The sequence below is a fragment of the Citrobacter sp. Cpo103 genome (assembly GCF_030332605.1).
GTDB classification, from domain to species: domain Bacteria; phylum Pseudomonadota; class Gammaproteobacteria; order Enterobacterales; family Enterobacteriaceae; genus Citrobacter; species Citrobacter portucalensis.
This window is the reverse complement of record NZ_JAOWHO010000029.1, coordinates 227,890-285,560: the sequence shown is the minus strand read 5'-3', so window position 1 is coordinate 285,560 and position 57,671 is coordinate 227,890. Positions and strand designations below refer to the sequence as shown.

Genomic DNA, 57,671 nt, shown 5'->3' with positions numbered 1-57,671 from the left:
AATTTCTACCAGGTTACCAGAGAACTCGCTTTCGAGCGTACCGTCTTCCGGGCGACCGAAGTAGACGTTGTCATGTGCGCCATAGACGCCCAGATCCGCGCCATCGGCGTAATCTTTGTAGTAACGTACGCAGCGATAGCAGGCGATGCAGCGGTTCATTTCGTGAGAGATGAACGGCCCCAGGTCCTGGTTACGGTGAGTACGCTTCGTGAAGCGGTAGCGACGGAAGCTGTGACCGGTCATGACGGTCATATCCTGCAGGTGGCAGTTGCCGCCCTCTTCACAGACCGGACAGTCGTGCGGGTGGTTAGTCATCAACCACTCCACGACGCTTTCGCGGAACTGTTTCGCTTCTTCGTCATCAATAGAAATAAAGGTGCCTTCGGTGGCCGGTGTCATACAAGACATCACCAGGCGACCACGCGTGTCTTCCGCGTTTTGATATTGCTTCACCGCACACTGGCGGCAAGCACCGACGCTTCCCAGCGCCGGGTGCCAGCAAAAGTACGGAATATCAAGGCCGAGAGACAGACAAGCTTCCAGCAGGTTGTCCGCTCCGTTGACCTCATATTCTTTGCCGTCTACATGAATCGTAGCCATAGTCAGCATGCTTCCAGTTGGCTCGGTCGTAACCGAGCGTTAATCGAATTTCTTATCGCGACACAGGGCTAACCCTGTAATCACCAGCGCTCTTTCAACAGGTTCGGCTGAATACCACCAATCTGATGGGTATTGCTGAAGGACTGCTTGATGCCAGCTTCGAATTCTTCGCGGAAATATTTAATGGCGCTCTGCAGCGGTTCCACTGCGCCCGGTGCGTGTGCACAGAAGGTTTTACCCGGGCCGAGGAAACGACACAGTTGCTCAAGTGTCTCGATATCCCCTGGCTGGCCTTCGCCACGCTCCAGCGCGCGCAGAATTTTCACACTCCACGGCAGACCGTCACGGCACGGCGTACACCAGCCGCAAGACTCGCGGGCAAAGAACTCTTCGAGGTTACGCACCAAAGGAACCATGCCAATCTCGTGATCGACAGCCATGGCCAGCGCGGTGCCCAGACGGCTACCTGCTTTACCAATGCTTTCGAATTCCATCGGCAGATCGAGGTGTGCTTCGGTCAGGAAGTCAGTCCCTGCGCCGCCAGGCTGCCAGGCTTTGAACTTCAGTCCATCGCGCATGCCACCCGCGTAATCTTCGAGGATCTCACGCGCGGTAGTACCGAAAGGCAGTTCCCACAGGCCAGGATTCTTCACGCGACCAGAGAAGCCCATCAGCTTGGTGCCCGCGTCTTTGCTCTTCGAAATGTTCTGGTACCACTCCACGCCGTTCGCGAGGATAGCCGGTACGTTACACAGGGTTTCGACGTTGTTTACGCAGGTCGGTTTGCCCCATGCGCCAGAGCTTGCCGGGAACGGCGGCTTGGAACGTGGGTTAGCACGGCGACCTTCGAGGGAGTTGATCAGCGCGGTTTCTTCACCGCAGATGTAACGCCCTGCCCCGGTGTGGACAAACAGTTCGAAGTCGAAACCGGTGCCCATGATGTTTTTGCCAAGCAGACCGGCTTCGGTCGCTTCGGCGATCGCGCGACGCAGATGCACGGCTGCTTCGATATATTCACCGCGCAGGAAGATGTAACCACGGTACGCTTTCAGCGCAAACGCGGAAATCAGCATGCCTTCCACCAGCAGGTGCGGCAGCTGTTCCATCAGCAGACGGTCTTTATAGGTGCCCGGCTCCATTTCATCGGCGTTACACAGCAGGTAACGGATGTTCATGGATTCGTCTTTCGGCATCAGGCTCCACTTCAGACCGGTGGAAAAGCCCGCGCCGCCGCGCCCTTTCAGGCCAGCGTCTTTTACCTGATTAACGATTTCGTCCGGTGACAGCCCGGTCAGGGCCTTACGCGCACCTTCGTAGCCGTTCTTGCTACGGTATTCGTCCAGCCAGACCGGCTGTTTGTCATCACGCAGACGCCAGGTCAGCGGATGGGTTTCGGGAGTACGGATAATGTCTTTCATTTATACCGCTCCAGTAGTTCGGGAATGCCTTCCGGGGTCAGGTGAGCGTGAGTATCCTCATCGATCATCATATTTGGCCCTTTATCGCAGTTCCCCAGGCAACAGGTCGGCAGCAGCGTAAAGCGACCATCAAAGGTCGTCTGCCCCGGCTTGATGTTGAGTTTTTTCTCAAGCGCGGCCTGAATCCCCTGGTAGCCGTTGATATGGCACACCACGCTGTCGCAATAGCGGATCACGTGGCGACCTACCGGCTGGCGGAAGATCTGGCTGTAGAACGTGGCAACACCTTCTACATCGCTTGCCGGAATACCCAGCACATCAGCGATCGCGTAGATCGCCCCATCCGGCACCCAGCCACGCTGTTTCTGAACGATTTTCAGCGCTTCAATGGACGCCGCACGCGGGTCTTCGTAGTGGTGCTTTTCGTGCTCAATCGCTTCACGCTCAGCCGCACTCAGCTCAAAAGCCTCGGTTTGTGGTTGTTGATTCTCGTGCATAATTAGCGGTCCACATCTGACATAACAAAATCGATACTACCCAGATGGACGATTAAGTCGGACACCAGGCTGCCACGTACCGCTACCGGGATCTGCTGCAGGTGCGCATAGCTCGGGGTGCGGATACGGGTACGGTAACTCATGGTGCTGCCATCGCTGGTCAGGTAGTAACTGTTGATACCCTTAGTCGCTTCCACCATCTGGAAGGACTCGTTCGCCGGCATAACCGGACCCCACGAAACCTGCAGGAAGTGGGTGATAAGGGTTTCGATATGTTGCAGCGTGCGCTCTTTCGGCGGCGGCGTCGTCAGCGGGTGATCCGCTTTGAACGGGCCTTCCGGCATGTTATTGAGGCACTGCTCAAGGATGCGCAGACTCTGGCGCAGCTCTTCAACTTTCAGCATCACGCGGGTATAGCAGTCGGACACGCCGCCGCCAACCGGGACTTCAAAGTCAAAGTTTTCGTAGCCAGAGTACGGACGCGCTTTACGCACGTCGAAATCAATACCGGTCGCGCGCAGCGCAGCACCGGTGCAACCCCAGTCCAGCGCTTCTTTCTTACCGTAAGCGGCAACGCCCTGCGAACGGCCTTTCAGAATGGTGTTACGCAGTGCGGCTTTCTCGTAAGAATCCAGACGTTTTGGCATCCAGTCGAGGAAGTCACGCAGCAGCTTGTCCCAACCGCGCGGCAGATCGTGTGCCACACCGCCGATACGGAACCAGGCCGGGTGCATACGGAAACCGGTGATCGCTTCCACCACGTCATAGATTTTCTGACGGTCGGTAAAGGCGAAGAATACCGGGGTCATCGCGCCGACGTCCTGAATGAACGTGGAGATGTACAGCAGGTGGCTGTTGATACGGAACAGTTCGGACAACATCACGCGAATCACGTTGACGCGATCCGGCGTGGTGATACCAGCCAGCTTCTCAACGGCCAGTACGTAAGGCATTTCGTTTACGCAGCCGCCGAGGTACTCAATACGGTCGGTGTACGGAATGTAGCTGTGCCAGGACTGACGTTCACCCATCTTTTCAGCGCCACGGTGGTGGTAGCCGATGTCAGGTACGCAGTCGACGATTTCTTCGCCATCAAGCTGCAGCACAATACGGAAAGCACCGTGAGAAGACGGGTGGTTAGGACCGAGGTTGAGGAACATGAAGTCCTCGTTTTCGGTGCTACGCTTCATACCCCAATCTTCAGGTTTGAAGGTCAGCGCTTCCATTTCCAGATCCTGTTTGGCTTTAGTCAGCTCAAACGGATCAAATTCGGTCGCACGCGCCGGGTAGTCTTTACGCAGCGGGTGACCTTCCCAGGTATGCGGCATCAGCAGACGCGTCAGGTGCGGGTGACCTTCGATATCGATGCCAAACATTTCCCAGGTTTCACGCTCGTACCAGTTGGCGTTCGGGAACAGTTTGGTGAAGGTCGGTACGCGCAGATCGTTTTCAGACAAAGCCACCTTGAGCATGATATCGCGATTGCGTTCGATGGAAATCAGGTGATAGAAAACGGAAAAATCCGCGGCAGGTAACCCTTCGCGGTGCGTACGCAGACGTTCGTCCATGCCGTGTAAGTCAAACAGCATGACGTAAGGTTTCGGCAGTCTCTTTAAGAAATCGCCAACTTCCAGTAATTGTTCACGCTTGACCCAAACAACGGGTACCCCGGTGCGAGTCGCCTGAACGGTAAAGGCATCCGGCCCAAAACGGTTGCGCAGTTCGCCAATGACCGGGTCATCAAGGTGATCCCGTGTTTGCCATACGGCGTCTTGCGCGGTTAAGTCGGTCATATTGTTCACCATTGCAAATGGTCCGTGGTGGTCGGCAGTGCTTCGCGCTATTTATGTAGTGATAAGCGAAGGAAGTGCTGCTGCCGACAGGCGCAAATTAAATCTCGTCTGGTGTACGAAGATTCGTTACAGCAATACGTTCGCCGCGTTTACGCTCGCGTTCTGACTGCATATTGGCGCGATAAACGCCCTGATCGCCAACCACCCAGGAGAGCGGACGGCGTTCTTTGCCAATGGAATCTTGCAGCAGCATCAGAGCCTGCATATACGCTTCTGGGCGCGGCGGACATCCCGGGATGTACACATCGACCGGAATAAATTTATCAACGCCCTGCACTACAGAATAGATGTCGTACATACCGCCGGAGTTGGCGCATGCGCCCATGGAAATAACCCATTTCGGTTCCAGCATCTGATCGTAGAGGCGCTGAATAACTGGCGCCATTTTGGTAAAGCAGGTTCCGGCTACGACCATCAGGTCAGCCTGACGCGGCGATGCACGCAGTACTTCCGCACCAAAACGGGCCACATCGTGCACGGCGGTAAACGAGGTCACCATCTCAACGTAGCAGCAGGAAAGGCCAAAGTTATATGGCCAAATTGAGTTTTTACGGCCCCAGTTAACCATGTCATGCAGTTTGCCCATGAACACGTTTTTGTTAACTTCTTGTTCCAGGGGGTCGGTTACGATCTCCTGTTTTTGCAGGGGGTAACGGTCGTTCTCACCGTTAGGATCTATGCGGGTGAGCGTATAATCCATCTTAATGCCTCGCGGTTAGCGTTGACGATTAGCGATACTGTTCGTTTCCGGGTTCATACGCTCGCGGCGTGAACGCGCGGGCGTCCAGTCCAGCGCGCCAATACGCACCAGATAAACCAGACCTGCCAGTAACACAAAAATAAAAATTGCAGCTTCCACAAAGCCAATCCAGCCGCTTTCACGGATAGAAGTTGACCATGCGAACAGATACAGCGCTTCAACGTCGAAGATAACGAAGAACATGGCTACCAGATAAAACTTGGCAGACAGGCGCAGGCGGGCGGTGCCGACCGAGTCGATACCTGATTCAAACGGCACGTTTTTAGATCTCGCGCGTGCGCGACCCCCTAAAAACCAGCCGCCGACGAGCATCAGGCAGCACAGGCCAATGGCAACGATAAGAAAGATAGCGAATGCCCAGTGATGAGCGATGATTTCAGTGGATGTTGACATACTCATTGCTTACTCATCAAAAGTAGCGCCAAATTCTCTGCTCTTTTCGGCAGATGAACGCCACATCGATTCATGGGGAGGAATAAAAAAAACCTTACAATCACTGTGAAAAATCATTTTATACAGCTAATTGATGGGGTTTTTTACTCCTTTCTATAACCTTTTGTCAACTTTAACAAAAGTTTCCTCACATTATTTTACACTGTTCCAACTTCATTAACATAAAGTGCTCTTTAGACCTATTTCGATTGCATCATCGGTCATTTTTAATGTTGTTGAATCGTGTCCGTAGTGAAGTAAAAAAGATAATACACGTCTATTTTGACAGGAATTCACCCAGATGCCTCCCCCTAAATGGGAGTATTTTCTTGATCTGTGACACGCTTTTGTTAATTCACCATAAAAAACAGCAACAATTTCTCTAGTTTTTTAACATGGAAACATTTAACAACTCAGCTGATTATTTTTCATCCTATTGTCAGTCAGTTTTTTTACCTGCTGATTTTGTTAAGTTTTAGTATATGAATGAACAGAAAGCAGTAATATTTGCATAAAAAAAGAGCCGCTGGATGTTTTTTCATCATCAGTGGCTCTTTTTTACACTTACATTTTAAAACGTTTTTTTGTGACGCTTTACTCAAAGTCGCCTTCAACAATCAGCGAGTCATCTCCCCCTTCAGGGGTAAACTGATTGTATTGCCAAGGATTTTGATATGTCTGCATCGACTTAAAGATAACCTGAGCTAATTCATTTTGCGTGGCCGGATCGCTGCACAGCAGATACTCGGTATCAGGCAGAGGTGGCAATCCGTCTGCCGCACCCAGTACGCGTAAATCAGGGCTCATCATTTCGACAGGACGGGCAGTAACGCCCAGCCCTGCTTTTACCGCCGCGCGGACCGCAGGCAATGTTGAAGCGACATAGGCCAGACGCCACGGGATCTGTGCTGCATTCAACGTCGCCAGCACGATATCGCGAAACGGGCTGGGATCATCCAGCAGAACTAACGGCACCGGTTCCCCTTTTTGCAGGATATATTCGGCTGCGCAATACCAGTGCGTCGGTGAAGTTCGCAAATTCAGGCACTCAAAATCGCCAGGTCGGTTAGTGGTGACCACTAAATCCACTTCTTGCGACTTAAGCATCTCCACCATGTAGGCGTTGCGTTTCACTCTGACATCCAGTGCAAGTTTCGGATAAACCGAACTTATACGGTTAAGCAGAAAAGGGAGTATGGTATCGGCGGATTCATCAGAAGCACCGATAGTTAACACCCCCTGAAGATTGTTAAACATCAATGATGAGCATGCCTCATCATTAAATCGCAGTATTTTCCTGGCGTAACCCAACAACTGGATACCATGTTCGGTCAGCAGTTTGTTGCGTCCATGGCGCGCGAACAACTCTTTCCCCACAAGTTGTTCAAGACGCTGCATTTGCTGACTTACCGCAGACTGAGTTCGACATACCGCAGCTGCCGCAGCCGCAAAGGTATTCAGGTCGGCAACAGCAACAAAGGTTCTCAGCAGATCGAGGTCGAGGTTAATTATCGGACGATTTGCATTTATCATAGTTTTTCACTTACTCGCGGGTCATACCGGGTTAATGCTGTGCATTCAGAATCAAACAACTCCATTTGTAATGTGCCTCCCTTCAGTTTCGCTTAGTGTAACCAAGTGAAAATAAGGATGTATTTGGTTTAACAAACGAAACAATTCTCTTTCTGAGCTATTTTAATACCCGTGATATTCATCGGAATATAGCAACGAGAAAGAGCCGTATTTTTAGCTGCTGGATGATTCTGACTAATGGGAAACATGTAAATTTTGTAAATTTAAAAAATAGTTAACGAACAATAATTTACACATTAAAAACTAACTTTTCAGGATGTTAGGAACAACCAACAAACATTTGAATTATCGTAAAATTCGTACTACACACCATTTCATAGGAGTTATCTTAACCTAAAACCACTATATTCATAAGTGTTATCGCGAATAATTCCGGGCAAATTGGTGTTATGTCAGTGCAACGGTTTTCGTATTATTGGCCCACTCAATTTGATGTCGTTTAAATAATAAATAATAATTAATTAAGAATCTCTCAATTCATTAATTATGCTTAACAATGGATTCACACCGCATCACGCAGGGATCAGACCGATAACAGATTTCGCAGGCAAAACCTCAGTATTTTCGAAATACGCCATTCAGCTGAGATCTCGACTACCTTTTTCTTTACAGGCCTAACTTTTTTAGGCCAGACAAATCACCACACCCACACTAACAAAGCAAAATATAAACCACAAAAAAACCCAACAACCCAGATTATTACTCTACAAAAATCATATTATTTAGTTATTAACAGTGAATTATAATCCTCCTGCTTTCCAAAATCTTCTACTAGAGACCCTTCAAAACTCACCGTCGTGGGAGTACATTGTGCTGGGCTGACTTCCACGGCAGGGAGTGGCATTCACAGCTAAAAAGGTCAACGTTCATGTCCCCCATTGAAAAATCCAGCAAATTAGAAAACGTCTGTTATGACATTCGCGGCCCGGTTCTGAAGGAAGCAAAGCGCCTGGAAGAAGAAGGCAACAAAGTTCTGAAACTGAACATCGGCAACCCTGCGCCTTTCGGGTTTGAAGCGCCAGATGAAATTTTGGTGGATGTGATCCGCAATTTGCCAACTGCGCAAGGATATTGCGATTCCAAAGGCCTTTATTCAGCCCGCAAAGCAATCATGCAGCATTACCAGGCCCGTGGGATGCGCGACGTAACCGTGGAAGATATCTATATCGGTAACGGCGTATCTGAATTGATTGTGCAGGCCATGCAGGCATTGCTAAACAGTGGGGACGAAATGCTGGTTCCTGCACCTGATTATCCACTGTGGACGGCGGCGGTTTCGCTCTCTGGTGGTAATGCCGTGCACTACCTGTGTGACGAATCGTCAGACTGGTTCCCGGACCTGGATGATATCCGCGCCAAAATTACGCCGCGTACCCGTGGGATCGTCATCATCAACCCAAACAACCCTACTGGCGCGGTGTATTCTAAAGAGCTGCTGATGGAGATTGTTGAGATTGCCCGCCAAAACAATCTCATCATCTTTGCGGACGAGATTTACGACAAAATTCTTTACGATGACGCCGAACACCACTCGATTGCGGCAATGGCCCCTGACCTGCTGACTATTACCTTTAACGGCCTGTCAAAAACCTATCGTGTTGCCGGTTTCCGCCAGGGCTGGATGGTACTGAACGGACCGAAGAAACATGCCAAAGGGTATATCGAAGGCCTTGAGATGCTGGCTTCTATGCGCCTGTGTGCCAACGTTCCGGCACAACATGCCATTCAAACCGCACTGGGTGGATATCAGAGCATCAGCGAATTCATCATGCCTGGCGGACGTCTGTATGAGCAACGTAACCGCGCCTGGGAACTGCTTAATGACATCCCCGGCGTCTCTTGCGTAAAACCGCGCGGTGCGCTGTATATGTTCCCGAAAATTGATGCTAAACGCTTCAATATTCATGACGACCAGAAGATGGTACTCGACTTCCTGTTGCAGGAAAAAGTACTGCTGGTCCAGGGGACGGCATTCAACTGGCCGTGGCCGGATCATTTCCGCATCGTCACGCTACCGCGTATTGACGATATCGAAATGTCGCTGAGTAAATTTGAGCGTTTCCTGTCAGGGTATCGCCAGCTGTAACCACGCAAAGTGCTGCCGGGTTTGCATCCGGTAGCACTCTCTGCGCAAAATACCGTTACTGAAGTCACTGAGTAAGGGTCGTTATGAAGCAGAGCCACTTTTTTGCCCACCTCTCCCGTCTGAAACTCATTAACCGCTGGCCGCTGATGCGCAACGTGCGCACCGAAAACGTGTCCGAACACAGTCTGCAGGTTGCCATGGTTGCCCATGCGCTGGCCGCAATTAAAAACCGTAAATTTGGTGGTCAGGTTAATGCTGAGCGTATTGCCCTGCTGGCGATGTATCACGATGCGTCAGAGGTGTTAACCGGCGATCTCCCTACCCCAGTGAAATATTTTAACTCGCAGATTGCTCAGGAATATAAAGCGATAGAGAAAATTGCCCAACAAAAACTGGTCGATATGGTTCCTGATGAGCTGCGCGATATTTTTGCGCCACTCATTGATGAACATGCCTTAAGCGAAGAAGAGAGGTCGATTGTTAAACAGGCCGATGCCCTGTGCGCGTATCTGAAGTGCCTGGAAGAACTCTCCGCCGGTAACAACGAATTTCTGCTGGCGAAAACACGTCTGGAAAAAACGCTGGAGTCACGACGAAGCGAAGAGATGGACTACTTTATGGACGTGTTCGTCCCGAGTTTTCACCTCTCATTAGATGAAATCAGTCAGGATTCTCCATTGTAAGTTTGCGACAACGTTACCTTTGTAGGCCGGATAAGGCGTTAGCCGCCATCCGGCACATAAAAATCAAAACGGAAACAGCATCGGGATCATCACCACGCACACCACCATCACAATGATGGTAAACGGCACGCCAATTTTTACGAAATCGCTAAAGCTGTAGTTACCCGGCCCGAGCACCAGTGTGTTTACCGGTGAAGAAACTGGCGTCATAAAGGCTGCGGAAGCCGCCATCGCAATCACCATCGCAAAAGGATACGGCGAAACGCCCATAGACTTTGCTGCCGCCAGCGCAATCGGCGCCATCAGTACCGCCGTCGCAGTGTTAGAGATAAATAACCCAATGGTCGCGCACAGCACGAACAGGCAGCCCAGCATCATATACGGGCCGTACCCTCCACCAACGTCTATTAACCCTTTAACCACCAGATCAACACCGCCCGTTTTCTGTAATGCCAGCGCAAAGGGCATCATTCCGACAATCAAAATAATACTTGGCCAGTGAATGGCTTTATAGGCGCTTTCGGCATCAATGCAACGGAATTTTCCCATCAGCAAACAGGCGATAATCGCGGCAACCGTATTAGGAATTTCATCGGTGAGCATTAACGCGACCATCAGCACCAGACAGAAAATCGCATGCGGCGCCTGGCTGTGCGCCGGGGAGGCTTCACTAACTTCCACGGGCATATTCAGCACCACGAAATCGCGCCCTTTTTGCCCCAACAAAGTGATGAGTTTCCAGTTACCCACCACCAGAATAATATCGCCCATCAGCAGCGGCTCATTGACGACCGCCCCGTCCAGCGCCGCACCATCACGCTTCAGTCCGACGACATTCAGACCATAACGTGTGCGAAAGGCGATTTCCCGTACCGTTTTGCCGATCAATTCCGATTCAGGGATCAATGAAATCTCGGCCATACCCACATCAAGCGCCTGCTCAGAGAAGTATTCGCCACGCAGCACCATTGGCTCCAACAGTTGCTCGCTGCAAAATTCACGCAGGTCAACGTCGGCCGCTGACATATCGATCAGCAATACGTCACGGGCACGGAACTCAGAAACCCCGTTAACATCAACAATCACGCGGCGAAAACGCCGCCAGCGTTCAACACCAATCACGTTTGCCCCGTAGCGCTCACGCAATTTCAGGTCATCCAGACGTTGGCCAATCATGGGAGAACCCGGGCGAATCGCCAGGCGACGAGCACGTCCTGTCAGGCGATATTCTTTAATCAGGTCGCGAAAGGTCCGGCGCTTCCAGCCGTCTCCCGGCTGCCCGGAGTCTTCGCCTTTCAGCATAAAACGCATCACCAGCATATAAATTATGCCGAGAACCAACACCACCAGCCCCAGTGGGGTTACGCTAAAAAAGCTAAAACCGTTAAGTCCTTCACGTAACAATTCACTGTTGACGACCAGGTTCGGCGGCGTTGCCACCAGCGTCATCATGCCGCTTATCAATCCGGCAAAGCTCAATGGCATCATCAGGCGTGAGGGGGAAATTTGCATGCGCATGGAAACGCTTAAGACAACCGGAATAAAGATGGCGACCACACCGGTCGAACTCATGAAGGCACCAAGTCCGGCTACGGTTATCATCAGCAACACCAGCATTTTGACTTCACTGCTACCGGCGACCTTCACCAGCCAGGCACCCATTACCGTCGCCACGCCGGTACGCACCAGGCCGTCGCCGATAATGAATAAAGCCGCTATCAAAATAACGTTAGGATCGCTGAACCCGGAAAAAGCCTCTGTGATGCTCAATGTTCCGCTCAGAACAAAGGCAATAATGACCAGCAAAGCGACCGCGTCCATACGCACTCTGCCAGTTGCAAACAAGACGACGGCAATCGCCAGCAATGAGAGAACCCATATCAATTCACCGTTCACAACATATCCTTGTTAAATGAGAGGGATGGACTGATTCTGCCATAAAAAAGCCCCAACAATCTGGGGCTAAATCATGATCAGGTATTTCTTATAACGACCACATTTCCGTTGGGTTGTTTGGTCACAGAAATATGCTCCAGACTGGTCAGCGAAAAATCCACCTCGTCCAGACGCGGCGTATCCGCTGGCGCGTTAACCGCGATGACATGACACCCAGCCGCCAGTCCTGAAAGCACCCCGGCGGGGGCATCTTCCACCACTGCACATTCCTGCGGTGCCAGGCCCAGAAGCTGAGCGCCTAACAGATACGCGTCTGGTTCTGGTTTCCCTCTCTTTACCCGCTCGGCGGTGACAAACACTTCAGGAGCAGGAAGCCCAGCAACACGATGGCGCGCCCGTGCGACCGGCATGGAGCCGGAGGTCACAATCGCCCATGGAATACCCGCTTTATTGAGATGGTTGAGTAAATCAACAGCCCCCGGCAGCGCGGTGATCCCGGCGGTTTCCGTCGCTTCGATCTGCTCCAGACGGGTAAACTCCGCGGCGATCTCTGCCTCAGATTTGCCCACCATAAAGTGTCGCAGGGAGGTAATGGCCTGCTTACCATGAATAAAGCCGAGTACCTCGGCGTGATCGAGGCCGAAGCGATCGGCCCAGTTGCACCACGCACGCTCTACTGCGGGTAAGGAATCGACCAGCGTTCCATCCAGATCAAACAGAAAACCTTTGCACTGCACGCTCGCCCCCTCAGGCATTAATGATTTGGTTAATTTCATTCGAGCTCAGGTGATACTGACGCGGGCAAGAGTGCCAAACATTCAGCATACGCTGATATTTTTCCCACATTGGGGTCTGGGCGTTGAAGCCATGCGTACCCGCATCAAAGTGGGTGTAACGACCTTCCACATTGACCATAAAACGAACATACCCGAGGAAACGGGCTTCCGTTGCAGCGTCAAAACCGAGGAAGGTCACGCGACGCTCATCAATAGCCTGTGCATCCTTAAGATTAGTCCAGGACACATGTAATGCGTGATACATCTCCATAATATCGATAATCGTACGACAGGTTTCTTCCGTCAGCTCACCAAACTCACGATCCAGCTCACGCATCTGCAAGCCGTAACCGCGTTCAATAATCGTCTGCAAACGACGATAACGCTCGGCGTTAGTTGGATCGAGCATAGTCATCATTTTGTACTGATTCGACAAAATCAGACGTTGAGCGTTGGTCATTTCCATTTGGGACTCCTGTATCACTACTACTGCGATGAAAAAAAAGAAGGCATCATGTGCCTTCTTTTATATGCGTAATCAGGGGTCAATTACAAATCATCAAGGAAAGTTTTATCCAGTTGTTTGAAGGCGCGCTTAAGCGTGTCAGCCAGCGCCTGGTAATCCGGCTTTCCTTCTACCGGAGAGAGCGCCTGCCCAGCTTCTTGCAATTTACCCCGAACTTCGTAGAACCAATTGAGAATTGAAGGCGGCAGCGGCGTTACAGAACGTTTTCCCAGCCACCACATCCCCTGCATCGGCAGGCTAAGCGCAAACAGCGCAGTCGCCACGGCCGGGCCCAACTGCCCCCCTAACGCAATTTGCCAACATAAGGTGAAGACGGCGATAGGCGGCATAAAACGGATCGCGTAACGCGTCATGCGGATCACGCGGTTCTCAACAAACACGGGCGCAAGGCGCTTTTCCATTGGCCACGTCTTTGCATAGTGCTGCCCCCGGCGAAACAAGCTAAAAAAATTGACGGAGCGATTATCCGGTGTCGACATGGCGGTTACCTCAACTTCACATATAAAAATTAAAAAATTTGTGCAAAACAACAACTACAAGGGACATCGTTCAAAACATTTTGTCTTTGATACCCACATTCAGGTATCCTGTGCCGGCCTGTAAGGCCTGTAGTCCAAAATCATTGAGTCGTCAAATTGGCATACATTATGCCATTGCCTGAAAAATACGCAAAATGACATAGACTCAAAGGTATTTATTCCATCGTGCCCAAAAAGACTATGGCGCATGATGTTAATCATAAACGTCGGTGTCATCATGCGCTACGCTCTATGACTCCCTGACGTTTTTTTAGCCACGTATCATAAATAGGTACTTCCATGTCGAGTAAGTTAGTACTGGTTCTGAACTGCGGTAGCTCCTCACTGAAATTTGCCATCATCGATGCAGTAAACGGTGAAGAATACCTCTCTGGTTTAGCCGAATGTTTCCATCTCCCAGAAGCACGTATCAAGTGGAAAATGGACGGCGGTAAACAAGAAGCGGCTTTAGGTGCAGGCGCCGCTCACAGTGAAGCGCTGAACTTTATCGTTAACACTATTCTGGCACAAAAACCAGAATTGTCTGCGCAATTGACCGCTATTGGTCACCGTATCGTACACGGCGGCGAGAAGTACACCAGCTCCGTGGTTATCGATGATTCTGTTATTCAGGGCATCAAAGATTCTGCCTCTTTCGCACCGCTGCATAACCCGGCTCACCTGATCGGTATCGCAGAAGCGCTGAAATCCTTCCCTAATCTGAAAGACAAAAACGTGGCTGTATTCGACACCGCGTTCCATCAGACTATGCCGGAAGAGTCTTACCTCTATGCTCTGCCGTACAGCCTCTACAAAGAACACGGCGTTCGTCGTTACGGCGCACACGGTACCAGCCACTTCTTCGTCACTCAGGAAGCGGCAAAAGTACTGAACAAACCGGTTGAAGAGCTGAACATCATCACTTGCCACCTGGGCAACGGCGGTTCTGTATCTGCTATCCGTAACGGTAAATGTGTTGATACCTCCATGGGTCTGACCCCACTGGAAGGTCTGGTGATGGGTACACGTTCCGGTGACATCGACCCGGCGATCATCTTCCACCTGCACGATACCCTGGGCATGAGCGTTGACCAGATCAACAAAATGCTGACCAAAGAGTCCGGCCTGCTGGGTCTGACCGAAGTCACCAGCGACTGCCGTTATGTTGAAGATAACTACGCTACTAAAGAAGACGCTAAACGTGCAATGGACGTTTACTGCCACCGTCTGGCGAAATACATCGGTTCTTACACTGCGCTGATGGATGGTCGTCTGGATGCAGTTGTCTTCACCGGTGGTATCGGTGAAAACGCAGCGATGGTTCGTGAACTGTCTCTGGGCAAACTGGGCGTTCTGGGCTTTGAAGTTGACCACGAACGTAACCTGGCCGCACGTTTCGGCAAATCTGGTTTCATCAACAAAGAAGGTACCCGTCCTGCGCTGGTTATCCCAACCAACGAAGAACTGGTTATCGCGCAAGACGCGAGCCGCCTGACTGCCTGATTTCACACCGCCAGCCTAGCTGGCGGTGCTGTTTTGTAACCCGTCTAAATTGGCGGTAACGAAAGAGGATAAACCGTGTCCCGTATTATTATGCTGATCCCTACCGGAACCAGCGTCGGCCTGACCAGCGTCAGCCTTGGCGTGATCCGCGCAATGGAACGCAAAGGCGTTCGTCTGAGCGTCTTTAAGCCGATTGCTCAACCGCGTGCCGGTGGCGATGCGCCAGACCAGACTACCAGCATCGTCCGCGCTAACTCTTCTCTGCCAGCCGCTGAGCCGCTGAAGATGAGCCACGTTGAATCTCTGCTGTCCAGCAATCAGAAAGATGTGCTGATGGAAGAGATCATCGCGAACTACCACGCGAACACCAAAGACGCTGAAGTTGTACTGGTTGAAGGCCTGGTCCCAACCCGTAAACATCAGTTCGCGCAGTCCCTGAACTACGAAATCGCGAAAACGCTGAACGCGGAAATCGTCTTCGTTATGTCTCAGGGTACCGACACCCCAGAACAGCTGAACGAGCGTATTGAACTGACTCGCAGCAGCTTCGGCGGCGCGAAAAACACCAACATCACCGGCGTAATCGTTAACAAACTGAACGCACCGGTTGATGAGCAGGGCCGTACTCGCCCGGATCTGTCCGAGATTTTCGACGACTCTTCCAAAGCGAAAGTGATCAAAGTTGATCCGGCTAAACTGCAAGAATCCAGCCCGCTGCCGGTTCTGGGCGCGGTGCCATGGAGCTTCGATCTGATCGCTACTCGTGCAATCGATATGGCGCGTCACCTGAACGCCACCATCGTTAACGAAGGCGATATCAACACCCGTCGCGTGAAGTCTGTGACGTTCTGCGCACGCAGCATTCCGCACATGCTGGAACACTTCCGCGCAGGCTCCCTGCTGGTAACTTCCGCAGATCGTCCTGACGTGCTGGTTGCAGCATGCCTGGCGGCCATGAACGGCGTGGAAATCGGTGCCCTGCTGCTGACTGGCGGCTACGAAATGGACGCGCGCATCACTAAACTGTGCGAACGTGCATTTGAAACCGGCCTGCCGGTATTCATGGTAAACACCAACACCTGGCAGACCTCTCTGAGCCTGCAGAGCTTCAACCTGGAAGTTCCGGTTGACGATCACGAGCGCATTGAGAAAGTCCAGGAATACGTTGCTAACTACATCAACGCTGACTGGATTGAATCCCTGACTGCGACCTCTGAGCGCAGCCGTCGTCTGTCTCCGCCAGCGTTCCGTTACCAGTTGACCGAGCTGGCGCGCAAAGCGGGCAAACGCGTTGTTCTGCCGGAAGGCGACGAACCGCGTACCGTTAAAGCAGCAGCCATCTGTGCTGAACGTGGTATCGCAACCTGCGTACTGCTGGGTAACCCGGATGAGATCACCCGCGTTGCAGCCTCTCAGGGCGTTGAACTGGGCGCTGGCGTAGAAATCGTTGATCCAGATGTGGTTCGCGAAAGCTACGTTGCTCGCCTGGTCGAACTGCGTAAAAACAAAGGTATGACCGAAACCGTTGCCCGCGAACAGCTGGAAGACAACGTGGTTCTCGGTACCCTGATGCTGGAGCAAGACGACGTTGACGGCCTGGTTTCTGGTGCAGTACACACCACCGCGAACACCATCCGTCCGCCGCTGCAGCTGATCAAAACTGCGCCGGGTAGCTCCCTGGTGTCTTCCGTGTTCTTCATGCTGCTGCCGGATCAGGTTTACGTTTACGGCGACTGCGCGATCAACCCGGATCCGACCGCAGAGCAGCTGGCAGAAATCGCGATTCAATCCGCTGATTCCGCAATTGCCTTCGGTATCGAACCGCGCGTAGCGATGCTCTCTTACTCCACCGGTACTTCTGGTGCAGGTAGCGACGTAGAGAAAGTTCGCGAAGCAACCCGTCTGGCGCAGGAAAAACGTCCTGACCTGATGATCGACGGTCCGCTGCAGTACGACGCCGCCGTTATGGCTGACGTAGCAAAATCCAAAGCGCCGAACTCTCCGGTTGCAGGTCGCGCTACCGTGTTCATCTTCCCGGATCTGAACACCGGTAACACCACCTACAAAGCGGTACAGCGTTCTGCCGACCTGATCTCCATCGGGCCGATGCTGCAGGGTATGCGCAAGCCGGTGAACGACCTGTCTCGTGGCGCGCTGGTAGACGATATCGTCTACACCATCGCACTGACCGCGATCCAGTCTTCCCAGCAGCAGCAGTAATCTGCCGAGTGTGCCGGATCTCTTATCCGGCAACACATCTGCTTATCAAACCGGAAATAGCTGATATTTCCGGTTTTTTTATGTCTGTTTCCCCTTTGGCATAATCTGAAATATTTGCCTGAATGCGCTGCATCAATGAATAACCATTCTTCTGTTCGCATACTTACTCTCTTTTGCGTTGCAACAGGGATAGTCTTTCATGTCAGCAGTAACAGAATCACAGCCAGCTAAAAAATGGGCGATGCCCGACACGCTGGTGATTATTTTTTTCGTCGCCATTTTAACCAGTCTGGCAACATGGGTTGTTCCCGTCGGGATGTTCGATAGCCAGGAAGTTCAGTATCAGGTTGATGGACAAACCAAAACCCGTAAGGTGGTTGACCCCCATTCCTTTCGTATTCTGACCAACGACGCAGGTGAAGAGCAGTATCACCGGGTGCAGTTATTCACCACCGGAGATGAACGCCCAGGCCTGATGAATTTCCCGTTTGAAGGATTAACCTCCGGCTCGAAATTCGGCACTGCTGTGGGCATCATTATGTTTATGCTGGTCATTGGCGGCGCATTCGGCATCGTTATGCGTACCGGCACCATTGATAACGGCATCCTGGCGCTCATTCGCCATACGCGGGGCAACGAGGTCCTGTTTATCCCAGTGCTGTTTATTCTCTTCTCCTTAGGCGGCGCGGTGTTTGGCATGGGGGAAGAGGCTGTTGCCTTTGCCATTATCATCGCGCCTTTGATGGTACGGCTAGGTTACGACAGTATCACCACCGTTCTGGTTACCTATATCGCGACTCAGATTGGTTTCGCCAGCTCATGGATGAACCCATTTTGCGTGGTGGTCGCGCAAGGTATTGCGGGAGTACCGGTGCTCTCTGGTTCCGGGCTACGCATCGTGGTCTGGGTGATCGCTACACTAATCGGGCTGACCTTCACGCTGGCCTATGCGGCGCGTATCAAAAAGAATCCGCTTTTGTCCCGGGTACATGAATCCGACCGCTTCTTTCGCGAGCAGCAGGACGAGGTCGTGGAACGACGCTTCACGCTGGGCGACTGGTTAGTGCTACTGGTGCTGACCGCGGTGATGATTTGGGTTGTCTGGGGCGTTATCGTCAACGCGTGGTTTATTCCTGAGATCGCCAGTCAGTTCTTCACGATGGGTCTGGTGATTGGCATTATCGGCGTCGTGTTCCGGCTCAACGGCATGACGGTCAACATCATGGCCTCCTCATTCACTGAGGGTGCACGAATGATGATTGCCCCTGCCCTGCTGGTTGGTTTTGCCAAAGGCATTTTACTGCTGGTCGGTAATGGAGAGGCGGGTGAAGCCAGCGTGTTAAACACTCTGCTGCACAGCATTGCCAATGGCATCAGCGGGCTGGATAACGCCATCGCGGCGTGGTTTATGCTATTGTTCCAGGCAGTATTTAATTTCTTCGTCACTTCCGGCTCTGGTCAGGCTGCGTTAACCATGCCGCTACTGGCACCGCTGGGCGATCTGGTTGGCGTAAACCGTCAGGTCACGGTCCTGGCCTTCCAGTTTGGCGACGGATTCAGTCATATTATCTATCCGACGTCAGCATCTCTGATGGCTACGTTAGGCGTTTGTCGGGTGGATTTTCGTAACTGGCTGAAGGTAGGTGCTACGCTGTTGGGACTGCTGTTTATTATGTCCAGCGTGGTGGTGATTGGCGCGCAGATGATGGGTTACCATTAAAAAGTGTGCGTCCGGCCTACTCGATTTCTCGACGCAGTAGGCCGGATGAACAGAGTTTACTCAGCTTCTTCCTGCTTTTCGGCTTTCGCCCCTTCATTCTTGGCGTTGCGGGTCATCCACAGCGCCAGGGCTTTCAGGGAGTCCGGTGTAAATTCGTCGCAGCGCGCGGTAATTTCTTCCGGCGTCAACCAGCAAACTTCACTGACCTCATCTTCCTGAAGCGCAAACGGTCCGTGGGAAACGCAGCTAAACAACCCACCCCATACGCGACAGTTCTGGTCTTCAAAGTAAAACTGACCATGCTCGGCAAACGGCACGCCCGCAATCCCCAGTTCCTCTTCTGCTTCACGACGCGCTGATTCCAGCATCTGCTCGTCAGCCTGAACCACACCGCCTGCGGTGGCATCCAGCATGCCGGGCAAAAAATCTTTTGTCTCAGTGCGACGTTGAACCAGAATTTTGCCCATACCATCATGCACAACGATATACGTTGCACGATGGCGTAAGCGTTGCGCTCGCATTTGTTCCCGGCTGGACTGTGCAATGACTTCGTTGTCTTCATTCACAATATCCACCCATTCAGTACTTGCCAAACGACGCTGTTCCACCATCAGGAAACCTTCTTTTTTCTGGCGCTCTTACGGCGCGTTTATGTTTGTGGGGTAAATTACGGATTAATCTCGACCTGTGCAATAACACTTTGATCATTGAGTGCCATTACGCTGAGAACATTATCATCCAGAATCCCGTAACTTGCCGCAAAGCCCCCTTTCGGGATGCTTACCGAGCCGGGATTGAAATGATAGATATCCTCGCGCCGCTCAGCAACCGGCAGATGAGTATGCCCATAAACCAGAACATCGCCCGCATTGAGCGCCGGCATATTTTGCGGGCCAAAAAGGTGTCCGTGCGTCAAAAAGAGTCGCTGGTTTTCTGTCAGAATTTGCTGCCACGGCGCAGTCATCGGAAAATGCAGGAGCATCTGATCCACTTCGCTATCGCAATTACCACGCACCGCAATAATTCGCGATGCCAGCTCATTCAGCCGTTCAGCAACCTGCGCAGGTGCATAGCCTTCTGGAAGCGCATTACGCGGCCCGTGGTTTAAAACATCACCCAATATCACCAGCCATTGCGCGCCGCTTGCAGCAAACCGTTCGAGTACGCGTTCCGTGGCTGGCAACGAACCATGAATGTCCGATGCGAACATCAGTTTCATCACTCACTCCTCGCTGAAAATTACCTTGTAATGATACTGGATTACGGCCCGTTTTTCAGCAGGAACGCTTCGCTGAAAGCGCGATAAAACGCTGTACTGAGGCGCGCTGCCACTGGAAGGTGGCGTATTCCGCAAGCGCTTCTGGAACCTCATCGCCATTCAGGACCAGGCGATTAAGCATTAGCGCTAAATCACAGTCAGCGATACACCATTCGCCAAATAAATTCTGCTTACCGTGGCTCAGTAAACTGCTCGCAGTAGCGAACAGTTTTTCCGCACTGGCTTTTCCCGCTTCGCTTAACGGTCCTTTCTTCACGCCAGCAAAAACGACATCTGTTGATCGTTCCTCACGGATAGGCATTAAATCGCTGCGGATCCACGCCTGAACCTGGCGCGCCCGAGCGCGCTTTTGTACATCGTGTGGGTAGATACGCTCCCACTGTGGCGGTGCAAAGCTCTCTTCCAGGAATTCCGTAATCGCTGATGATTCGCTCAGTTCAAAACCATCGATCTCAAGAACCGGTACGCGGCGCGTCAAGGCGTAACCTTGCCATGAAGGATGCAAGTGTTCACCACTATTGAGATCAACGGTTTTCAGCGTAAAAGGTAGCCCTTTCTCTTGCAGAGCAACATAAACAGACAGCACGTAAGGGGAGAAAAAATTGGCATCTGACCACAGCGTAATTGCAGATTTGCTCATAATGTCCTCTGAAGTGTATTGGCTTGCCTTCAAAATATAGAGTCTTTCTCTCGCTGTCACTTGATGAAAACTCACGCACGCCAACAGGCTCTATACTTGTAATGACCCGGTTCATGACAAAACGGATGCTGAAAATGATCGATCTCTATTACACGCCATCGCCAAACGGTCACAAAATCACGCTGTTTCTTGAAGAGGCACAGCTGCAATACAGTCTGATTCATGTCGATATCAGCAAAGGTAGCCAGTTTCGCCCCGATTTTCTGCAGATCTCGCCGAACAATAAAATCCCGGCCATTATCGATCATGCCCCGGTGGACGGCGGAAGGCCCATCAGCCTGTTTGAGTCCGGAGAAATTTTACTCTATCTGGCGGAGAAGAGCGGTAAGCTGCTCAGCGGTGAATTACGCGAACGCCACACCACGCTCCAGTGGTTGTTCTGGCAGGTCAGCGGTCTGGGTCCTATGCTGGGGCAGAATCATCATTTCAGTCATTACGCTCCGCAAACGATCCCTTACGCTATTGAAAGATACCAGGTTGAAACCCAGCGCCTGTACAACGTGATGAATAAACGTCTGGAAACGTCACCCTGGCTGGGAGGCGATCACTACAGCATTGCTGACATTGCCTGCTGGCCGTGGATCCACGCCCATCAGCGTCAGCGCATCGATCTCGACAACTATCCGGCAGTCAATAACTGGCACGAACGCATTCGTACGCGTCCCGCCACGGAACGCGCCATGCAGCAAGCACAGAGTGAGAAGCGGTGACGCAATTCGGTTCTCGTGTATCATGCAGAGGTTCATACATGGAGGAAACCTGCAATGTCACAACCTGACGCCATTATTCGTATAAAAAACCTTCGTCTGCGCACCTTTATCGGCATCAAAGAAGAGGAGATCCTTAATCGCCAGGATATCGTCATCAACATTGCCATTCACTATCCGGCAGACAAAGCCCGTACCAGCGAAGATATCAACGACGCGCTGAATTATCGCACTATAACCAAAAGCATCATTGCCCACGTGGAGGGTAACCGCTTCTCATTGTTAGAAAAATTAACTCAAGATGTGCTCGATATCGCACGCGAACATCACTGGGTCACTTATGCTGAAGTGGAGATAGATAAACTTCACGCATTGCGTTACGCCGACTCAGTATCAATGACGCTGAGCTGGCAGCGCTAAAACGTAACCCGGGAGGCGACATGCAGATTCTGATTACCGGCGGTACTGGCCTGATTGGACGTCATCTGATCCCCTGCCTGCTGGAACTGGGGCATCAGATAATCGTAGTGACACGTACCCCTGATAAGGCTCGTCAGATTCTCGACTCTCGGGTCACGTTATGGAAAGGACTGGAAGAGCGGCAACATCTCAATAATATTGATGCCGTGATTAACCTTGCCGGAGAGCCTATTGCAGATAAGCGCTGGAGCGCACAGCAAAAGGAACGCTTGTGCCAGAGCCGTTGGGGCATTACGCAGAAACTGGTCGATTTAATCAATGCCAGCGAGACGCCGCCCTCAGTGTTAATCTCCGGTTCCGCTACCGGTTACTACGGCGATTTGGGCGAAGTTGTGGTTACGGAAGAAGAGCCACCGCATAACGAATTTACCCACAAGCTGTGCGCCCGCTGGGAGCAAATTGCCAGCACTGCGCAAAGCGACAAAACCCGCGTATGTATGCTGCGTACCGGCGTGGTACTGGCCTCAGCAGGCGGCATTCTGGCAAAAATGGTCCCGCCGTTTCGTCTTGGCTTAGGCGGCCCGATCGGTAACGGACGCCAGTATATGGCCTGGATCCATGTTGATGATATGGTCAACGGAATTATCTGGCTGTTGAATAACGATCTACGCGGTCCCTTCAATATGGTTTCGCCATACCCGGTGCACAATGAGCAGTTTGCCCACGCGCTGGGTCACGCTCTGAACCGCCCTGCCATTCTGCGCGTTCCCGCCACCGCTATGCGACTGCTGATGGGGGAATCGTCAGTACTGGTCCTTGGTGGACAACGCGCATTGCCCAAACGCCTGGAAGCTTCCGGTTTTACGTTTCGCTGGTACGATTTAGAGGAAGCGCTGGCGGATGTCATCCGATAACCCCTAAGCGCTATTCACAGTCGCCGTTGTGGTGGTAAGGTTATAGACCAGATTTCCGCAATGGCGACGTTATGGCGATAATATCGACTCCCCGACTTACCCTCTCTTTGTTTCAATTTTCTGACTGGTCATTTTTCCAGAAACTCCGTGAATGTCCTGAAGTCATGCGCTATATGGGCAACATCGCCCCGGCGAAAGATACCCGGCTGTTATTCGCCAGACGTCTGGCCGCACAGCACACTTTCGTCATCCGCGAGCATAACAGCCCAACGCCACTCGGCGATATTGGTCTGCAAATCAGCCATCTTTACCCGCATGAAGCCGACCTCGGCTACGCCATCATGCCACAGGCTCAGGGGAAAGGTATTGCCAGCGAAGCCGTCCGCGCGGTGTGCCAGTATGCCTTCGAGCATGCAGGTGTGACGGCGATAAACGCATACGCCCTGGCGGATAATAAAGGTTCAATCCGTATTCTGGAAAAGACAGGCTTTGTACGTACGCAGGTACTGGAAAAGGCGTATGAGATTGACGGCATCGCCTACGACGACTGGGTGTTTCGGCTGGAGTGCGACGCGCTAAAATTGTAAGCCCGGAAAGCGTAGCGCCTCCGGGCAGGTGATTTACTTCAACGAACCTTTGAGGAACTGCTGCAAACGCGGGCTTTGCGGATTACCGAATACCTGCTCCGGGTCACCCTCTTCCTCAATTTTCCCCTGATGCAGGAATATCACGTGCGTGGAAACATGACGGGCAAACCCCATTTCGTGGGTCACCACCACCATGGTTTTCCCCTCTTCAGCCAGCTGTTGCATAATGCGCAGCACTTCACCCACCAACTCAGGATCAAGCGCCGACGTAGGTTCATCAAACAATAACACTTCCGGTTCCATCGCCAGCGCACGGGCAATGGAAACACGCTGCTGCTGACCACCGGACAGGTGCACCGGATATTTGCCCTGTGCGCGCTCATCAATGCCCACTTTAGCCAGATACTTCACCGCACGGTCGCGAGCTTCCTGCTTGCTCAGCCCCAACACCTGAATCGGCGCTTCCATGACGTTTTCCAGCACCGTCATGTGGCTCCACAGATTAAAGTGCTGAAAAACCATCGTCAGACGCGTACGCAGCAGGCGTAGCTGATTTTTGTCCGCAACCTTCAACTGGCCGTCTTTGTCGCGCACCAGACCAATGTTCTGACCACTGACGACAATCGACCCGGCACTCGGTTTCTCGAGAAAGTTAATGCAGCGCAGGAAGGTACTTTTACCGGAACCTGACGAGCCAATAATGCTGATAACATCACCCGCGTTGGCCTGCAGCGATACCCCTTTTAGCACTTCATGTTCGCCGTAGTGCTTATGTAAATCGATAACGTTTAATTTATTTTCAGACATCGTGTTACTCGAATCATTTAGAGGATACATGCTGCAACCAGCGTTTTTCCGCTTTACGGAACAGACTGATCAGGACATACGAAATAATCAAATACAGCACAGCGGCAATACCGAATGCGGTAAACGGTTGATACGTTGCCGAGTTGATATCGCGAGCGATTTTCAACAAATCAGGCACCGTTGCAGTAAATGCCAGCGCCGTTGAGTGCAGCATTAAAATAACTTCATTGCTGTATGCCGGCAGCGCAATACGCAGCGCGGAAGGTAAAATAATGCATCGATACAGTTTGAATGACGAGAAACCGTATGCGCGCGCAGCCTCAATCTCACCGTGAGGCACGGAACGGATAGCCCCGGCGAAAATCTCCGTGGTATAGGCGCAGGTATTCAGCGTCAGCGCCAGCACGGTGCAATTCAGCCCGCTGCGGAAAAACGCGTTGAGGAAGTCCGTGCCTTTAACTATCTCCAGCGTATACATCCCGGAATAAAACACCAGTAGCTGAACGTACAGCGGCGTCCCACGAAAAATATAGGTGAATAGCCAGATGGGAAACTGGATAAATTTGTTACTGGAAACGCGACCAATCGCCAAAAAGAGTGCCAGTATTCCGCCCATCACTACTGACGAAATCAAAAGCCACAGGGTGATAGCGACGCCAGTGTAGCGATATCCGTCGGTCCACAGCAGGGACTTCCAGTACTCCTGAATAATCTCGATCACAGGTCAGCCCTCTTCACACCCACGGAATAGCGGCGCTCAAGGTACAGCAGCACACCATTAGAAACAGTGGTAAACACCAGATAGATGACCCCGCACACGACGGCAAAATAGAACGGCTCCCAGGTACTCTTCCCGGCAAGCTGAGTCGCTTTCACCACGTCTTCAAGTCCAAGCAACGATACCAGCGCCGTAGCCTTAAGAATAACCTGCCAGTTATTACCGATTCCCGGTAAGGCATATCGCATCATCGCCGGGAACATAATGCGACGAAATATTTGTGAGCTGGTAAAGCCAAACGCCGTCGCGGCTTCAATATGGCCTTTTGGTACAGCCATAAACGCACCGCGAAAAGTTTCGGTAAAGTAGGCACCGTAGATGAATCCAAGGGTGATAATGCCCGCAACCATCGGATCAATATCAATCTGGCCGATACCGATGGCATCAGTAATGGTATTCAGCGCGATTTGTAATCCGTAGAAGATGAGCAGCATTAAGACCAGATCGGGCACACCGCGGATTAGCGTTGTGTACCCTTCGAAAATAAGCCCCATTGCCCGGCTTTGCGACAGCTTTGCTGCTGCGCCGACAAGACCTATCAGAACCGCCAGTACCACCGAGCTGAGTGCCAGCTCCAGCGTAACAATTGCGCCCTGTAAAATAACACCTGAAAAGCCATACAACATGCTGCCTGTCCTGTCGTGTGTGGTGGAGTAGTAAGCCTCTTTTGATTTCAGACTAACCGTTAAATGCCGGATGGCGGCTTTGCCTTATCTGGCCTACAAAATCACCGTAGGCCTGATAAGCGCGGTGCCATCGGGCATAAATTCAACGCGTCAAAAATCTACGGGCTTTATCAGCACCTGCGGTAATTAACCGCCGTAAACATCAAAATCGAAGTACTTTTTCGCCAGCTTCTCGTAAGTACCGTCAGCTCGCATTTCGGCAAAGGCTTTGTTCAGCGCTTCGCGCAGCTCGTTATCGTCTTTGCGCAGTCCCATACCGGTACCCACGCCGAACAACTTCTCGTCTTTCACAGACGGGCCGCCGAATTTGTAATCTTTACCGACTGGCTGTTTCAGGAAGCCTTCGCTAGCCGCGACTTCATCCTGGAACGCGGCGTCAATACGCCCGGCAGTCAGGTCAGAATAGATATTGTCCTGCCCCTGATAAGAGACAATCTCAATACCTTTTGGCGCCCAGTGTTCGTTGCCGAACGTTTCCTGGGTAGTGCCTTGCAGCACACCAACACGTTTACCTTTCAGCGACTCAATGGTCGGCTGAATAGCAGAATCTTTAGCGACAACCAGACGCGAATCGGCTGCATAAAGCTTGTCGGTAAATGCGATTTCCTGCTGACGTTTTTCAGTAATGGAAAGCGAGGACATGATGGCATCAATTTTCTTCGCTTTTAGCGAAGGGATCAGCGCGTCCAGAGGGTTTTCCACGAAGGTACATTGCGTATTGATACGTTTGCACAGCTCTTTAGCCAGATCGATATCAAAACCGACTAATTCACCCTGCGCATTCTTCGATTCGAACGGCGCATAAGTAGGATCGGTACCGATACGAATTTTTTGCGGAATGGCTGCAAATGCTGCGGTAGCACTGGAGAAAGCCAGAACCAGAGAAAGAGACAACACCAGTTTTTTCATAACTATCCTCAACAGACTGTCTTTTATAGGGGATCTTTACAGGACCAGGTGCAGTTATCGTGCCATTAATCAGGCCGACAAGGCAAAGCATTCTACCCTGTCGGCAGTATTTATTTGCATGAAAAGCGCTTAAGTATGCACTCATGCCTATTAAGTCAGCGATAAAAGCACCAAAACAGTGCACTGGATTTATTATGCACCGAAATGGTTACCCGCAATGGTGCAGTCAATTCCCCACGCCGCTGTATTAATCGCCGTAGACATTAAAATTAAAATATTTGCTCGCCATTTTGTCGTAGGTGCCGTCTTTACGCAGTTCGCCCAGCGCTTTGTCGAAAGCGGCTTTCAGCTCTGTATCATCTTTGCGCAAGCCAATCCCGGTTCCATCACCAAAGTATTTTTTATCTTTCACCGACGGACCGGCAAAAGCGTAATCCTTACCAGCAGGCTGCTTCAGGAAGCCTTCGCTGGCCGCGACTTCATCTTGTAATGCCGCGTCCAGACGGCCTGCCGTCAGGTCAGAATAGATGAGGTCCTGGTTCGCATAGGCCACCACGTCCACGCCTTTGCTGCGCCAGTTGTCATTGGCATAGGCTTCCTGAGTAGAGCCTTGCAGGACGCCAACGTGTTTACCCTTGAGGGAATCCAGAGTCGGCTGAATTGGGGAACCTTTCGCGGCGATCAGACGTGAGTCTGCAGCATAAAGTTTGTCTGAGAACGCAATCTCTTGCTGACGCTTTTCGGTGATAGAAAGCGAGGAGATGATGGCATCAATTTTTTTCGCTTTCAGCGATGGGATCAGCGCATCAAAGTCGCTGGCAACCCAGGTGCATTTGATCTGCATGCGCTTACACATCTCATTTCCCAGATCGATATCAAAACCGACAAAGTCGCCTTTGGCATCTTTAGAGGAAAAAGGAGCGTACGTTGTATCTGTACCAATACGAACCGTCTGCGGAAGTGCTGCGTAGCTGGCCGCGGTAGCGGAGAGTCCTACCAGCAAAGACAAAGCAAGAACCGTCTTCTTCATACATAACCCTCAAGTAGCGTAATTTTATTATGTTTTACGTTGTGTTGTGTGTTTGCAGACTTTTTCATGCAGGTCTTATGCCATTTTAGCGTCGATGAGGATATTCGACGTTAAATATGTTAATAAAACGTTGCAATAATGTCCTGATTTTGAAGATAGCAGGTCTGGCGGTTGAACCGCAGCGTTTCGTTGAGTTTTAACGAATTAAATGTTGAGGATATGATCGCGGTTACAAAATTGCCCTGAAACAGGGCAACCGATGATTCTTTGCACGCTGATGGAACGGCTTACGCCCCTTGCCAGCGGGTGAACAGGTCCTGCGGAAGGGTAATATCAAACTGGTCAAGCACGCGATTAACCGTTTGATTAATCACATCATCGAGCGTTTGCGGACGATGATAAAACGCCGGAACAGGTGGCATAATTACCGCCCCAATTTCTGCCGCCTGCGTCATCAATCGCAAATGCCCCAAATGCAGCGGCGTTTCGCGTACACACAGCACCAACGGACGACGTTCTTTCAACACTACATCTGCCGCACGGGTAAGCAACCCATCGGTGTAACTGTGGACGATGCCAGAAAGCGTTTTGATTGAACAAGGCAGGATAACCATTCCGGCGGTCTGAAAAGAGCCGGAGGAGATACTGGCGGCGATATCACGGGTATCGTGATTCACATTTGCCAGCGCCTGCACGTCGCGCACAGAGAGGTCCGTTTCCAGCGCCAGCGTCTGCCGGGCAGCGGCACTCATCACCAGGTGGGTTTCCACATCAGTGACGTCACGCAATACCTGCAACAGGCGCACGCCGTAAATTGCCCCGCTTGCACCAGAAATACCAATGATGAGTCGTTTCATGTGTAATCGCCCTTACTTGCTCAGGGCCGACTTTGCAGGAAATTACGGTGAGTTGCAAGCAAGGGCGCAGGTTGCGTCCTTGCTTGCGAGCAAACATTAACCTTCGTTGTGCATCTCAAGGTTTTCCGCTTCGTTCTGACGCAACACCGCTTTGGCATCGTCATTACGCAGGGAGTCGAGGAAATCGAGATATTGCTGGTCGACGTCTTTAGTAACGTACACGCCGTTAAACACTGAACATTCAAACTGCTGAATATCCGGGTTCTCAGCACGGACAGCTTCAATCAGATCGTTCAGATCCTGGAAGATCAGACCATCTGCGCCAATTATCTGGCGAATCTCGTCCACTTCGCGACCATGCGCAATCAGCTCCGTCGCCGTAGGCATATCGATGCCATAAACGTTCGGGAAGCGAATTTCCGGGGCGGCAGAGGCCAGATACACCTTCTTCGCGCCAGCTTCACGCGCCATCTCGATAATCTGTTCTGAAGTGGTGCCGCGCACGATGGAGTCATCCACCAGCAGCACGTTTTTATCACGGAATTCCGCACGGTTAGCGTTCAGCTTACGGCGCACAGATTTACGACGCAACTGCTGGCCCGGCATGATAAAGGTACGGCCCACATAGCGGTTTTTCACAAACCCCTGGCGGTACGGCTTACCGAGAATACGGGCAATTTCCAGCGCGATATCACAGGAGGTTTCCGGGATTGGGATTACTACATCGATGTCCAGATCTTCCCACTCACGGGCAATTTTTTCGCCAAGCTTAGTCCCCATATTCACACGGGCGCTGTAGACGGAAATCTTGTCGATAAAGGAGTCAGGACGAGCGAAGTAAACGTATTCAAACAGACACGGATTGCTCACCGGGTTATCAGCACACTGACGAGTAAACAGCTGGCCTTTTTCGGTGATGTACACCGCTTCGCCAGGTGCTACGTCGCGCAGGAATTCAAAGCCCAGCGTATCCAGCGCTACGCTCTCAGACGCCACCATGTACTCGGTACGGCCATCGCCAATATCGCGTTTGCCCATCACCAGCGGACGGATACCGTTAGGGTCGCGGAAGGCAACCATGCCGTGACCGATAATCATCGCCACGCAGGCATAGGCGCCGCGAATCTGGCGGTTGGTTGCCGCAATAGCAGCAAAAATATTGTCGGCTTCCAGCGGGTAATGGCGGAAGTTATCCAGCTCGCTGGCGAAAATATTCAGCAGAATTTCAGAATCTGAAGTGGTATTGATGTGGCGGCGCTTTTCTTCAAACAGCTTTTTACGCAACTCATGCGCGTTGGTCAGGTTGCCATTGTGGGCAAGCGTAATGCCATACGGTGAGTTGACGTAAAAAGGTTGAGCTTCGGAGGCGCTGGAGCTGCCAGCCGTTGGGTAACGCACATGACCGATGCCCATATTGCCCTGCAAACGCTGCATATGGCGCGCTTCAAAAATATCGCTCACCATTCCATTTGCTTTACGCAAGCGGAAGCAGTTGTTGGCATCAATGGTGATGATGCCCGCAGCATCCTGACCACGATGCTGGAGCACCGTTAACGCGTCATAAATCGACTGGTTTACCGGCATAACACCGGCGATACCGACAATACCGCACATACGTCTTTTCCTCGTTCAGCAACGACCCAAAGTTTATACTTTGGGCAAGAAACTTGACGAGCTTTGCAGATAGTCAAAGAACCATCTGATGATGAAACTGAACTGCGGGATCAGCTGTGACTTACCCCAGTCTTCACTTTTCGACAGACCGGTAAAGGTATCGAGAAAGAACAGTATGGCGGCGACGATCAACGCTCCACGCAAAGCACCGAAGCAAATCCCCAACACCCTGTCGGTACCCGACAGTCCTGTTTTCTCTACCAGTTGGCCTATCACAAAGTTAACGATAGCGCCGACGATAAGTGTCGCGATGAACAGTATCGCGATAGCAATCCCATTTCGAACCAGTTCGTCTTCAAAGCCCGTAAACCAGACAGACAGGTAAGTGTAGTAATGGCTGGCGACAAAGAAAGCACAACCCCAAGTCACCAACGATAATGCTTCACGAACAAAGCCACGGATCAGGCTAACCAGACAGGAAAAACCAATCACCGCGATAATGGCGTAATCAATCCAGACCATATGTGTCCCACGATTTTACGCCCTGTCGTCCTGTTCGGGGCGCATTCTAACAGAAAAAGAAAACGTTTGCGTAGGGATTTCCTTTCCACGCGTAAATAAAAATGGCGCTGAAAAAATCTTCAACGCCATACGATTTTATGCCTCTTCGGGCACTGCCGGATGGCGGTGTAAACACCTTGTCCGGCCTACATCAGAGCAACGTAACGCAATCCCTTAGTTAGGGGTATACCCCATCACCACCCCGCTCAAACCAGAGATCTTCTGCAGCTCGCCCAGCGAGTTCTTCAGCTTATCTTTGGAGGCGTCAGGCCCTACGAGAATGCGGGTTATTTTACCCTGCACCGGCGTTGACGGGGAAGTATATACCCGGAAGCCCGCGCCACGAAGTTTACCCACGATCTCATTGACCTTATCCGCGTTTTTCAATGCACCGAGTTGTACAACGTACGCTTTGCCGGTTGGTGCTGGCGCTTCCTCAGCGGCCGGTTTCGGCGCTGGAGTCGGTGCCGGTGTTGGCGTCGGGGCGACGGTAACAGGCTGCGGCTTCGGTTTAGGTTTCGGTGGTTCCACAGGCGCAGGGACAGGATCTAACTCCGCGCTGTTTGCCGTCGTCAAACGTGATGGATCCAACGATGGCGCGGCAGCATCACCCGCACGCACCTCTTCTGCCGCCCCTTCCGGCGGCTGAGTCGGCAGCGCCTGCGTTGCTGCAGGCATCATGTCTGGTTCATCGCGATCGCCGGGTTTAGGCACCAGTGGGATCGCTGCAAATTCATCCTGATAATGCTTTTTCTGCCCGTCAAGCAGCCCGGGAAGCACAATTACCCCGAGCGCGACCAGCACAATTGTGCCGACTAATCGGTTCTGAAACTTACTCGCCACCGCTTCTCCCCACGTCTATTACTTCCATGACATGTGCGACAGTGTGAAACGATCCACACACCAACACGGTATCTTCTGGCTTCGCCTCAGCCAGTGCCGCAGTCCATGCCTGCGCCACGCTGTCATAGGCGCTGCCTTTGCCCAGGTGCTCCAGCAGCTGTTCTGCCGTTGCTCCACGCGGCCCTTCCAGGGGCGCACAGTACCAGTCGTCAACCACGCTTTTCAGCCAGGCCAACGTACCGGCAATATCTTTATCATGTAGCATACCGATAACCGCAAGTACACGCCCGCTTTTCACTAACTTTTTCAGACGTCCAGTCAGATACTCCGCCGCATGCGGGTTATGGGCAACATCAAAAATCACCCGCGGCGACTCGCTCACAATCTGGAAGCGCCCCGGTAAAATCGCTTGTTCGATACCGTCACGAATAGCCTGCTCGCTAACGTTAAGGCCGCTTGCGCGCAGTGCAGCCAGTGCGGTTGCAGCATTAGGTTGTGGCACCTGCGGCAACGGCAGGTGCGCCAGCGTTCCATGAGCATCAGTAAACGACCAGTCGTTCTCCGTGACCGCATAGCGCCAGTCCACACCGCAACGTTGCAAAACCGCCCCGCACTCCTGAGCGACATCCGCGATGGTGTAAGGCATTTCCGGTTCGCCGACGATGGCCGGTTTCTCTGCGCGGAAAATTCCCGCCTTCTCACGACCAATACTTTCGCGATCCGGGCCCAGCCAGTCAGTATGGTCAAGCGCAATACTGGTGACTACTGCGACATCGGCATCGACGATATTGGTGGCGTCAAGGCGGCCGCCTAACCCCACTTCCAGAATAACGACATCCAGCTGGGCCTGTTTAAACAGCCAGAGTGCCGATAACGTACCGTATTCAAAGTAGGTCAGGGAAATGTCACCCCGTGCGTCTTCAATCTCAGCAAACGAGGCGGTATGGGCTGATTCCGGCAGTTCACGCCCCTGCACGCGTACGCGTTCCGTGTAGCGCACCAGATGAGGCGAACTGTACACCCCAACTTTATAGCCTGCCGCAGTCAGCACAGATTCCAGCGTACGACAGGTTGTGCCTTTCCCATTGGTTCCTGCCACCGTATAAACAAATGGCGCAGGTTTCAACACACCCAGTTTACGCGCCACCTGACTGACGCGTTCAAGGCCCAGATCGATGGTTTTACTGTGCAGGTTTTCCAGATAAGAAAGCCACGACGCCAGGGGCGACGCGGCTTGAGGGATACGTTTATTGTCCATGATGCCTGTAGATTCTTTACGTTGAGAAAAGCAAAAGGGCAGCGCCAACCGGCCTGCCCTTTTTTACACGTTGTTTTCCACGTTGCAGATGCGTTGGCTGTACTCGCTCTCCCGAATCACTTACCGGTGTAAGCTCATCGGGATCAACGCTCTTCTCGCCTGCCTGCAACCCGAAACCCATAGCGTAAACTATCAGGCCTCTGGTTCCTGATCGGGAACCGGAGGTACCACTTCGCCTTCACGCGGCTCATCCGGATTCGGCGCAGGAAGATTCATCAGCTTCGCCAGGATGCTTGCCAGTTTCAGACGCATTTCCGGACGGCGAACGATCATATCGATAGCGCCTTTTTCAATCAGGAACTCGCTGCGCTGGAATCCCGGCGGCAGTTTCTCACGTACGGTTTGCTCGATAACACGCGGACCCGCGAAGCCGATCAATGCTTTCGGTTCTGCAATGTTGAGATCGCCCAGCATCGCGAAGCTTGCGGAAACACCACCCATTGTTGGGTCGGTCAGTACAGAAATATACGGTAAACCGCGTTCCTGCATTTTCGCCAGCGCAGCAGAGGTTTTCGCCATCTGCATCAGAGACATCAGCGCTTCCTGCATACGCGCCCCGCCAGAAGCAGAGAAGCAGATCAGCGGACAGTTGTCTTCCAGCGCCTGCTCAACGGCACGGACAAAACGCGCGCCGACCACAGAGCCCATGGAGCCGCCCATAAACGCGAACTCGAATGCCGCAGCAACGACCGGCATACCGTGAAGTGTGCCTTTCATCACCACCAGCGCATCTTTCTCGCCAGTTTCTTTCTGCGCAGAAGCCAGTCTGTCTTTGTATTTTTTGGAGTCACGAAACTTCAGCACGTCTTTCGGCTCAAGCTCGCTACCCAGTTCCACAAGAGAACCTTCATCTAACAGGCTATGCAGGCGATTGCGCGCCGACATGCGCATATGATGGTCACACTTCGGACAGACCTCAAGATTACGTTCCAGCTCAGCACGGTATAAAACCTGACCGCAGCTATCACACTTGGTCCACACCCCTTCAGGAATGCTTGCCTTGCGGGTGGGAGTAATGTTGCTTTTAATTCGTTCAATCCAGCTCATTGGTGACCTTTCTGCCTGAACCCTAGTCAGCTTTGTTATAAGGGGCGCATAATGCCATTTTTGCCCCTAACAGACCATGAATGTTGCACATTAAAACATAACAGCCCGAAACTTTGGATAAAAAAGTGGTCGAACCGCTGAGTTACTTTCTATTTTGCAGCCCGTGACGCAGCACGCTTATGGCGAATTACTTCAATCACCCCCGGCAATACGGAAAGGACGATAATCGCCACAATCAATAATTTCAGGTTTTCCTGGACGATCGGCAGATCGCCGAACAGGTAGCCTGCGTAGGTGAACAACAATACCCACAGCAGTGCACCGACGACGTTATACATCGCAAAGTGACGGTAGGACATATGTCCCATACCGGCAACAAACGGCGCAAATGTACGCACGATAGGCACGAAACGCGCCAGGATAATCGTCTTACCGCCATGACGCTCGTAGAACGCATGGGTTTTATCCAGGTAGCTGCGGCGGAAAATTTTGGAGTTCGGGTTACTGAAAAGTTTTTCCCCGAACAATCGACCAATCGTGTAGTTCACCGCATCGCCCACAATCGCCGCCACAATCATCAGTGCCACCATCAGATGAACATTGAGATCGTTGGTTGGCAGAGCAGAAAGCGCCCCCGCAACAAACAGCAGCGAGTCCCCAGGCAGGAAGGGTGTCACCACCAGCCCGGTTTCACAGAACAGGATCAGAAACAGAATGGCATATACCCAGATACCGTATTCCGCAACCAGCTCCGCCAGGTGCACATCAATGTGCAGGATAAAATCGATAAGAAAGTAAATCAGGTCCATAGTTTTGCCTTTATACGACTCAAATTAGTCCGCCAGAAATAGCGGGCCCATAGGCGGTTTTGGCAGGTCGAACCGGTCTGGGTAATCTACCGCAACCAGATACAGTCCTTCCGCTTTCGCCGTTGCCGCTGCCAGCGTTCTGTCCTTTGCCGCTAACAGTTCTGCTATCCAGCTCTCCGGCTGGTTGTTGGCGCCAACTTCCATCAGGCTGCCGACAATATTCCTGACCATATGATGTACAAAGGCATTCGCTTTAATATCCACCACCACATATGCACCGAAACGTTCGACGTTAATGTGCATCACGTTTCGCCACGGCGTGCGCGACTGACACTGCACCGCTCGAAACGAGGTAAAATCATTTTCGCCAATCAGACACTGGGCCGCACGATGCATTCGCTCAGCGTCCAGCGGTTCATAGTAATGGGTTACCCCTTTACCCAAAACCGCAGGGCGCAACCGATGATTGTAGATGATGTAGCGATAACGGCGAGCCGTGGCGCTAAATCGGGCATGAAAATCATCGGGTACAGCTTTAACCCAGCGCACAGCGATGTCACCAGGTAAATTCGCATTTACCCCCAGTGTCCAGGCCGCATCTTTACGCTGGGCAGTGGTTTCGAAATGCACGACCTGCCCAGTGCCATGAACGCCCGCATCCGTGCGTCCTGCACAAAAAACATTGATGCGCTCATTCGCCACCTGAGAGAGCGCTTTTTCCAGTTTTTCCTGAACGCTACGCACTTCGTTCTGGCGCTGCCAGCCATAATATTTGCTGCCGTCATACTCAATGCCCAGCGCAATTTTATGGGTTGACGGCTGTTGCTGGTCAGACATTAGTACAGGTACTCCTGCACCAGTTTTTCCGCAATTTTCACCGCCATTAACGCGCCGCCAAAGCGAACGTTGTCCGCCACAGACCAGAACTGAACTTGCTCTGGCATACCGTAATCATTATGCACGCAGCCAATAGAAAGGTGCGGCGTGCCCGATGCATCGCCAACCTGGGTCGGGAAATCGGTCTCTTCCGACAACACCACGTCTTCACCGCGTGAAAACGCATCGCGCGCTTCCTCCGCCGCCAACGGACGCAGGGCCTCAAAATTCACCATCTGCGCGTGGCCATAAAATACCGGGGACTGCACGATGCTGGCAGAGATGAGCAGGCCGTCATCCTGCATAATTTTGCGCACTTCATCAACGATACGACGTTCTTCACGCACGCTACCTTCACGATCGGGCAGCATCGGCAGCATGTTGAATGCCAACTGACGGCCAAAGAAATCATCTTCGTCAATCGGGATGCCATTAAGCAGTTTCGCACTCTGTCCTGCCAGCGCATCCACCGCTTTTTTGCCATGAGCGGAAGCTGAGATAATATTGGTCACCGTAATACGCGAAAGCCCACCGTCATCAATCAACGGTTTCAGCGCAGACAGCAGTTGGCTGGTCAGACTGTTAGGCACCGCAATCACATTGCGGTTACGGTAATCCGCCAGCACGAACGGATTAACGTCCGGAACCACCAGCGGAACGTCAGGCTCGAGCGCGAACAGACCGCTGCTGTCAATCACCAGACAACCCGCATTAGTGGCTTCTTCTACCCATGCGGCGGTGGCTTCAGCGCCCGCAACAAAAAATGCCAACTGTGCCTGCGTCCAGTCAAAGTCTGCAACGTCCTGCACTATGACCGATTTACCGTTAAAACGCAGATGCTCACCGGCGCTTTCATTACGCGCCAGCGCATAAATTTCACCGACCGGGAACTGGCGTTCAGCCAGCGTATCGAGCAGGGCTTCGCCTACGGCGCCCGTTGCGCCCAGAATGGCAATATTCCAGCCTTCAGACATGGTGATTTACTCCAAGAAATACGTAAGCGTCCCTGTCGCATTATTCGACAGGGAGCATTAAGAAGACATTAATGTGCCGGATGATGAACCGCGTTAAAACCCAGCTTACACAATAAGGCAGCAGCCGTTGCGTCGTCACACATCACATATAAAGACGACCATTCACGACGCTCAAGGTAATTTTTACGCAGTTTATCAAACTCACCCGGAATTCCAGCGACTTTACGCAACGGCGCATCATCGCGGCGCACATCATACACTAAATGCACGAGCCTTTTCAGCGTTGGCTGATCTAACGGGCCATGCAGGGTAATACGACCAAATTCCGGTGCGGGTAACAGGGTACTGAGCGCAACGTGCTGCTCGTGACCAATAAACTTACTATAGGCCTCAAAGACCTGCGTGGTACCACGCGCTTTTCCTTCGAGGGTATACCCGGCAATGTGCGCCGTACCGATATCGGCTTTCTCCAGCAACGCCACATTGAGATCCGGCTCTCCTTCCCAGACATCCAGCACAACGCTCAGCGACTGACCGGCATTCAATCGGTTCAGCAATGCCGTATTGTCGATGACCGGCCCACGGCAGGCGTTGATCAGAATAGTGCCCGGCTTCAACCGGCTAATCAGCGCGTCATCCGCCATATGCAGCGTTTTGTTCGGCCCATCTTTAAACAGCGGGGTATGGAAAGTCAGCACATCGGCTTGCTCAACCAGTTCATCCAGCGAGCAGAAATTGCCTTCGTCACCGCGATCGGCTCGCGGTGGATCGCACAGCAGCGTGCGGATCCCCAGCGCTTCCAGACGCGCCTGCAAACGCCCGCCCACGTTGCCTACACCCACAATGCCTACGGTGCGATCGCGTAATGCAAACCCGTCGCGCTCCGCCAGCATCAGCAACGCCGAAAAAACATATTCTACGACCGCTATTGCGTTACAACCGGGTGCGGCGGAAAAACCTATCCCCGCCTGAGCAAGCCAGGCGTCATCCACATGGTCTGTGCCAGCGGTTGCCGTACCGACAAATTTAACCAGTTTTCCGCCAAGCAGTGATTCATTTACTTTCGTCACCGAGCGCACCATTAAAGCATCCGCATCATCCAGTTCAGCAACGGGAATCGGACGGCCGGGAACCGCTTTGACTTCCCCCAAACGACTGAACAGTTCGCGGGCATAGGGCATATTTTCATCAACGAGGATTTTCACGTCTTTCGCACCTGTTTGAGAACGAGAGTTAACCGGGCAAGTGTGCCATAATCTCGCCGCCAGGCATACTGCGAGACCTGGTCAGCACAGATTTAAGGAACAGAGATGATGCAGCCCATTTCAGGTACGCCCGCACGCCCTCCCGGCGAAGGCCAAAATGCCCCTTCCGCTGCGGGTGAACAACCGTTATCCACGCAACAACGTACTGTGCTGGAACGGCTTATTACCCGTTTGATTTCACTCACCCAGCAGCAAAGTGCTGAGGTGTGGGCCGGAATGAAGCACGATCTGGGCGTCAAAAGTGATACGCCGCTGCAGTCACGTCACTTTCCAGCCGCTGAGCAAAACCTGAATCAACGGCTGGGGGTTGCTCAGCAAAATCATGTGAATCGTCAGGTGCTTTCGCAGCTCACTGAATTACTGAGTCAGGGAAATAACCGCCAGGCAGTCAGTGATTTTATCCGTCAGCAGTATGGGCAAACGGCGCTCAGCCAGCTCACGCCTGAGCAGCTGAAGAACGTGCTCACACTGCTGCAGCAAGGGCAGCTTTCGATACCGCAGCCGCAGCAGCGCCCGGCTACCGATCGCCCGTTGCTGCCCGCAGAGCACAATACGCTGAACCAGTTAGTTACCAAACTGGCGGCGGCCACGGGAGAATCCGGGAAGATGATCTGGCAGTCGATGCTGGAGTTGTCTGGCGTAAAAAGCGGTGAGCTGATCCCTGCCAAACAGTTTACGCACCTGGTCACCTGGCTGCAGGCGCGCCAGACGCTCAGCTTGCAAAGCGCCCCGACGCTACAAACGCTCCAGGCGGCGCTGAAGCTGCCATTAGAGCCGAATGAGCTGACAGCAATAAAAGAGTACGCACAGCAGACGTATCAGATCCAACCACAATCGATTCTGACCACGGTGCAGGTGCAGGACTTGCTCAATCAAATTTTCCTGCGCCGCGTGGAACGAGAACGCGAGCTCAGCGATCCGCGCCATCTGCAGCCCATTTACAGCCCGTTCGCGCCGATGATTGAAACGGTTAAATCTCTGTCGGCACGACCGGGACTGCTGTTTGTTGCGTTGATAATTGCGTTAGCCATTTTCTGGCTGGTCGCCTAACCTTTACGCAGCGTAAGTAACGTTACAATAATCCCCACCACGGCAGATATCGCCCCGGCAAGGAACACTGAGGGATAACCGTACGCGGTGGCCAGCACCCCGGCGACCGGACCGCTTATGCCGTAGGAGATATCCTGAAACGCGGCGTAACCGCCCAGCGCCGTACCGCGAACCTGCGCAGGCACTCGCTTCACCACTTCGACGCCCAAGGCCGGGAAGATAAGCGAACACCCGGCCCCGGTTAATGCCGCCCCGAGCAGCGCAATCCAGGCCGATGGGGCCTGCCACAGCAGAATCAGCCCTGCGGTTTCCACCAGCAAAGAGACAACGGCAACCTTCACGCCGCCGAACCGGTCCGGCATCCAGCCAAACAGAATGCGCATCAGCACAAACGCCCCACCAAACGCAGTCAGGGTGAACCCCGCCATCGTCCAGCCGTTGCTGACAAAATAGAGTGAAATAAACGTACCGATCACCGCAAAGCCAACGCCCTGCAGCGCCAGGCCCAGGCCCGGTTTCCAGATAAGCCCTACCACGCTCCATAACGAAGGACGTTCTCCTGCATGCGCAGGCACTTTGCGTACAGTGCCGTTGAATGCCCATGCCAGCAGCGGTAATACCATCGTCGTCCCGGCCAGCGCTGCAAAGCCAAAGTGGCTGTGGATCAACAGGCCCAACGGTGCACCGGCGGCCAGCGCGCCGTAAATCGCCATTCCGTTCCACGACATCACCTTACCGGAGCGTGTTGGGCCGACCAACCCCAACCCCCAGGTCAACGTTCCAGTGAGCAGCTGGCTTTCACCAAAACCGAGGATCAAACGCCCGACGATTAACAACGCAAATTTTACAGGGACAGAAACTGGCAATAGCGCGGCTAAAAGCCACGCCGCGCCCGCCAGCCCACAGGCAAACATCCCCTGTAGCGCCGAGCGTTTAGCACCATATTGATCGGCTAAGCGCCCGGCGTAGCCGCGCGTTAATACCGTTGCCAGAAACTGTACGCCTACGGCGATACCGACCATGGTATTGCCATAGCCCAGTTCCTGATGCACAAACAGAGGAATCACGGGCAAAGGTAGGCCGACCGTCATATAGGTCAGGAAAACCGCAAAAGCGATACGAAACAGCGAAAAGTTCGCCGAAGGTGTTTTTTCTTGTTGGGTTACAGCTGTCATGCGTTACTCCAAAATGCAGAGTAAGGCGAGGAATGTCCACGCCCCCTCTACCTGACTATCAGGATTAAGGTGCGTTGGATAACGTTAAACGCTTACGCATTATCAAGAGGATAATGTTGAAGCTGGAGTCTGCCTGTAAACCAGATCGATTGTCAACGATATAAAAAAGGGAGCCTGACGGCTCCCTTTACTGTACAGCATGAGCCGGATATAAGATCCGGCACACTGTCTTATGCTTTCAGCTTACGCATAACCAGAGTTGCGTTAGTGCCGCCAAAGCCGAAGCTGTTGGACATCACGGTAGTCAGCGCCTGCTCGGTCGGTTTGGTCACGATGTTCAGACCTGCCGCCTGCTCATCCAGCTCTTCAATGTTGATGCTCGGCGCGATAAAGCCGTGTTCCAGCATCAGCAGAGAGTAGATAGCTTCCTGCACACCAGCCGCCCCCAGAGAGTGACCGGTCATGGCTTTAGTCGCAGAGATGGCCGGGCTGTTATCACCAAACACTTCACGGATTGCACCCAGCTCTTTCACGTCGCCTACCGGAGTAGAGGTACCGTGAGAGTTCAGGTAGTCGATCGGGGTGTCTACGCCGTGCATCGCCATCTGCATGCAACGTACTGCGCCTTCGCCAGACGGAGCAACCATGTCTGCGCCATCGGACGTTGCGCCGTAACCGACGATTTCCGCGTAGATATGCGCGCCACGTGCCAGCGCATGCTCCAGCTCTTCGACCACGACCATACCGCCACCACCAGCGATAACGAAACCGTCACGGTGTGCGTCATAGGTACGGGAAGCTTTGGATGGATCGTCGTTGTATTTAGTAGACAGCGCGCCCATTGCGTCGAATTCACACGCCATTTCCCAGCACAGCTCTTCGCCGCCGCCAGCAAAAACGATATCCTGTTTGCCCAGCTGAATTTGTTCTACCGCGTTACCGATACAGTGCGCAGATGTCGCACAGGCAGAGCTGATGGAGTAGTTTACGCCGTGGATTTTGAACGGTGTTGCGAGGCAGGCAGAAACGCCGGACGCCATCGCTTTGGTGACCACATACGGGCCAACCGCTTTCAGACCACGCGGGCTACGCATTGCGTCAGCACCGAACACCTGAAAACGCGGGGAGCCGCCGCCGGAACCTGCAATCAGGCCAACGCGCGGGTTGTTCTGGTAATCTTCTGCTGCAAGGCCGGCATCAGCCACTGCCTGTTCCATAGAAAGGAATGCATAGATGGATGCGTCGCTCATAAAGCGCACTACTTTGCGGTCAATGAGGCCAGTGGTATCCAGTTTTACGTTGCCCCAAACGTGGCTACGCATGCCGGAGTCCTTCAGCTCCTGAGAGAAAGTGATCCCTGAACGTCCTTCACGCAGAGATGCCAGGACTTCCTGCTGGTTATTACCGATGCTGGAAACGATGCCCAAGCCAGTAATCACTGCACGTTTCATTCAATACCTCTGTAAGTCGCACTATTTTAAAGTTTCGAGTGGCACAATAGCGTACACTTGTACGCCGAACAAGTCCGATCAGCCATTTAGTGTGGAAATTTGCGCAGCCAGGCACTCATCGCTAAGATCGGGGCACAGCCTGCCAGACGAGTAACTTACGTGAAACAATACGCTATACAACCTGCAAACCTTGAATTCAACGCTGAGGGTACACCTGTTTCCCGAGATTTTGACGATGTCTATTTTTCCAATGATAACGGGCTGGAAGAGACACGTTACGTCTTTCTCGGCGGGAATCATCTCGCCCAGCGATTCCCTGCGCATTCACGGCCCCTCTTCGTGGTGGCAGAAAGCGGGTTTGGCACCGGACTTAACTTCCTGACACTCTGGCAGGCATTTACCGATTTTCGCGATACCCATCCCGAAGCTACCCTGGAAAGATTACATTTCATCAGCTTTGAAAAATATCCACTGACGCGCGAAGATTTAACCTTAGCCCATCAGCACTGGCAAGAACTTGCCCCGTGGGCCACGGCGCTGCAAGAGCAATGGCCGCTGCCGCTGGCGGGTTGCCATCGCCTGCTCCTTGATGAAGGACGTATCACGCTGGATCTGTGGTTTGGCGATATTAACGAACTGACCAGTAAGCTCGATGACTCCCTGAATCAAAAAGTGGATGCCTGGTTTCTGGACGGTTTCGCGCCTGCAAAAAATCCGGATATGTGGACGCCAACGCTGTTTAACGCAATGGCCCGTCTGGCTCGTCCCGGCGGTACGCTGGCAACCTTCACCTCAGCGGGCTTTGTGCGTCGGGGATTGCAGGAAGCCGGATTTACGATGCAAAAATGCAAAGGCTTTGGTCGCAAACGCGAAATGCTCTGTGGCGTAATGGAACAGACGCTGACGCTCCCCTCCTCGGCGCCGTGGTTTGCACGTACCGGAACAGATAAACGCGAAGCCGCCATTATTGGCGGGGGGATTGCCAGCGCATTGCTGTCGTTGGCGTTACTGCGTCGCGGTTGGCAGGTCACTCTCTATTGCGCCGATGATAACCCAGCCGGGGGTGCATCCGGCAATCGCCAGGGCGCGCTTTATCCGCTACTCAGCAAGCATGACGCGGCCATTAATCTCTTTTTCCCCACCGCGTTTACCTTCGCTCGTCGACTGTATGACGCCCTCCCCGTTGAGTTCGCGCATGACTGGTGCGGTGTGACACAACTGGCGTGGGATGAAAAAAGCCAGCAAAAAATCGACCAAATGCTGTCCCTTGAATTGCCTGATGCGCTCGCCATCAGCGTTAACGCAGAGCAGGTTTTACAAACGACCGGCGTAGAAACCGGATGCGGCGGCATTCAGTACCCTGCCGGAGGATGGCTGTGTCCGGCACAGTTAACCGCCGCCGTATTCGACTACGCCGCAACGCTGGGATTACGCACCCGGTATCAACATACGCTGGCCTCGCTGTCTCGGCAGACAGAACACTGGCAATTGACGTTTGCCAGTGGCGACACTGCCACTCACGCTGCTGTAGTTATGGCTAACGGACATCGCATTAACGGCGTTGAGCAAACGCAGTCGCTTCCGGTGTACTCCGTAGGCGGTCAGGTGAGTCACATTCCTACCACGCCTTCGCTTTCAGCGCTGCGTCAGGTGCTGTGCTATGACGGCTACCTCACGCCACACAACCCGCAAAACCAGCAGCACTGCATTGGCGCCAGCTATCATCGCGGAAGTGAAGAAACGGTGTATCGCGCGGACGATCAGCAGCAAAACCGTCAGCGCTTAATAGATTGTTTCCCGAATGCCTCGTGGGCAAAAGAAGTAGACATTAGTGGCAATGCCGCCCGTTGTGGAGTGCGCTGCGCCACGCGCGATCACATGCCGATGGTCGGCAACATCGCGGATTATGACGCCACGCTCAGCCAGTATGCCACTCTTGCCGAAGACAAAGTGCACGCCGTAAACGCCCCGGTGTATTCCGATTTATTTATGTTAGGTGCGCTGGGCTCGCGCGGGCTGTGTACTGCCCCGCTGTGTGCAGAAATTCTTGCATCGCAAATGAGCAATGAACCCATACCAATGGATGCCAACACGCTGGCAGCGCTGAATCCGAATCGTCTGTGGGTAAGGAAGTTATTGAAGGGTAAAGCGGTGAAATAAGATACCATCTCGCCATTGCCTGATGGCGCTACGCTTATCCGGCCTACAACTCCCGTCCGCGTAGGCCGGATAAGACGCCTTCGCGTCGCCATCCGGCACAATCCACTGCAATTATTATTGCGTTGCCTTCTGGAACAGTGTGTCCCACATCTCTTTCACTAACGCCTGGTCACGCGGCGAGAGTTCGCCTGCGCTGATGGCTTTTTCCAGGCTGCTGGTCACATTGGCGTACAATGCCTCAGCGGAATGGTCCTCGCCAGCATCCAGCTCAGCCACAGCCAGCGTCAGGTGCCCACGCAAATAGCCACTGGCAAACAACTCATCATCGCTGGCGTGCTCTACCATATCGTCGATTAATGCCAGAATGCGTGATTCAAACTCCGCGATCATCTTATTTCCTCATTGTAAACGTGGCAGCGACTTCAGTTGAGCGCTTCGGGCCACGGGAATTGTTCCGCCGTAAGTTCAGGCGTGTGATAATAATTCTGTAACGCGTTAATGAAACGCGCCGGACGTTCAGGGATCCCTTTTTCCAGGTACTCCATCACCTGAGCATGAACACGGCGCTGGAATACCACGCGATCCGGTTCAAAGTCCCCCTCCAGATTGTCGCAACTGACGTTAAACGGGTAGCCCGCCGCCATGCAAAACAACCAGTCAAACGCCTGCGGCTTCACTTCCACATCTTCAAACTGGCATTGTGTCTTCGCGTCGCGTCCGTCCGGGCAGTACCAGTAACCGAAATCGACCAGTTCACGACGGGCTTTACCGGCGATGCACCAGTGTGAAATTTCGTGTAACGCACTGGCGTAATAACCATGCGCAAAAACGATACGGTGATACGGTAATTCCGCATCCGCTGGAAGATAGATCGGTTCGTCGTCGCCTTTAATCAGACGGGTATTAAATTCATCGGCAAAGCAGCCGTTAAAAATCTCAATTAACTGTTCGTAGTGATGCGTATTATTCATTAGTTCATCCCCAGCCAGTGGAGAATCTCCTGTCCATGATTATCATAAAGTAGCTTGGCGCTCATCACGGCGGAGACAATAACGATCATTGGCCGAATAAGTTTTTGTCCTTTGCTGAGTACCAGTCGAGAGCCCATCCGTGCGCCAATAAACTGGCCAATGAGCATCACAAAACCTGTCGCCCAAATCACTTTGCCGCCGAGAGCAAACAGCAACAACCCACCGATATTCGATGTGGCATTTAATACTTTGGCGTGGGCCGTCGATTTCGCCAGGTTGTATCCGCACAGCATGACAAAAGCCAGCGCGTAGAACGACCCCGCCGCCGGACCAAAAAAGCCATCGTAAAAGCCGACGCAGCCTCCGGCCACCAGCGCGAAAGGCAAACCGTGCAGTCGGCGCTGTCGGTCCTCTTCCCCGATTTTAGGCATCAACAGAAAGTAAAGGCCAATACAGATAACCAATACTGGCAGGATCTGGCGCAGAACATCTGACTGCACGTGTTGAACCAACAGCGCGCCACTCATTGAGCCGATAAAGGTCATGAAGATATTGAGCTTCTGATCCGCCAGATTAACCACACCCCGACGAATAAAATAGAGGGAGGAAGAGATAGATCCCCCGCAGGCTTGCAGCTTATTGGTCGCCAGCGCTTGCGCAGGTGGCATCCCGGCCGCCATCAATGCCGGGATGGTGAGTAGACCACCGCCTCCGGCCAGAGAATCAATAAAACCTGCCAGCATCGCCACAAAAAAAAGCACACCTAACAGCAGTGGCGACACCATAAACAGAGAGGCAAAATGATCCATTAGAGTACATGCTCGTCCAGTAGCGCCTGGCAGGAAGGCGGCAACGGCGGCGGTGTCTTCTTCTCAGGCTTGGTGGTTCCAGGTTTTGGAGGTTCGAACCAGCTTTGCAGCTCTGCGCCACAGCCGTCACCCGGTGGCGGTAACGGTTGATCTTCACACTCAAGGCTGTCGGCAGGGCAACGTAACCGCACGTGCATATGCGCACGATGCTGGAACCACGGCCGCACTTTACGCAACCAGTCCCTGTCGGTCCCTGCATCCAGACAAAGTTGTTGCTTAATCGCCGGATTCACGAAAATACGCGTTACTTCATTATCTTTTGCAGCCAGCCTGATCAGGCTGAAAATCTCCGGTTTCCACAGTGACGGCACAACACGTTTGCCATCCTGTGAGACCAGATCTAACGCCTGCGGCCGCAGCAGTTGCGACTGGGTCCAGCGCGTTTTCGGCAGTTGCAGGAAAATATCCACATCCAATCCCGTCTGGTGGCTGGCGTGACCGCCATTGAATCGCCCACCGGCCGGCATACCCATATCGCCGATTAACACCGTGCCCAGCCCCTGACTATTGGCCTGATTACTCAGACGCTGGATAAACCTCACCAGATCCGGATGGCCAAAGTAACGACGCTGATCGGTGCGCATCACCTGATAGTGTTCTGACTGGACAGGCAGCGTATCTGCGCCAACAATACAGCCATTGGAAAACGCGCCGATAGACTGCGCGCTGCCCGCAACCGGATGGGTAATTTTCTGCCAGGGCGTCGCCGCCAGACAGGCGGTACTGGCAAACAGAGCCAGCGCCGCAAGTGCCGTTTTTTTCATCTCTTACCAGCGTGGAATATCGGTCTTCACGTCCGCATTTTGCGCCCGCTGACGCAGCAGGTGATCCATCAATACGATCGCCAGCATCGCCTCGGCGATCGGTACGGCGCGGATCCCTACGCACGGATCGTGGCGACCTTTAGTGATCATTTCAACTTCTTCTCCAAAGCGGTTAATAGTGCGCCCAGGAACGGTAATACTGGATGTCGGTTTCAGCGCCATATGAGCAATGATTTGTTGCCCGCTGCTGATCCCGCCCAGAATGCCGCCCGCATGGTTACTCTGGAAACCTTCTTTGGTGATTTCGTCACGGTTCTGACTGCCGCGCAGCGCAACAACGTCAAATCCATCGCCAATCTCAACGCCCTTAACGGCGTTAATGCTCATCAGCGCATGGGCGATGTCGGCATCCAGGCGGTCGAATACAGGTTCGCCGAGACCCGCAGGTACACCGCGTGCAACAACGGTCACCTTAGCTCCGATGGAGTCACCTTCTTTCTTCAGCCCGCGCATCAGTTCGTCCAGCGCTTCGAGTTTATCCGGGTCCGGGCAAAAGAACGGGTTAAGTTCCACCTGGGACCAGTCTTTAATCTCCAGCGGAATATCACCCATCTGCGTCAGGCAGCCGCGGATCTCAACGCCGAATTTTTCCGCCAGATATTTTTTGGCAATCGCTCCGGCCGCCACGCGCATCGCTGTTTCACGTGCGGATGAACGTCCGCCGCCACGGTAGTCGCGCAGGCCATATTTTTGCTCATAGGTATAGTCGGCGTGTCCCGGACGAAAAACGTCCTTAATCGCGCCGTAATCCTGTGAACGCTGATCGGTATTTTCGATCAGCAGGCCAATGCTGGTGCCAGTGGTAACGCCCTCGAACACCCCGGAGAGGATTTTCACCTGATCCGGCTCACGACGCTGCGTAGTGTAGCGCGATGTGCCCGGACGGCGTCTGTCGAGATCGTGCTGCAGGTCAGCTTCTGTCAGAGAAATGCCCGGCGGAACACCATCGACAATACAACCGAGCGCCAGCCCGTGTGATTCGCCGAAAGTGGTTACGCGAAAGAGTTGCCCAATTGTGTTTCCTGCCATCACGGCTCCGTTATGCGTGTTGTGTATGTGCGCGTGTAATTAGTCTTTATAAATGCTGAAGTGCTCGCGAGCAGCAACTAACTGCTCTTTGGTCAGCATGAATACGCCGTCACCGCCGTTGTCAAACTCCAGCCAAGTGAACGGTACATCCGGATATTGCTCCATCAGATGTACCATGCTGTTTCCGACTTCACAAATCAGAATACCGTTATCTGACAGGTAGTCCGGGGCGTTCCCCAGAATGCGGCGGGTAAGTTTCAGCCCATCGCTGCCGGACGCCAGACCCAGCTCAGGTTCGTGACGATATTCGTTTGGTAGATCGGACATATCTTCCGCATCGACATACGGCGGGTTGGTCACAATCAAGTCATACTGGACTTTCAGCAGATCGCGGAACAGATCGGAACGGATCGGCGTGACATGATGGATCAGACCGTGTTCTTCAATATTGTGTTCAGTCACCGCCAGCGCGTCAGTGGAAATATCCACCGCATCGACTTCGGCTTCCGGGAAGGCATAGGCGCAGGCAATGGCAATACAGCCGCTGCCGGTACACATATCGAGGATATGCTGCGGTTGCTCATTAATAAGGCCCGCAAAGCGGTTATTGATAAGCTCGCCAATCGGTGAACGTGGAACCAGCACGCGTTCATCAACATAAAATTCATGCCCGCAGAACCAGGCTTTGTTGGTCAGATAAGCAACCGGAATGCGCTCGTTGACGCGGCGAATCACGCGTTCAACAATACGATGACGCTCGCTGGAGGTCAGACGCGCGGTACGCATATCTTCTGGAATATCCAACGGCAAATAAAGTGACGGCAGCACCAGTTGTACGGCCTCGTCCCATGGGTTATCCGTGCCATGGCCATACCAGATGTTCGCCGCGCTAAAACGGCTGACCGCCCAACGCAACATGTCCTGAATGGTATGCAGTTCACTCACTGCTTCATCGACGAAAATTTTATCCACGTATTCCTCCAGGGCATGCTCGTATTAATTTCGGCGGCTAGTTTGCCACGAAGACGGCGATAAATCAGCATTCACACGGGGCCTGAACGCGAAAATTGCGTTTTAAGCGATCGGATGCCCGCCGAGTCGGGTTAAACTAACGGAAAATAAAAGTTGAGACTCTCGAATGAAAAAGAAAACATCGCTCAGCGAGGAGGATCAGACGCTGTTTCGCCAGCTGATGACCGGCACGCGTAAAATTAAACAGGACACCATTGTTCACCGACCTCCACGTAAAAAAATTGCCGAGGTTCCGGTTAAAAGGCTGCTACAGGAGCAGGCTGATGCCAGCCACTATTTCTCGGATGAGTTTCAGCCGCTGCTGAATACGGACGGCCCGGTAAGATACCTGCGCGCCGACGTCAGCTATTTCGAACTGAAGAAAATGCGCCGTGGCGATTACTCTCCGGAGCTGTTTCTCGATCTGCATGGGCTGACCCAGCAACAGGCCAAACAAGAGTTAGGCGCGCTGATTGCCGCCTGTCGCCGTGAGCATGTGTTTTGCGCCTGCGTGATGCATGGCCACGGAAAACATATTCTGAAACAGCAGACGCCGCTCTGGCTGGCCCAGCATCCGCACGTAATGGCCTTTCATCAGGCACCGAAGGAGTACGGTGGCGACGCCGCGCTGCTGGTGCTGATTGAAGTGGAAGAGTGGCTACCGCCCGAACTTCCGTGATGCAGAAAGACAAAAAGAGCCGCATTTGCGGCTCTTTGATTTTCCGGGTGGCTGCTGCGCCTTATCCGGCCTGTTTAAATCGCTTTTGCCATTTTCAGGTTACACGGGCTCATTTGCCAGTTAAAAGTACCCTTCCCGCTCTCATCAAGCGTAACGCTGGCAATCGCTGATGTGGTAAACATCGGCGGTGTTTCACCTGGGCAAAGCTCAGACACCAGATATCCCACTAAAGGCAAGTGAGAGATAACCAGTGCGGTGGCGATACCTTCATTGGCCAGAGCCTGTAAATAGGCGCTGACCAGACCGACATCGCCGCAGGGAGTCAGCTCCGGCAAAACATCCACACCGGTTGGCAGGTTCATACACTCCCCCACCACATCCAGCGTTTGTTCGGCTCGTAGGAACGGGCTCACCAGAACACGTTCGATATCCACTTTTTGACCTTTCAGCCAGTTCGCCATCAGGCGAGATTCGTCACAACCACAGGAGGTTAAGGGACGAACCGAATCACTGGCGGCATCGAGGGCCGCGTCGCCGTGACGCATGATAAAAACTTGCATATTGCACCGCTTTTGTTAACCAGAATCACCACTACCTTTATTCACAGCCCCTATTGGCTGTGGTAACGATATGGTGGCCGGCATTGTGCCTTATCCATTCACCGAATGAAACGCTGTTTTTTACCTCAACGGCGTAAGTATAGTCAATCTCTGTTTACATTTTGAGCGCGACCCATACATTCAGTGCGGATTCATCCTACCTTTGACCTCATGAATTCAGGTCAGTTTCCCCAATATTCCAGAATCTTTCACTGCGTTCCGCCATCTGCAATAACTGCTCACACGGTGTAAACCGCGAGCCGTACTGCGTGGTCAGCCGTTGCAGAACCGCAACCACTTCACCCGCGCCGAGAGAATCCATATACCGGAACGGGCCGCCGAGGAATGGCGGAAAACCAATACCAAATACAGCGCCGATGTCGCCATCACGTGCGCTGCGGACTATCTTCTCGTCGAAACAACGGGCTGCTTCATTGAGCATTAACATAACGCACCGCTCTGCTACCTGCGCGGCGGAAAGTCGGCCCTGACCCTGGACGCCAATAAGCGTATAAATTGCAGGGTCGACCTGTTTTTTGCTTTTACGCCCTTTCGCACCATAAAGATAGAAACCCCGACCATTTTTTCTACCTTTGCGATCGTCATTCAAAATTGAAGCAACAACATTTGCAGGCGCGCTAAAACGTTCTCCATATGCAGCCTCAAGCACTGGTATAATTTTAGTGCCCGTATCAATTCCAACCTCATCCAAAAGTTGGATTGGCCCAACTGGAAAACCAAACTTAACCAGCGCGGCGTCTATGGTTTCGACCCGCTCGCCTTCGGTCAACATACGAATCGCTTCGTTAATATAAGGCGCTAAAATGCGGTTAACGTAAAAGCCGGCCTTATCTCTGACCACTATCGGCGTTTTACCCTGTTTTTTCGCTAACTTAACGGTAGTTGCAATTGTCTGCTCAGAGGTCGTGGCATGCGGGATCACTTCGACCAACGGCATTTTTTCCACCGGACTAAAAAAGTGTAAACCAATCACTTGTTCGGGCCTTGCAGCGTTCGCAGCAATATCGCTAATGGGCAAAGATGAGGTGTTAGAAGCAAAAATGGTATGAGGCGCGCAATTTTGCTCAACTTCTGCCACCATCCTTTGTTTTAGCGACAGATCTTCAAACACGGCTTCAATAATTAGATCGCGATGCGCAAAGCCACGGTAGTCGATCGTTCCCGAAATCAACGCCAGTTGTTTATCGCGTTCGCTGGCTTTGATATGACGGCGGCGAACCTTCGTTTCAAGCTGATCCCAGCTGTACTTCAGCGCGTGGTTGATTCCCTTAGCGTTTATATCTTTGATGCGCACAGGCAAGCCGCCTTTACAGGCCGTCACGTAGGCAATACCACCGCCCATCAGACCGCCGCCCAAAATACCTACGCTGTTTAGCGGGCCAGGTTTCGCATCACTTCCGGGATCTTTTTTCACATCGGTGTTGGCAAAAAAGATGTGCCGTAACGCCTGAGACTGGGATGTCATCGCCAGCTCACCAAACGCACTGGCCTCAGCGTCGTAACCGCTACTGCTGCCTTGCGCTAGCCCGGTTTCGATGACCTCAAGGATACGTTCTGTTGCAGGGTAGTTACCTTGCGTTTTTTGCACCGTCTTTTTACTGGCCATGCGGAACAACAGCGCCCGCCCCAGCGGCCCCGCCAACACTCGCTCTCTCACGGGCAGTGTTCGATGCGCAGAACTGTCCTTTTTAGCCAGTTCTACGGCCGCTTCCAGCAAAATGGAATGCGGTACAACTTCATCCACTAAACCAACTTTCAGCGCCTGTTTTGCGCGTAATTGTTTTCCGGTGAGGATCATATCCAGTGCGGTACTGACGCCAATCAGGCGCGGCAGCCGCTGCGTACCACCGGAGCCGGGCAACAAGCCAAGTTGTACTTCCGGTAAACCCAGAACGGTTTTAACATCATCGGTACAAATACGGTTGTGGCACGCCAGTGCCATCTCCAGGCCACCGCCAAGGCATGCGCCATGAATCGCGGCGATAACCGGGATCGGCAAGGCATTAATTTCCGCCATCATCTGCTGCCCCTGACGGGCCAGCGTTTCGGCTTCCTGCGCGCTACGACAACTACCAATCATGTTGATATCCGCCCCGGCAATGAAGTTATCGGGTTTAGCCGAAATAAACACCACGCCGCGCAATGCTTTGTTATCGCGGATTTGTTTCAGAATGGCCCGTACCTGAGAAGCAAACTCCGCTTTCAGGGTGTTCATTTTCTCTCCGGGCACATCAATGGTGACAACAGCAACGTTATCCAGACGTACGTTTAGTGTAAAAGCCGATGCCATTTCCATTATTCCGCCTCCAGAACCATGGCTGCACCCAAACCACCAGCTGCACAGGCGGTCACTAAACCAAAACCACCGCCACGACGTCGTAACTCATGTAGGGTTTGAGTGATCATGCGCGCACCGGTAGCGGCGAAGGGGTGTCCATAGGCAATCGATCCACCCAGCACGTTAAATTTACTGTCATCAACTTCGCCAGTGGCATGTGCCCTGCCCAGCACGTCGCGGGCAAAACGTTCGCTACCCAACAACTGAAGATTCGCCAGCGTTTGTGCGGCAAAAGCTTCATGCATGTCGATCAGGGTTAAATCTGCCATCGTCAGACCCGCTCTCTCCAGGGCTAGCGGCGTTGACCACGCTGGTCCCAGCAGCATGTCCTGCCAGACATCGATGGCGGTAAAAGCAAAACTACGCAGGTATCCCAGCGGCACCAGCCCCAACTCTTTCGCACGCGACTCCGTCATCATGATCACGGCGGCTGCGCCGTCCGTTAGCGGGGTACTGTTTGCTGCGGTGACAGTGCCGTGCTTGCAGTCAAACGCCGGACGTAGTTTGGCGTAATCGGCCAGCGTAGAGTTACCGCGAATATTGTTATCTTCTGAAAAAGGATCTTTAAACGGTGGCGCGTAGGTAGTCATTACCTCATCTGCCAGCTTTCCTTCAGCCCACGCCTGAGCGGCACGCTGATGAGAGCGGTGCGCCAGAGCATCCTGCTGTTCTCGGGTAATACCATAGGTTTTGGCCATTTGCTCAGCCGTATCCCCCATCCGCAAACCAGTGGAATACTCGGCGACGGCTGGCGGCACAGGCATCAGGTCACGTAAACGCAGTCGGGAAAAGAGTTTAAGGCGTTGACCGGTTGTCCGGGCCTTATTGACATCCACCAGCACCCGCGCCAGCTTTTTACTAACGCCAATAGGCAAGACTGACGATGAGTCCGCACCACCCGCAATTCCCGCACGAATAGACCCCGCCATCAGGCTTTCCGCGACATTCGCCACTGCCTGAAAACTGGTCGCGCAGGCTCGGCTTACGCTATAGGCATCCGTATGCACATTCATGCCGGTTCCCAGCACGATTTCACGAGCAATATTTGGCGCTTCAGGCATTTGCACCACCTGACCAAAAACCAGTTGCTCAATCACATCAGCAGGTATTTCGCTGCGCGCCAGCAGCTCACCGACGACCATTTTTCCTAAATCAACGGCGGGAATGCCATGAAACGCGGTAGCCTGACGAGCAAATGGCGTACGCAATCCACTTACAATGGCAATACGGTCGCCTTGGCGGGTAACCAGCGGTAAAGCCTGACTCATAACACTCCCCTGTAAAAAAATAAAATAAGTGGTCTGACCTGATCATAGTCTTAACCAATTTTTTACATTTAGCCAAGCGGAGAGAAAAGAAAGTGGGAGCTAAGACACAGTGAATAATCACTGACAGTTACGAAAAAGCCCTTGCTATCAGATAGCAAGGGCTTTTGCAGAGGGGGATTAACGCAGGCCCAGCTGGAAGATCAGCGTTTCAGCTTCACAGGCAAAAACAAAGTCGATATCCAGACGCACACCTTCTGACTCTTCAGTAAAGGTCGAGGTGATTTGGCAAGGCTCAGATTCCACGCCACGCGCCTTTTCAGTCAGAGCGGCCAGCGTTTCTTCTGCCTCTGCGCGGTTCGCGAACACACGGCTGTAGGACGCGGTGCAATCGGAGTTGTCCATGATGGTGCCAACATCCATACAGCAGCAAACCGGGGTTTCATCAGCACTGCATTTACTCATTGTAGATTTCCTCTGTATTCGCACCTGAGGTGCCAGATAAACGATAGGGATATTTTACGCTCCCATTATTCGCCTCTCCAGTCGTTAATTGTATGAAATGCGATAAGTGACCGAAATCACACTTAAAAATGATCTAAAACAAAAATCGCCCAAACAGGTGAGTGCGCACCCCCGCAATTTTGCCAGCTGGATCGCGTTTCTCTGATCAAATTTGAAAATATTTATAAACATACTTGCAACATTCCAGCTGGTCCGACCTATACTCACGCCACTGGTCTGATTTCTAAGTCGTACCTCAGACCCTACACTTCGCGCTCCTGTTACGGCATGTAACATTGTTTGTATAAAAATAAATCTATGAGGTTATGGTCATGAGCCAGAAAACCCTGTTTACAAAGTCTGCTCTCGCAGTCGCAGTGGCAATTATCTCCACACAGGCCTGGTCTGCAGGCTTTCAGTTAAACGAATTTTCTTCCTCTGGCCTTGGCCGGGCATATTCGGGTGAAGGCGCAATTGCAGATGATGCAGGTAACGCCAGTCGTAACCCGGCACTGATTATGATGTTCGATCGCCCTACTTTCTCAGCAGGTGCGGTGTATATCGATCCAGACGTTAATATTTCCGGTAAATCGCCATACACCGGACGCAGCACTGATGCGGACAACATCGCGCCTACGGCGTGGGTTCCCAATGCTCACTTCGTGATGCCTATCAACGAACAGTTTGGTTGGGGTGCTTCCGTTACCTCAAACTATGGCCTGGCTACCGAATTTAACGACAGCTACATCGTCGGTGAATACGGCGGTAAGACCGACCTTAAAACGGTCAACCTTAACCTGAGCGGCGCCTACCGTCTGAATGATAGCTGGAGCTTCGGTCTCGGTTTTAACGCCGTTTATGCTGATGCAAAAATTGAACGTTATTCTGGCGAGCAGACGGCTGCATTACCGAAGGTCAGCAACAAAATTGCCAGCCTGAAAGGGGACGAATGGGGCTACGGTTGGAACGCCGGGATTCTGTACGAACTGGATAAAAATAACCGTTATGGTTTAACGTACCGTTCTGAAGTTAAAATTGATTTTGATGGCGATTATAAGAGTGGCATCCGTACCCAGGCGAATGCTATACCTGGCGCTGGCACTACATTCCCATGGGGAACGACCAATGCCACTGTCCCGGGTTCTCTGACACTTAACCTTCCTGAAATGTGGGAATTGTCAGGTTATAACCGTATTGCACCACAGTGGGCTATCCACTACAGCATGGCCTATACCAGCTGGAGTCAGTTCCAGGAGCTGAAAGCCACAGGTTCCAATGGACAGACACTGTTCTATAAAGAAGAAGGCTTCAAAGATTCTTACCGCATTGCATTGGGTACGACTTACTATATGGATAAAAGCTGGACGTTCCGTACCGGTATTGCTTATGACGATAGCCCGGTTCCAGCAAGTAAGCGTTCCATCTCGATTCCGGATCAGGATCGCCTGTGGTTGAGTGCAGGTACAACTTATGCGTTCAATGACGATGCCTCTATCGACGTCGGTGTGTCTTACATGCACGGACAAAAAGTAACAGTGCAAGAAGGCAACTATACTTTCGACTCTGAAGGTAAAGCCTGGCTGTTTGGTACAAACTTCAACTACGCATTCTGATTTTCTTCAGACGTAAAAAAGGTGAGCTTTTTAGCTCACCTTTTTATTTGCCCAATTCCTTACTCAGAATCGATCTCTTTTAAATCATCCTGAATATCTTTCGCGTTCGGGTTTTCTTCTGGTTTGAGTTTCCCGCCGTTCGCAATAAAGTCATGACGCTGGAAGTAAGCTTCACGCACCATGATGTAAGGATCGGAAGACTGACGCAGCAGACCATCAGAGTCGAGCAATTGCGCGCGAGTTTCAATCCCTTCAACCGTCCATTTGCCTATCGACAACGGCCAGGTCAGCCAGGACAGTACCGGATACAGGGTATCGACCATATCGCCGCCGTCATCACGCAGCGTGAAACTACCGTAGAACGGAAGCTGCATATACGGCCCGTAACCAACATCATAGTGACCTAACGTACTGCCAAAGCGGTGTGGTTCAACGCGCTGCAACTTCGGATTAGCCATACCAGCCACATCGATAAAGCCGCCCATACCTAACAGGGTATTCAGGAAGAAACGGGTAAAGTGCACCATCCCCTGATAAGGATCGCCTTGCAGGAAATAGTTGACCATGACGGCCGGCTCTTCAAGGTTCCCCGTAAAGTTGCTTAAACCATTACGCGCTGGCTGCGGAATATAATCTCGCCAGGCAACAGCTACGGGTCTAACAACGTATGGATCTAAAACATTAAAGTTGAAGTTGTACATGGTGCGGTTGAACCCTTCAAATGGATCCGAACGCCCCTGCTGTTCAGTACCGGAGCTCGCACACCCCACCAAAAGTGTGGTTCCCAGCGCAAGCGCCGACAGGCGAAGCTTCATAAGTGTCTCCCTGTGTTTTATGGCTATCGCTGATTGCCATCCATGACGGAACGATGACGTATCCGCCTGTTTAGATGTGAGCGATTGTAACAGCACGTCAAATGATGTCTATATACCCTGTCTTACTGATTTGATCATAGCCTGGTAATGCGCACTCCGCGGCGGTTCTATTCTAACTAACCCGATAAAAACAAACGTTACTATTTTTGCTATCTCAGACTTTCTCCCGCTGATTTTCGGACAAAAGCCGCTACGCTTTAGCAATACGTGCTTATTCAGGATTAGGCTATGAATGACATCAAGAAAGATAAGATCGATCGACACAGCGACGAGCTCGAGGTGGAAAGCGATGAAAAGCTAACAGGGACAAAGATAGAGCTTGATGAGGACAGACTCCCCTCCCGCGCCATGGCAATCCATGAACATATTCGCCAGGATGGAGAGAAAGAGATGGAGCGTGACGCGATGGCGCTACTGTGGTCAGCCATCGCAGCAGGACTGTCGATGGGCGCCTCATTGCTGGCTAAAGGGATTTTTCACGTACAGCTGGAAGGCGTGCCAGGGGGATTTTTACTCGAGAACCTCGGTTATACCTTCGGCTTTATTATTGTCATTATGGCCCGCCAGCAACTCTTTACCGAAAATACCGTCACCGCTGTACTGCCGGTGATGCAAAACCCTACCCTCGGCAATTTTGGCCTGTTGATGCGCCTGTGGAGCGTGGTTCTGCTGGGTAATATTATTGGCACCGGGGTTGCCGCATGGGCGTTTGAACATATGCCGATTTTTGATGAAGAGACCCGCGATGCTTTTGTCAAAATTGGTATGGATGTGATGAAAAATACGCCAACAGAGATGTTTTCCAACGCCATCATTTCCGGCTGGTTAATTGCCACCATGGTGTGGATGTTTCCGGCTGCCGGAGCGGCAAAAATTGTGGTCATTATTCTGATGACCTGGCTGATTGCGTTAGGTGATACCACGCATATCGTCGTCGGCTCGGTGGAAATTCTCTATTTGGTCTTTAATGGCACGCTGCACTGGAGTGATTTTTTTTGGCCCTTTGCGCTACCAACGCTCGCCGGGAATATCTGTGGCGGAACGTTTATTTTCGCGCTGATGAGCCATGCGCAGATCCGCAATGATATGAGCAACAAACGCAAGGAAGAAGCCAGGTTGCAAGCAAAGCGTGATGAGCAAAAGCAGAAAAACCAGAAAAAACAGGCCTGAATGGT

General features: G+C 52.5%; 56 protein-coding genes (1 of these 56 running past the window's edge). 14 read left to right on the top strand and 42 right to left on the bottom strand.

What is annotated here, in order from left to right; genetic code table 11:
• The 7 genes from nuoG to lrhA all read right to left on the bottom strand — a co-directional run.
• On the bottom strand, nucleotides 1-600 hold the 5' portion of the coding sequence (gene nuoG, locus OGX89_RS10100; protein ID WP_032934609.1) for an NADH-quinone oxidoreductase subunit NuoG. Its footprint begins 2,127 nt before the window's first position; the window shows 600 of its 2,727 coding nt (coding positions 1-600); the start codon lies at nucleotides 598-600; its stop codon lies off the left edge, out of view.
• An 80-nt stretch (nucleotides 601-680) separates the two neighbouring features.
• Nucleotides 681-2,018: an NADH-quinone oxidoreductase subunit NuoF gene (gene nuoF / locus OGX89_RS10095; protein WP_003834753.1), complete on the bottom strand. Its 1,338-nt coding sequence runs from the start codon at nucleotides 2,016-2,018 to the stop codon at nucleotides 681-683.
• Entirely contained in the window at nucleotides 2,015-2,515 is a 501-nt protein-coding gene (gene nuoE / locus OGX89_RS10090; protein WP_003028069.1) for an NADH-quinone oxidoreductase subunit NuoE, read from the bottom strand. The genes nuoF and nuoE overlap by 4 nt, the downstream gene beginning before the upstream one ends.
• A 2-nt stretch (nucleotides 2,516-2,517) precedes the next feature.
• A complete protein-coding gene (gene nuoC, locus OGX89_RS10085; RefSeq protein ID WP_003834757.1) occupies nucleotides 2,518-4,320 on the bottom strand; it encodes an NADH-quinone oxidoreductase subunit C/D in 1,803 nt (600 codons plus the stop codon).
• Nucleotides 4,321-4,405: 85 nt separating this feature from the next.
• A complete protein-coding gene (gene nuoB, locus OGX89_RS10080; RefSeq protein WP_003028075.1) occupies nucleotides 4,406-5,068 on the bottom strand; it encodes an NADH-quinone oxidoreductase subunit NuoB in 663 nt (220 codons plus the stop codon).
• 15 nt (nucleotides 5,069-5,083) lie between these two features.
• Entirely contained in the window at nucleotides 5,084-5,527 is a 444-nt protein-coding gene (nuoA, locus tag OGX89_RS10075; protein ID WP_003028077.1) for an NADH-quinone oxidoreductase subunit NuoA, read from the bottom strand.
• Between the two features lie 627 nt (nucleotides 5,528-6,154).
• The gene (lrhA, locus tag OGX89_RS10070) at nucleotides 6,155-7,093 is read right to left on the bottom strand and encodes a transcriptional regulator LrhA (protein ID WP_003834760.1); all 939 of its coding nucleotides are present in this window, start codon (nucleotides 7,091-7,093) and stop codon (nucleotides 6,155-6,157) included.
• 928 nt (nucleotides 7,094-8,021) lie between these two features.
• Here lrhA and alaA point away from each other — a divergent pair.
• Both alaA and yfbR read left to right on the top strand, forming a co-directional pair.
• On the top strand, nucleotides 8,022-9,239 hold the full coding sequence (alaA, locus tag OGX89_RS10065) for an alanine transaminase AlaA (protein ID WP_003028082.1): 1,218 nt from the start codon (nucleotides 8,022-8,024) through the stop codon (nucleotides 9,237-9,239).
• 83 nt (nucleotides 9,240-9,322) lie between these two features.
• Nucleotides 9,323-9,922 (top strand): 5'-deoxynucleotidase, encoded by a 600-nt coding sequence (yfbR, locus tag OGX89_RS10060; RefSeq protein WP_003028083.1) that lies wholly within the window; start codon nucleotides 9,323-9,325, stop codon nucleotides 9,920-9,922.
• Between the two features lie 63 nt (nucleotides 9,923-9,985).
• Here the strand turns inward: yfbR and OGX89_RS10055 are convergent, their stop codons facing one another.
• From OGX89_RS10055 to yfbV, 4 genes are all read right to left on the bottom strand, one after another.
• A complete protein-coding gene (locus OGX89_RS10055; RefSeq protein ID WP_125112634.1) occupies nucleotides 9,986-11,818 on the bottom strand; it encodes an SLC13 family permease in 1,833 nt (610 codons plus the stop codon).
• A 77-nt stretch (nucleotides 11,819-11,895) separates the two neighbouring features.
• Nucleotides 11,896-12,573 (bottom strand): sugar phosphatase, encoded by a 678-nt coding sequence (locus OGX89_RS10050; RefSeq protein WP_008785348.1) that lies wholly within the window; start codon nucleotides 12,571-12,573, stop codon nucleotides 11,896-11,898.
• Nucleotides 12,566-13,060 (bottom strand): YfbU family protein, encoded by a 495-nt coding sequence (locus OGX89_RS10045; protein WP_125112635.1) that lies wholly within the window; start codon nucleotides 13,058-13,060, stop codon nucleotides 12,566-12,568. Before OGX89_RS10045 ends, OGX89_RS10050 begins: the two co-directional genes overlap by 8 nt.
• Before the next feature lie 83 nt (nucleotides 13,061-13,143).
• Nucleotides 13,144-13,599, bottom strand: coding sequence for a terminus macrodomain insulation protein YfbV (yfbV, locus tag OGX89_RS10040; RefSeq protein WP_003028087.1), 456 nt, complete (start codon nucleotides 13,597-13,599; stop codon nucleotides 13,144-13,146).
• Between the two features lie 339 nt (nucleotides 13,600-13,938).
• On the opposite strand from yfbV, the gene ackA reads away from it, so the two are divergent.
• The 3 genes from ackA (at nucleotide 13,939) to yfcC (ending at nucleotide 19,081) form a co-directional block, all read left to right on the top strand.
• On the top strand, nucleotides 13,939-15,141 hold the full coding sequence (ackA, locus tag OGX89_RS10035; protein ID WP_003834770.1) for an acetate kinase: 1,203 nt from the start codon (nucleotides 13,939-13,941) through the stop codon (nucleotides 15,139-15,141).
• A gap of 75 nt (nucleotides 15,142-15,216) precedes the next feature.
• On the top strand, nucleotides 15,217-17,361 hold the full coding sequence (gene pta, locus OGX89_RS10030) for a phosphate acetyltransferase (protein WP_008785351.1): 2,145 nt from the start codon (nucleotides 15,217-15,219) through the stop codon (nucleotides 17,359-17,361).
• Between the two features lie 199 nt (nucleotides 17,362-17,560).
• Complete coding sequence (gene yfcC / locus OGX89_RS10025) at nucleotides 17,561-19,081, top strand: putative basic amino acid antiporter YfcC (RefSeq protein ID WP_063940562.1); 1,521 nt, start codon at nucleotides 17,561-17,563, stop codon at nucleotides 19,079-19,081.
• Nucleotides 19,082-19,137: 56 nt separating this feature from the next.
• On the opposite strand, the gene yfcD is transcribed toward yfcC, so the two are convergent.
• From yfcD to yfcF, 3 genes are read right to left on the bottom strand one after another with little or no spacing between them, the layout of a single operon-like run.
• The gene (gene yfcD / locus OGX89_RS10020) at nucleotides 19,138-19,692 is read right to left on the bottom strand and encodes an NUDIX hydrolase YfcD (protein ID WP_003834775.1); all 555 of its coding nucleotides are present in this window, start codon (nucleotides 19,690-19,692) and stop codon (nucleotides 19,138-19,140) included.
• A gap of 56 nt (nucleotides 19,693-19,748) precedes the next feature.
• On the bottom strand, nucleotides 19,749-20,300 hold the full coding sequence (yfcE, locus tag OGX89_RS10015; RefSeq protein ID WP_003834777.1) for a phosphodiesterase: 552 nt from the start codon (nucleotides 20,298-20,300) through the stop codon (nucleotides 19,749-19,751).
• A 55-nt stretch (nucleotides 20,301-20,355) separates the two neighbouring features.
• Nucleotides 20,356-21,000: a glutathione transferase gene (yfcF, locus tag OGX89_RS10010; RefSeq protein WP_003834778.1), complete on the bottom strand. Its 645-nt coding sequence runs from the start codon at nucleotides 20,998-21,000 to the stop codon at nucleotides 20,356-20,358.
• Between the two features lie 134 nt (nucleotides 21,001-21,134).
• Between yfcF and yfcG the strand changes: the two genes are divergently transcribed.
• From yfcG to OGX89_RS09990, 4 genes are all read left to right on the top strand, one after another.
• A complete protein-coding gene (gene yfcG, locus OGX89_RS10005) occupies nucleotides 21,135-21,770 on the top strand; it encodes a GSH-dependent disulfide bond oxidoreductase (RefSeq protein ID WP_125112763.1) in 636 nt (211 codons plus the stop codon).
• Nucleotides 21,771-21,824: 54 nt separating this feature from the next.
• Nucleotides 21,825-22,187 carry a dihydroneopterin triphosphate 2'-epimerase gene (gene folX, locus OGX89_RS10000; RefSeq protein ID WP_003028107.1) on the top strand — a complete coding sequence of 121 codons (363 nt, stop codon included), beginning with the start codon at nucleotides 21,825-21,827 and terminating at the stop codon, nucleotides 22,185-22,187.
• A 20-nt stretch (nucleotides 22,188-22,207) separates the two neighbouring features.
• A complete protein-coding gene (locus tag OGX89_RS09995; RefSeq protein WP_003834782.1) occupies nucleotides 22,208-23,101 on the top strand; it encodes a TIGR01777 family oxidoreductase in 894 nt (297 codons plus the stop codon).
• 71 nt (nucleotides 23,102-23,172) lie between these two features.
• Complete coding sequence (locus OGX89_RS09990; RefSeq protein WP_072025571.1) at nucleotides 23,173-23,688, top strand: GNAT family N-acetyltransferase; 516 nt, start codon at nucleotides 23,173-23,175, stop codon at nucleotides 23,686-23,688.
• A 33-nt stretch (nucleotides 23,689-23,721) separates the two neighbouring features.
• On the opposite strand, the gene hisP is transcribed toward OGX89_RS09990, so the two are convergent.
• The 15 genes from hisP to pdxB all read right to left on the bottom strand — a co-directional run bounded on the left by hisP (nucleotide 23,722) and on the right by pdxB (nucleotide 38,002).
• Nucleotides 23,722-24,495 (bottom strand): histidine ABC transporter ATP-binding protein HisP, encoded by a 774-nt coding sequence (gene hisP, locus OGX89_RS09985; RefSeq protein WP_003028114.1) that lies wholly within the window; start codon nucleotides 24,493-24,495, stop codon nucleotides 23,722-23,724.
• A 13-nt stretch (nucleotides 24,496-24,508) separates the two neighbouring features.
• The gene (gene hisM, locus OGX89_RS09980; RefSeq protein ID WP_003028116.1) at nucleotides 24,509-25,216 is read right to left on the bottom strand and encodes a histidine ABC transporter permease HisM; all 708 of its coding nucleotides are present in this window, start codon (nucleotides 25,214-25,216) and stop codon (nucleotides 24,509-24,511) included.
• Complete coding sequence (locus OGX89_RS09975) at nucleotides 25,213-25,899, bottom strand: histidine ABC transporter permease HisQ (RefSeq protein ID WP_003028118.1); 687 nt, start codon at nucleotides 25,897-25,899, stop codon at nucleotides 25,213-25,215. Before OGX89_RS09975 ends, hisM begins: the two co-directional genes overlap by 4 nt.
• A 186-nt stretch (nucleotides 25,900-26,085) precedes the next feature.
• Nucleotides 26,086-26,868 carry a histidine ABC transporter substrate-binding protein HisJ gene (gene hisJ, locus OGX89_RS09970; protein WP_003028120.1) on the bottom strand — a complete coding sequence of 261 codons (783 nt, stop codon included), beginning with the start codon at nucleotides 26,866-26,868 and terminating at the stop codon, nucleotides 26,086-26,088.
• Nucleotides 26,869-27,115: 247 nt separating this feature from the next.
• On the bottom strand, nucleotides 27,116-27,898 hold the full coding sequence (gene argT / locus OGX89_RS09965; protein ID WP_003834788.1) for a lysine/arginine/ornithine ABC transporter substrate-binding protein ArgT: 783 nt from the start codon (nucleotides 27,896-27,898) through the stop codon (nucleotides 27,116-27,118).
• Nucleotides 27,899-28,185: 287 nt separating this feature from the next.
• Entirely contained in the window at nucleotides 28,186-28,755 is a 570-nt protein-coding gene (locus OGX89_RS09960; protein ID WP_003028125.1) for a UbiX family flavin prenyltransferase, read from the bottom strand.
• Nucleotides 28,756-28,851: 96 nt separating this feature from the next.
• A complete protein-coding gene (gene purF, locus OGX89_RS09955) occupies nucleotides 28,852-30,369 on the bottom strand; it encodes an amidophosphoribosyltransferase (RefSeq protein WP_003028127.1) in 1,518 nt (505 codons plus the stop codon).
• Nucleotides 30,370-30,402: 33 nt separating this feature from the next.
• The gene (cvpA, locus tag OGX89_RS09950) at nucleotides 30,403-30,891 is read right to left on the bottom strand and encodes a colicin V production protein (protein WP_003028129.1); all 489 of its coding nucleotides are present in this window, start codon (nucleotides 30,889-30,891) and stop codon (nucleotides 30,403-30,405) included.
• Nucleotides 30,892-31,104: 213 nt separating this feature from the next.
• Entirely contained in the window at nucleotides 31,105-31,773 is a 669-nt protein-coding gene (dedD, locus tag OGX89_RS09945) for a cell division protein DedD (RefSeq protein WP_125112636.1), read from the bottom strand.
• On the bottom strand, nucleotides 31,763-33,031 hold the full coding sequence (gene folC, locus OGX89_RS09940; protein ID WP_125112637.1) for a bifunctional tetrahydrofolate synthase/dihydrofolate synthase: 1,269 nt from the start codon (nucleotides 33,029-33,031) through the stop codon (nucleotides 31,763-31,765). The genes dedD and folC overlap by 11 nt, the downstream gene beginning before the upstream one ends.
• Before the next feature lie 192 nt (nucleotides 33,032-33,223).
• The gene (accD, locus tag OGX89_RS09935; RefSeq protein WP_003834797.1) at nucleotides 33,224-34,138 is read right to left on the bottom strand and encodes an acetyl-CoA carboxylase, carboxyltransferase subunit beta; all 915 of its coding nucleotides are present in this window, start codon (nucleotides 34,136-34,138) and stop codon (nucleotides 33,224-33,226) included.
• Nucleotides 34,139-34,287: 149 nt separating this feature from the next.
• Complete coding sequence (locus OGX89_RS09930) at nucleotides 34,288-34,947, bottom strand: DedA family protein (RefSeq protein ID WP_003028140.1); 660 nt, start codon at nucleotides 34,945-34,947, stop codon at nucleotides 34,288-34,290.
• A 24-nt stretch (nucleotides 34,948-34,971) separates the two neighbouring features.
• Nucleotides 34,972-35,784, bottom strand: coding sequence for a tRNA pseudouridine(38-40) synthase TruA (gene truA / locus OGX89_RS09925; protein WP_003028142.1), 813 nt, complete (start codon nucleotides 35,782-35,784; stop codon nucleotides 34,972-34,974).
• Nucleotides 35,784-36,797, bottom strand: coding sequence for an aspartate-semialdehyde dehydrogenase (locus OGX89_RS09920; protein ID WP_063940568.1), 1,014 nt, complete (start codon nucleotides 36,795-36,797; stop codon nucleotides 35,784-35,786). Before OGX89_RS09920 ends, truA begins: the two co-directional genes overlap by 1 nt.
• Before the next feature lie 68 nt (nucleotides 36,798-36,865).
• The gene (gene pdxB / locus OGX89_RS09915; RefSeq protein ID WP_125112638.1) at nucleotides 36,866-38,002 is read right to left on the bottom strand and encodes a 4-phosphoerythronate dehydrogenase PdxB; all 1,137 of its coding nucleotides are present in this window, start codon (nucleotides 38,000-38,002) and stop codon (nucleotides 36,866-36,868) included.
• Between the two features lie 108 nt (nucleotides 38,003-38,110).
• Here pdxB and flk point away from each other — a divergent pair, with 108 nt between their 5' ends.
• Entirely contained in the window at nucleotides 38,111-39,112 is a 1,002-nt protein-coding gene (gene flk / locus OGX89_RS09910) for a flagella biosynthesis regulator Flk (protein ID WP_123267793.1), read from the top strand.
• On the opposite strand, the gene OGX89_RS09905 is transcribed toward flk, so the two are convergent.
• Entirely contained in the window at nucleotides 39,109-40,287 is a 1,179-nt protein-coding gene (locus OGX89_RS09905; protein ID WP_003834805.1) for an MFS transporter, read from the bottom strand. The genes flk and OGX89_RS09905 overlap by 4 nt on opposite strands.
• 230 nt (nucleotides 40,288-40,517) lie before the next feature.
• Nucleotides 40,518-41,738 carry a beta-ketoacyl-ACP synthase I gene (fabB, locus tag OGX89_RS09900; protein ID WP_046670107.1) on the bottom strand — a complete coding sequence of 407 codons (1,221 nt, stop codon included), beginning with the start codon at nucleotides 41,736-41,738 and terminating at the stop codon, nucleotides 40,518-40,520.
• 159 nt (nucleotides 41,739-41,897) lie between these two features.
• Between fabB and mnmC the strand changes: the two genes are divergently transcribed.
• A complete protein-coding gene (gene mnmC / locus OGX89_RS09895; RefSeq protein WP_003834817.1) occupies nucleotides 41,898-43,898 on the top strand; it encodes a bifunctional tRNA (5-methylaminomethyl-2-thiouridine)(34)-methyltransferase MnmC2/FAD-dependent 5-carboxymethylaminomethyl-2-thiouridine(34) oxidoreductase MnmC1 in 2,001 nt (666 codons plus the stop codon).
• A gap of 114 nt (nucleotides 43,899-44,012) precedes the next feature.
• On the opposite strand, the gene OGX89_RS09890 is transcribed toward mnmC, so the two are convergent.
• Genes OGX89_RS09890 through prmB form a run of 6 tightly spaced genes read right to left on the bottom strand, consistent with a single transcriptional unit; the run spans nucleotide 44,013 to nucleotide 48,563 of the window.
• Nucleotides 44,013-44,288, bottom strand: coding sequence for a YfcL family protein (locus OGX89_RS09890; protein WP_003028163.1), 276 nt, complete (start codon nucleotides 44,286-44,288; stop codon nucleotides 44,013-44,015).
• 32 nt (nucleotides 44,289-44,320) lie between these two features.
• On the bottom strand, nucleotides 44,321-44,869 hold the full coding sequence (locus OGX89_RS09885; protein WP_003834819.1) for an elongation factor P hydroxylase: 549 nt from the start codon (nucleotides 44,867-44,869) through the stop codon (nucleotides 44,321-44,323).
• A complete protein-coding gene (locus OGX89_RS09880; RefSeq protein WP_003834821.1) occupies nucleotides 44,869-45,678 on the bottom strand; it encodes a sulfite exporter TauE/SafE family protein in 810 nt (269 codons plus the stop codon). The genes OGX89_RS09885 and OGX89_RS09880 overlap by 1 nt, the downstream gene beginning before the upstream one ends.
• Nucleotides 45,678-46,502 carry a penicillin-insensitive murein endopeptidase gene (gene mepA / locus OGX89_RS09875; protein WP_003834823.1) on the bottom strand — a complete coding sequence of 275 codons (825 nt, stop codon included), beginning with the start codon at nucleotides 46,500-46,502 and terminating at the stop codon, nucleotides 45,678-45,680. Before mepA ends, OGX89_RS09880 begins: the two co-directional genes overlap by 1 nt.
• 3 nt (nucleotides 46,503-46,505) lie before the next feature.
• Nucleotides 46,506-47,591: a chorismate synthase gene (gene aroC / locus OGX89_RS09870; RefSeq protein WP_003834825.1), complete on the bottom strand. Its 1,086-nt coding sequence runs from the start codon at nucleotides 47,589-47,591 to the stop codon at nucleotides 46,506-46,508.
• 39 nt (nucleotides 47,592-47,630) lie between these two features.
• Complete coding sequence (prmB, locus tag OGX89_RS09865; protein WP_003834827.1) at nucleotides 47,631-48,563, bottom strand: 50S ribosomal protein L3 N(5)-glutamine methyltransferase; 933 nt, start codon at nucleotides 48,561-48,563, stop codon at nucleotides 47,631-47,633.
• 166 nt (nucleotides 48,564-48,729) lie between these two features.
• On the opposite strand from prmB, the gene smrB reads away from it, so the two are divergent.
• Nucleotides 48,730-49,281 carry an endonuclease SmrB gene (smrB, locus tag OGX89_RS09860; protein ID WP_125112641.1) on the top strand — a complete coding sequence of 184 codons (552 nt, stop codon included), beginning with the start codon at nucleotides 48,730-48,732 and terminating at the stop codon, nucleotides 49,279-49,281.
• 74 nt (nucleotides 49,282-49,355) lie between these two features.
• Here the strand turns inward: smrB and sixA are convergent, their stop codons facing one another.
• From sixA to OGX89_RS09840, 4 genes are all read right to left on the bottom strand, one after another.
• Entirely contained in the window at nucleotides 49,356-49,841 is a 486-nt protein-coding gene (gene sixA / locus OGX89_RS09855) for a phosphohistidine phosphatase SixA (protein WP_003028179.1), read from the bottom strand.
• Between the two features lie 208 nt (nucleotides 49,842-50,049).
• Nucleotides 50,050-52,197 carry a fatty acid oxidation complex subunit alpha FadJ gene (gene fadJ / locus OGX89_RS09850; RefSeq protein ID WP_003834835.1) on the bottom strand — a complete coding sequence of 716 codons (2,148 nt, stop codon included), beginning with the start codon at nucleotides 52,195-52,197 and terminating at the stop codon, nucleotides 50,050-50,052.
• Nucleotides 52,197-53,507 (bottom strand): acetyl-CoA C-acyltransferase FadI, encoded by a 1,311-nt coding sequence (gene fadI, locus OGX89_RS09845; protein WP_125112642.1) that lies wholly within the window; start codon nucleotides 53,505-53,507, stop codon nucleotides 52,197-52,199. Before fadI ends, fadJ begins: the two co-directional genes overlap by 1 nt.
• 177 nt (nucleotides 53,508-53,684) lie before the next feature.
• Nucleotides 53,685-53,969 carry a YfcZ/YiiS family protein gene (locus OGX89_RS09840; RefSeq protein ID WP_003834838.1) on the bottom strand — a complete coding sequence of 95 codons (285 nt, stop codon included), beginning with the start codon at nucleotides 53,967-53,969 and terminating at the stop codon, nucleotides 53,685-53,687.
• Between the two features lie 371 nt (nucleotides 53,970-54,340).
• Between OGX89_RS09840 and fadL the strand changes: the two genes are divergently transcribed.
• Entirely contained in the window at nucleotides 54,341-55,621 is a 1,281-nt protein-coding gene (gene fadL, locus OGX89_RS09835; protein WP_003028188.1) for a long-chain fatty acid transporter FadL, read from the top strand.
• A gap of 59 nt (nucleotides 55,622-55,680) precedes the next feature.
• Here the strand turns inward: fadL and mlaA are convergent, their stop codons facing one another.
• Nucleotides 55,681-56,436, bottom strand: a complete 756-nt coding sequence (mlaA, locus tag OGX89_RS09830; protein ID WP_125112644.1) for a phospholipid-binding lipoprotein MlaA — start codon at nucleotides 56,434-56,436, stop codon at nucleotides 55,681-55,683.
• A 288-nt stretch (nucleotides 56,437-56,724) separates the two neighbouring features.
• On the opposite strand from mlaA, the gene OGX89_RS09825 reads away from it, so the two are divergent.
• Nucleotides 56,725-57,666, top strand: a complete 942-nt coding sequence (locus OGX89_RS09825; protein ID WP_125112645.1) for a formate/nitrite transporter family protein — start codon at nucleotides 56,725-56,727, stop codon at nucleotides 57,664-57,666.
• Nucleotides 57,667-57,671 lie beyond the last annotated feature (5 nt).

Coding starts and splice junctions, on each gene's coding strand:
- nuoF (WP_003834753.1), bottom strand. CDS start 2,018: ATGAAAGACATTATCCGTACTCCCGAAACCCATCCGCTGACCTGGCGT.
- nuoE (WP_003028069.1), bottom strand. CDS start 2,515: ATGCACGAGAATCAACAACCACAAACCGAGGCTTTTGAGCTGAGTGCG.
- nuoC (WP_003834757.1), bottom strand. CDS start 4,320: ATGGTGAACAATATGACCGACTTAACCGCGCAAGACGCCGTATGGCAA.
- nuoB (WP_003028075.1), bottom strand. CDS start 5,068: ATGGATTATACGCTCACCCGCATAGATCCTAACGGTGAGAACGACCGT.
- nuoA (WP_003028077.1), bottom strand. CDS start 5,527: ATGAGTATGTCAACATCCACTGAAATCATCGCTCATCACTGGGCATTC.
- lrhA (WP_003834760.1), bottom strand. CDS start 7,093: ATGATAAATGCAAATCGTCCGATAATTAACCTCGACCTCGATCTGCTG.
- alaA (WP_003028082.1), top strand. CDS start 8,022: ATGTCCCCCATTGAAAAATCCAGCAAATTAGAAAACGTCTGTTATGAC.
- yfbR (WP_003028083.1), top strand. CDS start 9,323: ATGAAGCAGAGCCACTTTTTTGCCCACCTCTCCCGTCTGAAACTCATT.
- OGX89_RS10050 (WP_008785348.1), bottom strand. CDS start 12,573: ATGCCTGAGGGGGCGAGCGTGCAGTGCAAAGGTTTTCTGTTTGATCTG.
- OGX89_RS10045 (WP_125112635.1), bottom strand. CDS start 13,060: ATGGAAATGACCAACGCTCAACGTCTGATTTTGTCGAATCAGTACAAA.
- yfbV (WP_003028087.1), bottom strand. CDS start 13,599: ATGTCGACACCGGATAATCGCTCCGTCAATTTTTTTAGCTTGTTTCGC.
- ackA (WP_003834770.1), top strand. CDS start 13,939: ATGTCGAGTAAGTTAGTACTGGTTCTGAACTGCGGTAGCTCCTCACTG.
- yfcC (WP_063940562.1), top strand. CDS start 17,561: ATGTCAGCAGTAACAGAATCACAGCCAGCTAAAAAATGGGCGATGCCC.
- yfcD (WP_003834775.1), bottom strand. CDS start 19,692: ATGGTGGAACAGCGTCGTTTGGCAAGTACTGAATGGGTGGATATTGTG.
- yfcE (WP_003834777.1), bottom strand. CDS start 20,300: ATGAAACTGATGTTCGCATCGGACATTCATGGTTCGTTGCCAGCCACG.
- yfcF (WP_003834778.1), bottom strand. CDS start 21,000: ATGAGCAAATCTGCAATTACGCTGTGGTCAGATGCCAATTTTTTCTCC.
- yfcG (WP_125112763.1), top strand. CDS start 21,135: ATGATCGATCTCTATTACACGCCATCGCCAAACGGTCACAAAATCACG.
- folX (WP_003028107.1), top strand. CDS start 21,825: ATGTCACAACCTGACGCCATTATTCGTATAAAAAACCTTCGTCTGCGC.
- OGX89_RS09995 (WP_003834782.1), top strand. CDS start 22,208: ATGCAGATTCTGATTACCGGCGGTACTGGCCTGATTGGACGTCATCTG.
- OGX89_RS09990 (WP_072025571.1), top strand. CDS start 23,173: ATGGCGATAATATCGACTCCCCGACTTACCCTCTCTTTGTTTCAATTT.
- hisP (WP_003028114.1), bottom strand. CDS start 24,495: ATGTCTGAAAATAAATTAAACGTTATCGATTTACATAAGCACTACGGC.
- OGX89_RS09975 (WP_003028118.1), bottom strand. CDS start 25,899: ATGTTGTATGGCTTTTCAGGTGTTATTTTACAGGGCGCAATTGTTACG.
- hisJ (WP_003028120.1), bottom strand. CDS start 26,868: ATGAAAAAACTGGTGTTGTCTCTTTCTCTGGTTCTGGCTTTCTCCAGT.
- argT (WP_003834788.1), bottom strand. CDS start 27,898: ATGAAGAAGACGGTTCTTGCTTTGTCTTTGCTGGTAGGACTCTCCGCT.
- OGX89_RS09960 (WP_003028125.1), bottom strand. CDS start 28,755: ATGAAACGACTCATCATTGGTATTTCTGGTGCAAGCGGGGCAATTTAC.
- purF (WP_003028127.1), bottom strand. CDS start 30,369: ATGTGCGGTATTGTCGGTATCGCCGGTGTTATGCCGGTAAACCAGTCG.
- cvpA (WP_003028129.1), bottom strand. CDS start 30,891: ATGGTCTGGATTGATTACGCCATTATCGCGGTGATTGGTTTTTCCTGT.
- folC (WP_125112637.1), bottom strand. CDS start 33,031: ATGGACAATAAACGTATCCCTCAAGCCGCGTCGCCCCTGGCGTCGTGG.
- accD (WP_003834797.1), bottom strand. CDS start 34,138: ATGAGCTGGATTGAACGAATTAAAAGCAACATTACTCCCACCCGCAAG.
- OGX89_RS09930 (WP_003028140.1), bottom strand. CDS start 34,947: ATGGACCTGATTTACTTTCTTATCGATTTTATCCTGCACATTGATGTG.
- truA (WP_003028142.1), bottom strand. CDS start 35,784: ATGTCTGACCAGCAACAGCCGTCAACCCATAAAATTGCGCTGGGCATT.
- OGX89_RS09920 (WP_063940568.1), bottom strand. CDS start 36,797: ATGTCTGAAGGCTGGAATATTGCCATTCTGGGCGCAACGGGCGCCGTA.
- flk (WP_123267793.1), top strand. CDS start 38,111: ATGCAGCCCATTTCAGGTACGCCCGCACGCCCTCCCGGCGAAGGCCAA.
- OGX89_RS09905 (WP_003834805.1), bottom strand. CDS start 40,287: ATGACAGCTGTAACCCAACAAGAAAAAACACCTTCGGCGAACTTTTCG.
- fabB (WP_046670107.1), bottom strand. CDS start 41,738: ATGAAACGTGCAGTGATTACTGGCTTGGGCATCGTTTCCAGCATCGGT.
- OGX89_RS09890 (WP_003028163.1), bottom strand. CDS start 44,288: ATGATCGCGGAGTTTGAATCACGCATTCTGGCATTAATCGACGATATG.
- OGX89_RS09885 (WP_003834819.1), bottom strand. CDS start 44,869: ATGAATAATACGCATCACTACGAACAGTTAATTGAGATTTTTAACGGC.
- OGX89_RS09880 (WP_003834821.1), bottom strand. CDS start 45,678: ATGGATCATTTTGCCTCTCTGTTTATGGTGTCGCCACTGCTGTTAGGT.
- mepA (WP_003834823.1), bottom strand. CDS start 46,502: ATGAAAAAAACGGCACTTGCGGCGCTGGCTCTGTTTGCCAGTACCGCC.
- aroC (WP_003834825.1), bottom strand. CDS start 47,591: ATGGCAGGAAACACAATTGGGCAACTCTTTCGCGTAACCACTTTCGGC.
- smrB (WP_125112641.1), top strand. CDS start 48,730: ATGAAAAAGAAAACATCGCTCAGCGAGGAGGATCAGACGCTGTTTCGC.
- sixA (WP_003028179.1), bottom strand. CDS start 49,841: ATGCAAGTTTTTATCATGCGTCACGGCGACGCGGCCCTCGATGCCGCC.
- fadJ (WP_003834835.1), bottom strand. CDS start 52,197: ATGGAAATGGCATCGGCTTTTACACTAAACGTACGTCTGGATAACGTT.
- fadI (WP_125112642.1), bottom strand. CDS start 53,507: ATGAGTCAGGCTTTACCGCTGGTTACCCGCCAAGGCGACCGTATTGCC.
- OGX89_RS09840 (WP_003834838.1), bottom strand. CDS start 53,969: ATGAGTAAATGCAGTGCTGATGAAACCCCGGTTTGCTGCTGTATGGAT.
- fadL (WP_003028188.1), top strand. CDS start 54,341: ATGAGCCAGAAAACCCTGTTTACAAAGTCTGCTCTCGCAGTCGCAGTG.
- mlaA (WP_125112644.1), bottom strand. CDS start 56,436: ATGAAGCTTCGCCTGTCGGCGCTTGCGCTGGGAACCACACTTTTGGTG.
- OGX89_RS09825 (WP_125112645.1), top strand. CDS start 56,725: ATGAATGACATCAAGAAAGATAAGATCGATCGACACAGCGACGAGCTC.